Annotated in this window: 49 protein-coding genes and 5 tRNA genes (1 of these 54 running past the window's edge); 36 read left to right on the forward strand and 18 right to left on the reverse strand. The window is 40.1% G+C overall.

Annotated elements, in window-relative coordinates; translation table 11 throughout:
- The 5 genes from MWU56_RS14740 to MWU56_RS14760 form a co-directional block, all read right to left on the reverse strand.
- A protein-coding gene (locus MWU56_RS14740) for a M14 family metallopeptidase (RefSeq protein ID WP_247045652.1) crosses the window boundary here: on the reverse strand, positions 1–534 show its start. Its footprint begins 1239 nt before the window's first position; only the first 534 of its 1773 coding nucleotides appear in the window; it begins with the start codon at positions 532–534; the stop codon falls past the left edge of the window.
- Positions 535–604: 70 nt separating this feature from the next.
- Complete coding sequence (locus tag MWU56_RS14745; protein WP_247045654.1) at positions 605–1018, reverse strand: response regulator; 414 nt, start codon at positions 1016–1018, stop codon at positions 605–607.
- Positions 1005–2831 carry a PAS domain-containing protein gene (locus MWU56_RS14750; RefSeq protein ID WP_247045656.1) on the reverse strand — a complete coding sequence of 609 codons (1827 nt, stop codon included), beginning with the start codon at positions 2829–2831 and terminating at the stop codon, positions 1005–1007. The genes MWU56_RS14745 and MWU56_RS14750 overlap by 14 nt, the downstream gene beginning before the upstream one ends.
- 193 nt (positions 2832–3024) lie before the next feature.
- Positions 3025–3480 (reverse strand): pantetheine-phosphate adenylyltransferase, encoded by a 456-nt coding sequence (gene coaD / locus MWU56_RS14755; protein WP_247045658.1) that lies wholly within the window; start codon positions 3478–3480, stop codon positions 3025–3027.
- Positions 3481–3513: 33 nt separating this feature from the next.
- Positions 3514–4488, reverse strand: coding sequence for a D-alanine--D-alanine ligase (locus tag MWU56_RS14760; RefSeq protein ID WP_247045660.1), 975 nt, complete (start codon positions 4486–4488; stop codon positions 3514–3516).
- Between the two features lie 79 nt (positions 4489–4567).
- On the opposite strand from MWU56_RS14760, the gene MWU56_RS14765 reads away from it, so the two are divergent.
- The 5 genes from MWU56_RS14765 to MWU56_RS14785 all read left to right on the forward strand — a co-directional run bounded on the left by MWU56_RS14765 (position 4568) and on the right by MWU56_RS14785 (position 10452).
- Positions 4568–5155 (forward strand): PASTA domain-containing protein, encoded by a 588-nt coding sequence (locus tag MWU56_RS14765; protein WP_247045662.1) that lies wholly within the window; start codon positions 4568–4570, stop codon positions 5153–5155.
- Positions 5156–5157: 2 nt separating this feature from the next.
- On the forward strand, positions 5158–6189 hold the full coding sequence (locus MWU56_RS14770) for an RluA family pseudouridine synthase (RefSeq protein WP_247045664.1): 1032 nt from the start codon (positions 5158–5160) through the stop codon (positions 6187–6189).
- A gap of 89 nt (positions 6190–6278) precedes the next feature.
- Positions 6279–7040, forward strand: coding sequence for a peroxide stress protein YaaA (gene yaaA, locus MWU56_RS14775; RefSeq protein WP_247045666.1), 762 nt, complete (start codon positions 6279–6281; stop codon positions 7038–7040).
- Between the two features lie 168 nt (positions 7041–7208).
- The gene (locus MWU56_RS14780) at positions 7209–9755 is read left to right on the forward strand and encodes a phosphoenolpyruvate carboxylase (protein ID WP_247045667.1); all 2547 of its coding nucleotides are present in this window, start codon (positions 7209–7211) and stop codon (positions 9753–9755) included.
- 7 nt (positions 9756–9762) lie between these two features.
- Positions 9763–10452: a uracil-DNA glycosylase family protein gene (locus MWU56_RS14785; RefSeq protein WP_247045670.1), complete on the forward strand. Its 690-nt coding sequence runs from the start codon at positions 9763–9765 to the stop codon at positions 10450–10452.
- Here MWU56_RS14785 and MWU56_RS14790 read toward each other — a convergent pair.
- From MWU56_RS14790 to MWU56_RS14840, 11 genes are all read right to left on the reverse strand, one after another.
- A complete protein-coding gene (locus MWU56_RS14790) occupies positions 10449–11945 on the reverse strand; it encodes a M20/M25/M40 family metallo-hydrolase (RefSeq protein ID WP_247045672.1) in 1497 nt (498 codons plus the stop codon). The genes MWU56_RS14785 and MWU56_RS14790 overlap by 4 nt on opposite strands.
- A 34-nt stretch (positions 11946–11979) precedes the next feature.
- A complete protein-coding gene (gene trpA, locus MWU56_RS14795; protein WP_247045674.1) occupies positions 11980–12741 on the reverse strand; it encodes a tryptophan synthase subunit alpha in 762 nt (253 codons plus the stop codon).
- A 51-nt stretch (positions 12742–12792) separates the two neighbouring features.
- The gene (gene trpB / locus MWU56_RS14800; RefSeq protein WP_247045675.1) at positions 12793–13977 is read right to left on the reverse strand and encodes a tryptophan synthase subunit beta; all 1185 of its coding nucleotides are present in this window, start codon (positions 13975–13977) and stop codon (positions 12793–12795) included.
- A 14-nt stretch (positions 13978–13991) separates the two neighbouring features.
- Complete coding sequence (locus MWU56_RS14805) at positions 13992–14669, reverse strand: phosphoribosylanthranilate isomerase (protein ID WP_247045678.1); 678 nt, start codon at positions 14667–14669, stop codon at positions 13992–13994.
- Complete coding sequence (gene trpC, locus MWU56_RS14810; RefSeq protein WP_247045681.1) at positions 14666–15451, reverse strand: indole-3-glycerol phosphate synthase TrpC; 786 nt, start codon at positions 15449–15451, stop codon at positions 14666–14668. The genes MWU56_RS14805 and trpC overlap by 4 nt, the downstream gene beginning before the upstream one ends.
- Positions 15452–15518: 67 nt before the next feature.
- Positions 15519–16514 (reverse strand): anthranilate phosphoribosyltransferase, encoded by a 996-nt coding sequence (trpD, locus tag MWU56_RS14815; protein WP_247045683.1) that lies wholly within the window; start codon positions 16512–16514, stop codon positions 15519–15521.
- Positions 16515–16579: 65 nt separating this feature from the next.
- Positions 16580–17149 carry an anthranilate synthase component II gene (locus MWU56_RS14820; protein WP_247045685.1) on the reverse strand — a complete coding sequence of 190 codons (570 nt, stop codon included), beginning with the start codon at positions 17147–17149 and terminating at the stop codon, positions 16580–16582.
- A 2-nt stretch (positions 17150–17151) separates the two neighbouring features.
- A complete protein-coding gene (locus MWU56_RS14825; protein ID WP_247045686.1) occupies positions 17152–18549 on the reverse strand; it encodes an anthranilate synthase component I family protein in 1398 nt (465 codons plus the stop codon).
- Between the two features lie 242 nt (positions 18550–18791).
- A complete protein-coding gene (locus tag MWU56_RS14830; RefSeq protein ID WP_247045688.1) occupies positions 18792–19355 on the reverse strand; it encodes a YceI family protein in 564 nt (187 codons plus the stop codon).
- Positions 19356–19396: 41 nt separating this feature from the next.
- Entirely contained in the window at positions 19397–20029 is a 633-nt protein-coding gene (locus tag MWU56_RS14835) for an NAD(P)H-dependent oxidoreductase (RefSeq protein ID WP_247045690.1), read from the reverse strand.
- Between the two features lie 8 nt (positions 20030–20037).
- Entirely contained in the window at positions 20038–20484 is a 447-nt protein-coding gene (locus MWU56_RS14840) for a MarR family winged helix-turn-helix transcriptional regulator (protein WP_247045692.1), read from the reverse strand.
- A gap of 134 nt (positions 20485–20618) precedes the next feature.
- On the opposite strand from MWU56_RS14840, the gene MWU56_RS14845 reads away from it, so the two are divergent.
- The 27 genes from MWU56_RS14845 (at position 20619) to MWU56_RS14975 (ending at position 43831) form a co-directional block, all read left to right on the forward strand.
- Positions 20619–21173, forward strand: a complete 555-nt coding sequence (locus MWU56_RS14845) for a TlpA family protein disulfide reductase (protein WP_247045694.1) — start codon at positions 20619–20621, stop codon at positions 21171–21173.
- Positions 21174–21179: 6 nt separating this feature from the next.
- Entirely contained in the window at positions 21180–21812 is a 633-nt protein-coding gene (locus MWU56_RS14850; RefSeq protein WP_247045696.1) for a thioredoxin family protein, read from the forward strand.
- Between the two features lie 80 nt (positions 21813–21892).
- On the forward strand, positions 21893–22204 hold the full coding sequence (locus MWU56_RS14855; protein WP_247045698.1) for a rhodanese-like domain-containing protein: 312 nt from the start codon (positions 21893–21895) through the stop codon (positions 22202–22204).
- Positions 22205–22225: 21 nt separating this feature from the next.
- On the forward strand, positions 22226–23506 hold the full coding sequence (locus MWU56_RS14860) for a DUF2851 family protein (RefSeq protein ID WP_247045700.1): 1281 nt from the start codon (positions 22226–22228) through the stop codon (positions 23504–23506).
- An 8-nt stretch (positions 23507–23514) separates the two neighbouring features.
- The gene (locus MWU56_RS14865; protein ID WP_247045702.1) at positions 23515–23742 is read left to right on the forward strand and encodes a PspC domain-containing protein; all 228 of its coding nucleotides are present in this window, start codon (positions 23515–23517) and stop codon (positions 23740–23742) included.
- 2 nt (positions 23743–23744) lie between these two features.
- Positions 23745–24752: a potassium channel family protein gene (locus tag MWU56_RS14870; protein WP_247045704.1), complete on the forward strand. Its 1008-nt coding sequence runs from the start codon at positions 23745–23747 to the stop codon at positions 24750–24752.
- Positions 24753–24836: 84 nt separating this feature from the next.
- Entirely contained in the window at positions 24837–26510 is a 1674-nt protein-coding gene (locus MWU56_RS14875; RefSeq protein WP_247045706.1) for an alanine/glycine:cation symporter family protein, read from the forward strand.
- A gap of 16 nt (positions 26511–26526) precedes the next feature.
- Entirely contained in the window at positions 26527–27384 is an 858-nt protein-coding gene (locus tag MWU56_RS14880; RefSeq protein ID WP_247045708.1) for a ComEA family DNA-binding protein, read from the forward strand.
- A 10-nt stretch (positions 27385–27394) separates the two neighbouring features.
- Complete coding sequence (locus tag MWU56_RS14885) at positions 27395–28564, forward strand: acyl-CoA dehydrogenase family protein (RefSeq protein WP_247045710.1); 1170 nt, start codon at positions 27395–27397, stop codon at positions 28562–28564.
- Positions 28565–28656: 92 nt separating this feature from the next.
- Complete coding sequence (gene rpsU, locus MWU56_RS14890) at positions 28657–28851, forward strand: 30S ribosomal protein S21 (RefSeq protein WP_100817501.1); 195 nt, start codon at positions 28657–28659, stop codon at positions 28849–28851.
- A 96-nt stretch (positions 28852–28947) separates the two neighbouring features.
- On the forward strand, positions 28948–29835 hold the full coding sequence (locus MWU56_RS14895; RefSeq protein ID WP_247045712.1) for a tyrosine-type recombinase/integrase: 888 nt from the start codon (positions 28948–28950) through the stop codon (positions 29833–29835).
- Positions 29836–29889: 54 nt separating this feature from the next.
- Positions 29890–30192 carry a ribosome hibernation-promoting factor, HPF/YfiA family gene (gene hpf, locus MWU56_RS14900; RefSeq protein WP_247045714.1) on the forward strand — a complete coding sequence of 101 codons (303 nt, stop codon included), beginning with the start codon at positions 29890–29892 and terminating at the stop codon, positions 30190–30192.
- 101 nt (positions 30193–30293) lie between these two features.
- Positions 30294–30367, forward strand: a tRNA-Thr gene (locus tag MWU56_RS14905).
- A 22-nt stretch (positions 30368–30389) separates the two neighbouring features.
- A tRNA-Tyr gene (locus tag MWU56_RS14910) sits at positions 30390–30472 on the forward strand.
- 77 nt (positions 30473–30549) lie between these two features.
- Positions 30550–30622 (forward strand) — tRNA-Gly (locus tag MWU56_RS14915).
- An 89-nt stretch (positions 30623–30711) separates the two neighbouring features.
- Positions 30712–30783: transfer RNA gene (locus MWU56_RS14920), tRNA-Thr, on the forward strand.
- A gap of 47 nt (positions 30784–30830) precedes the next feature.
- Positions 30831–32018: an elongation factor Tu gene (gene tuf, locus MWU56_RS14925; RefSeq protein WP_247045716.1), complete on the forward strand. Its 1188-nt coding sequence runs from the start codon at positions 30831–30833 to the stop codon at positions 32016–32018.
- Positions 32019–32088: 70 nt separating this feature from the next.
- Positions 32089–32161 (forward strand) — tRNA-Trp (locus MWU56_RS14930).
- 21 nt (positions 32162–32182) lie between these two features.
- Positions 32183–32371, forward strand: coding sequence for a preprotein translocase subunit SecE (secE, locus tag MWU56_RS14935; RefSeq protein ID WP_247045718.1), 189 nt, complete (start codon positions 32183–32185; stop codon positions 32369–32371).
- A gap of 12 nt (positions 32372–32383) precedes the next feature.
- On the forward strand, positions 32384–32935 hold the full coding sequence (gene nusG, locus MWU56_RS14940; protein ID WP_247045720.1) for a transcription termination/antitermination protein NusG: 552 nt from the start codon (positions 32384–32386) through the stop codon (positions 32933–32935).
- A 121-nt stretch (positions 32936–33056) separates the two neighbouring features.
- Positions 33057–33494 (forward strand): 50S ribosomal protein L11, encoded by a 438-nt coding sequence (rplK, locus tag MWU56_RS14945; protein ID WP_247045722.1) that lies wholly within the window; start codon positions 33057–33059, stop codon positions 33492–33494.
- Positions 33495–33515: 21 nt separating this feature from the next.
- Complete coding sequence (gene rplA / locus MWU56_RS14950) at positions 33516–34208, forward strand: 50S ribosomal protein L1 (RefSeq protein ID WP_247045724.1); 693 nt, start codon at positions 33516–33518, stop codon at positions 34206–34208.
- Between the two features lie 22 nt (positions 34209–34230).
- On the forward strand, positions 34231–34749 hold the full coding sequence (gene rplJ, locus MWU56_RS14955) for a 50S ribosomal protein L10 (RefSeq protein ID WP_247045727.1): 519 nt from the start codon (positions 34231–34233) through the stop codon (positions 34747–34749).
- 54 nt (positions 34750–34803) lie between these two features.
- Positions 34804–35187 (forward strand): 50S ribosomal protein L7/L12, encoded by a 384-nt coding sequence (gene rplL, locus MWU56_RS14960; protein ID WP_247045729.1) that lies wholly within the window; start codon positions 34804–34806, stop codon positions 35185–35187.
- A 128-nt stretch (positions 35188–35315) separates the two neighbouring features.
- Positions 35316–39125 carry a DNA-directed RNA polymerase subunit beta gene (gene rpoB, locus MWU56_RS14965; RefSeq protein ID WP_247045731.1) on the forward strand — a complete coding sequence of 1270 codons (3810 nt, stop codon included), beginning with the start codon at positions 35316–35318 and terminating at the stop codon, positions 39123–39125.
- A gap of 38 nt (positions 39126–39163) precedes the next feature.
- Positions 39164–43462 carry a DNA-directed RNA polymerase subunit beta' gene (rpoC, locus tag MWU56_RS14970; protein ID WP_247045733.1) on the forward strand — a complete coding sequence of 1433 codons (4299 nt, stop codon included), beginning with the start codon at positions 39164–39166 and terminating at the stop codon, positions 43460–43462.
- Between the two features lie 57 nt (positions 43463–43519).
- On the forward strand, positions 43520–43831 hold the full coding sequence (locus MWU56_RS14975) for a DUF3467 domain-containing protein (RefSeq protein WP_247045735.1): 312 nt from the start codon (positions 43520–43522) through the stop codon (positions 43829–43831).
- Between the two features lie 37 nt (positions 43832–43868).
- Here the strand turns inward: MWU56_RS14975 and MWU56_RS14980 are convergent, their stop codons facing one another.
- Together MWU56_RS14980 and MWU56_RS14985 are read right to left on the reverse strand one after the other, a co-directional pair.
- The gene (locus MWU56_RS14980; RefSeq protein ID WP_247045737.1) at positions 43869–44300 is read right to left on the reverse strand and encodes a hypothetical protein; all 432 of its coding nucleotides are present in this window, start codon (positions 44298–44300) and stop codon (positions 43869–43871) included.
- A 119-nt stretch (positions 44301–44419) separates the two neighbouring features.
- The gene (locus tag MWU56_RS14985; protein ID WP_247045739.1) at positions 44420–46009 is read right to left on the reverse strand and encodes a peptide chain release factor 3; all 1590 of its coding nucleotides are present in this window, start codon (positions 46007–46009) and stop codon (positions 44420–44422) included.
- Positions 46010–46404: 395 nt separating this feature from the next.
- Between MWU56_RS14985 and MWU56_RS14990 the strand changes: the two genes are divergently transcribed.
- The 4 genes from MWU56_RS14990 to MWU56_RS15005 all read left to right on the forward strand — a co-directional run.
- Positions 46405–50061 carry a gliding motility-associated C-terminal domain-containing protein gene (locus MWU56_RS14990; RefSeq protein ID WP_247045741.1) on the forward strand — a complete coding sequence of 1219 codons (3657 nt, stop codon included), beginning with the start codon at positions 46405–46407 and terminating at the stop codon, positions 50059–50061.
- 12 nt (positions 50062–50073) lie between these two features.
- Complete coding sequence (locus MWU56_RS14995) at positions 50074–51021, forward strand: type IX secretion system membrane protein PorP/SprF (RefSeq protein ID WP_247045743.1); 948 nt, start codon at positions 50074–50076, stop codon at positions 51019–51021.
- An 11-nt stretch (positions 51022–51032) separates the two neighbouring features.
- A complete protein-coding gene (locus MWU56_RS15000) occupies positions 51033–52982 on the forward strand; it encodes an OmpA family protein (protein WP_247045744.1) in 1950 nt (649 codons plus the stop codon).
- A gap of 402 nt (positions 52983–53384) precedes the next feature.
- Positions 53385–56719, forward strand: a 3335-nt coding sequence (locus tag MWU56_RS15005) for a beta strand repeat-containing protein (protein ID WP_247045746.1), incomplete at its 3' end; no start/stop codon positions are given.

The following is a 56719-nucleotide window of genomic DNA, read 5'->3' on the forward strand; positions in this document are numbered from 1 at the left end:
TTTTATGAAATCCCGGTTAAGATCATAATTGCGCGCATTTCCTCTAAAGCCATATTCCAAAGGACCATTTTGGTTGGTCCGTGTAGTGGAGTTCCTATTGTGCGCACCACCTATGTTATATATTGGAATGGTTACCAATACCGTATTTTTGGGCATATCCACTTTGCCTGTGGCCAAATCCCTGTAAAGCATCATGGTGGCATCTATACCATCGCTTTCACCTGGGTGAATACCATTGTTTATAAGTATGATGGATTTTTCCTTACGAATATTTTCATAGTTAAAATCAGCATCAGGATTAAATGTTATTGTGTGCAGTGGGTAGCCACTGTCGGTTTTACCGATGGTGCGAATATTGATTTCCGGAAAGTCTCGGGCAAGGGTAATGTAATAATCAATGGTTTGCTGATAGGTAGCTGTTTCTTTACCGTCCGATTGTTCATATTTGGTCGGATATGAGGATTTTTCATCTTGTGTTTCGGAGTCACAGGATATGAAAATGATCAAGGCTGTAATAAAAATGATATGCTTCAAAATATCTTAGGAACTTTAGTTTGCACAAAAACATGTGCCTGGCAGTACCAAAAATACAGAATAAAATAATTTAAGAGGCTACATCCATGCAAACAAGATCGTTGGTTTCAATTTTAAAAATGGGCTTGTTCTTAAACTTGAGTGGATGTGGACACTTATCTTTAAAGGTGTTCCATTTTTCATAATCCAAAGGATCAATGGATGAGGTAATTAAATTTATAATGATTTGTTTCTTTATATCAAGGGAAATCAGTTCATCGAGAAAATCCCAACCGTCCATTATCGGCATGTTGATGTCAAGAAATATCACCTCTGGCATATTCATTCCTTTTGCTTGCCTATCTTTAATTGCATGGAATGCCTCAAGACCATTTTGAAAAATTTGTATATCGTCACAGCTGGTAGCAGAATTCAACATTTTTTTGATGCCAAATACAGTGATGGGATCATCATCCACAATAAAAATACAGCTAATTTTCTTCATTAAAATACACGTTAAATGTAGTGCCTTTGTCAACTTCACTCTGCACTGTTATACTTCCTCCCATGGCCTCTATTTGGTTTTTTATAAGGTAGAGACCAAAACCTTTTGCGCCTTTTCTTTTATGGAATGTTTTGTACATGCCAAAAATTTTGTCACCGTGTTTATTTAAATCTATTCCCATTCCGTTGTCGGAAATGCTTAGTAGCAATTTTTCTTTTGATTTTATGGCATTGATGGTGATAATTGGTGTTCTATCAGGGTTCTTATATTTGACAGCATTGGAAATAAGGTTTCCAATAATACTGTCCAAATAAGAAGGTACACAGCTAACCTCAATGTTTTCAGCAACATTGTTTATGATTTGGGCATCGTTGCTTTTCAAATAATCGGATAGATTGTACAAAGCCTGGGAAATAGTATATTTAAGGTCAATAGGTTTTTTGATTTCCGGAGATTTGGTATTTATGTCCACCACTTGGTTTAGGTTTTCCATGGTTTCCAATAGGTTGTCCGATGCGCGGTTGAGCATTGTAATAATTTGCTTGCGCTCCTCCATATCCTTTTCAGCCTTCAAAAACTCAAGAAGCATTGAAAAATTGGCAGAATGGGACCTTAGATTATGTGAAACAATGTGTGCAAAACTGATAAGTTTTTGGTTTTGTCTAGAAGTAACTGTAATCAGGTTTCGTAATTGTTCTTCCTTCTTTTTCAGTGAAGTGATGTCCAAACTCATCCCGATAAGGCCGCATACTTTTCCTTCCAAATCAAAATATGGGATTTTTGAAGTTAGAAAATAAGTTGTTTTCCCATTAAGTTTACTTACGGTCTCCTTCCCTATCATAGGGGTAAGGTGTTTCATGACCTGGATATCCTCATTCCTCGATATTTGTGCTTCCTTATCCTTGTATAGGTCGAAATCGCTCTTACCAATAAGTTCATCCGCATTTTTGCTGAAGTAATTGCATTCCCCCTTGTTAACCAACACCTTTCTGGACTCCAAGTCTTTCACATAAACATTTAACGGTAGACTATCTACCAAGGTTGAAAGTAGTTGCTGGTGTTCTTTTACCCTGGTTTCGGCTATTTCTTTATCGTGAATGTCCTTGATTGTCCCGAATACTTTGCTAATTTTTCCATCCTTTACAAAAGGTTTTCCAGTTATGCGCACCCATCTTTCCTCACCGGTAAATGTAACCAACATAACCTTGGTGTCGTACGGTTGATGGTTGGCAATAGCTTTGTGAAAAAGCATGGAAACTTTATTTTGACAATAGCCTATCTTGTAAAAATCAATCGCTTCAATGGTGGTGGGTTCGTAACAATCTGGAACTTGATGTATTCGTTTGGTTTCCTTGCACCATAAAAGCTCATCTTTCTCTACGCTATATTCCCACCAGCCAGTTTTGGATACTTCAACTTTGGTTTCCAATACATTGGTTAGCCAGTTTAGCTGTTCTTCTTTTTCAACTTCAGAGGTGATGTCGTCGGTCTGGATTATAGTCCCGATCACATTTTCTTTTTCATCAAACCAAGGTGCGAAATAACTCTTAAAATGGCGGGTTTCCCGGGTATTCTCTATTTTGTGATGGACGGTGAACGGCTTTTGTTCTTTAAGTTTTTTTTTGAGGTTAGAAATTTCTGGGTATAACTGAAACACTTTGGTGTCGATAGTTTCATTTTGTGGTGGCAAACTAAAAATACCCAACCAGGAGCAGGATGCATCGAGCAAAATTCCTTTCTTACATAGAAGTGCGGTTGCCTTCGGCAACTGTTTTAGTAAGTAAAATTGATTGACTCTCTCTAAGGATTTCAAACTCGGGGTTGTTTAAAAAACGTTACACTTCTAAGAAATATCTGACCAAACTATAACTATCAAATCACCTTACAGATTTATTGTTGTGAAAACCATAGGAACTGTTGTATTTAACCAATTGATAATGGTTTGTTATAATTTTACAAAGTAGGAAAATACCTATAATATATTTAAAATGCTAATTGTTGCTGATTTATTTTACACTTACAGTATCTGGGACTAAGCCGGTGTAGTCTCCACCATTTCTAATTACATCACGGACAATAGAAGAGCTTATATAGGACTTGCCAGAAGATGTTAAGAGAAAAACCGTTTCAATTTCGGAAAGCCTACGATTGGTATGGGCAATAGCTTTTTCAAACTCAAAATCGGCGGGATTTCGCAATCCCCTTAAAATAAAATTTGCATCAATTTTTTTGCAAAAGTCTACTGTCATTCCCTTATATGTAGTTACTTTAATCTTAGGTTCGTCTTTAAAAGCTTCTTTAATAAAGTCGATGCGATCCTCTAAAGAGAACATGTATTGTTTTTCCGCATTTACCCCAATGGCAATAACCAATTCATCGAACAGGGTCACGCCTCTTTTTATAATATCATAATGGCCTAAAGTAAGTGGGTCAAAAGATCCTGGGAACAATGCACGTCTCATGTTATGGAATAAAGTTTTTTAAAAATACGGTTTCTATCGCAAAGCTTCAACAATGGCAGTGTCAAAAAGTTCTGAAAGGGTAATTCCTGCCGTTTTGGCCTGTTGTGGTAATAGGCTTTCTTCTGTTAGGCCGGGAGTTGTGTTTACTTCAAGAAGGTAAGGCTCGTCACCGATAAAAATGAACTCACTTCTCGAATACCCTTTTAAACCCAAAACTTTATAAATATATTTTGCCATTTCTTTTACCTTGGACTCTTGTGTTTCGGAAATCCGGGCTGGTGTTATTTCTTGGGATTTTCCCATGTATTTGGCCTCAAAATCAAAAAAATCGTTTTCCGAAATAATTTCAGTCACCGGCAACACGGTTACTTCTTTATTATGTGTAATCACTCCTACGGAAACCTCCGTTCCGTCCAAAAATGACTCGATGATGATTTGATTATCCTCCTTTAAAGCATTGGTTATGGCGGCATTTAAATCTTCTTGTTTGTGGACTTTGGAGATTCCGTAGCTACTGCCTGCCCTGTTCGCTTTTACAAAGCAAGGAAGGCCAACCTTGTTTATGATCGCTTCTTCATCAATCTTTTGCCCTTTGTTTAAAAAATAAGATGTGGCGCACAGGATTCCATAGGGTTTCAGTGCGCTCAAAAGATCACGTTTGTTAAAGGTGAGCGCTGCCTCGTAATGATTACACGAGGTTTGAGGGATTTTCAATAGTTCAAAATAGGCTTGCATTAGACCATCTTCACCTGGAGTTCCATGGATGGCGTTGAATATACAGTCAAAAAGCACCTTTTTACCATTGATTTTAATACTGAAATCTGATTTTTGCAAGAGGTGCTCCATATTTGCATCATCAAGGTAAAACCATTTTTCTTTGGTGATCACTATTCTATACGCATTGTACTTCTTTGTATCCAGATATTTATATACCACATTTCCACTTTTAATGGAAATATGGTGCTCGCTGGAATAGCCGCCCATAATAATGGCAATGTTCTTTTTCATTGACTTGTAAAATATCGCAAAGCCAAAATAAAGAAAAAAGGGTTGGCTTTCCTATATTTGTCCCATTAAGGTGAAATACATGAAGAATTTTTTCAACTTTTTAAAGAGCAAGACTTTATTGATCCAACTGGGATTGGCTTTAGTGGCTATTTTGGTTTTGGTGTTTGTTGCCCTGCAATGGCTCAAGAGTACAACCAATCACGGTGAATTTGTCGAGGTACCGGATTTTTCAAAAATGTCGGTTATGGAGATGCGAAAGACAGTTGAGGAAACAGGGCTTCGATATCAAGTATTGGATTCTTCCAATTATAATCCAGATTATCCAAGATTTTCCATATTGGAACAAAATCCACCTGCAGGCAATAAGGTAAAGGCTAACCGTAAAATATATTTTACGGTAAACCCATCGGGTTATAAAAAAGTCAGTGTACCGGATATTATACAGGTAACCCAACGTAATGCAACATCCATGTTAAGAGCCGTAGGTTTAGATGTGGAACGCGTTACTTATATTGACGAGTTGGGCAAGGATATGGTTTACAATATGAAATTTAAAGGGAAATATGTAAAGCCAGGCGATCGATTGCCCAAAACCTCCAAAGTGGAGTTGATATGTGGAAATGGCACCATTCCCGGTAGTGCTAGGGTCAAGGCAGATTCCCAATAAACATGAGTACTTCAGACAATTCAGATGAGTTATCACAAGATGAGCTTTATGAGCATCATGGTTTTGTAGCTTCCAAAGGTCAAGAACCTTTGCGAGTAGATAAGTTCTTGATGAATTTTATAGAGAACGCAACTCGGAACAAGATTCAACAAGCAGCTAAAAAAGGCCATATTTGGGTGAATGGTTCCATTGTAAAACAAAATTACAAGGTTAAGGCTGGGGATGAGGTAAAGGTAATGTTCGAGCATCCGCCCTACGAGTTTTTGTTGACACCAGAAAATATTCCCTTGGATATTATCTATGAAGATGATGTGCTTTTGGTTGTGAACAAACCTGCAGGTATGGTGGTGCACCCAGGGCATGGGAATTACTCAGGGACATTGATCAATGCACTGGTCTATCATTTTGATAACTTACCCAATAACAGTTCTAACAGGCCTGGTTTGGTGCATCGTATTGATAAGGATACTTCCGGATTGTTGGTAATTGCCAAAACAGAATCTGCAATGACGCATTTGGCCAAGCAATTTTTTGATAAGAGCAGTGAACGGGAATACGTTGCCTTGGTTTGGGGCAATGTGGAAGAGGAGGAAGGAACCGTTGAAGGGCATATTGCCAGAAACCCAAAGAACCGTCTTCAGATGATGGTTTTTCCAGAAGGCGACGAGGGCAAAGAAGCAGTGACCCATTACAAAGTATTGGAGCGGTTTGGGTATGTAACTTTGGTTTCCTGTAAGTTGGAAACCGGACGGACACACCAAATTAGGGTTCACATGAAATATATTGGGCATACACTCTTTAACGATGAACGCTATGGCGGAGAAAAAATCCTAAAGGGAACCACTTTTACCAAGTACAAACAATTTGTGGAAAACGCTTTTAAAGTATTGCCAAGACAAGCACTACATGCCAAGACACTGGGTTTTGTGCATCCTGTTACAGGAAAAATGATGCAATTTGATTCTGAATTGCCAGAGGATATGGTGAATTGCATTGCGAAATGGCGTGGCTATGCCAAGCATAACGAATCATAGTTTTCTTCAATCCTTATATTGAAAACACCATTGGCATACTTTTCCAAAAAAGTAAAATCCTTGTTATTTTTACTTAAAATTAAAAGAAAATGAAAATTGTCATATCACCTGCCAAGTCACTGGATTTTGAAACGGCATTGCCAACATCAAAATTCAGTCAGCCAAACTTTTTGGAACAAGCGGAAAAGTTGAATTCAGTTTTAAAAAAGAAGAAGCCCAAGTCGTTATCTGATTTGATGTCCATTTCCGATAAACTGGCTGAGTTAAATTGGGAACGGAACCAACAATTTTCATTACCCTTTACTGCAGATAATGCCCGCCCTGCGGTATATGCCTTTAATGGTGATGTGTACCAAGGCCTAGATGCATATTCCATCCCAGAAGATAAATTAGACAGGTTACAGGATACCCTCAGAATCCTATCGGGGCTTTATGGGGTACTGAAACCTTTGGACTTAATGCAGCCCTATCGGTTGGAAATGGGTACCCAACTAAAGGTGGGTAGAAAAAAGAATCTCTACGAATTTTGGAAAAAACAACTTACCGACCATTTAAACAATGAGCTTAAAGAGAACGAACTGTTCATAAACTTGGCCAGCAACGAATATTTTAGTGCTATAGATGCCAAAAATCTTAAAGTGCCGGTTATTGCACCAATTTTTAAAGATTGGAAGAACGATAAGTTAAAAGTGATAAGCTTTTTCGCTAAAAAGGCACGTGGTTCCATGGTTCGGTATATTATTGATAAAGACGCTGAAACGTTGGATGATATCAAGAATTTTGATTGCGATGGGTATCTATTTAGTGAAGAGCATACGGTTAAGCAGAACGAACCCGTATTCATCCGATAAAAACTTTGGTAAAAACCAAAGTAATCTTTAAGTTATGTGGGTAAGGTGTGTGGTTTGCATTAAAAATCAGACGCCTTGGATTATTTCGATTAACTTAATCTAGAGGTTATACGTTATTCACGAGTTTTGTGAGTATTCTGTTTTATAACATCAACTTATTAAAAATTCATGCAGCAGACTAAACGGTTAGAAGAGTTTAAAAAATCGGTTACCAATAAATTTAATATCTATAACAGCCTTTTCCTGAGCTTGCCCTACAAGAATGTGGAAAATGTGGGGATTCTTATCCCGCTATTGCTCGATCAATGTGAGAAAGGACTTAAGGCAGGCAAAGAGCCCCAAGAGATTTTGGAAGTGTTCTTTACCAATTTTGTGGATATTAAAGACGAAAGGGAACGCTTGGATTTTATGTTCCGTATAGTTCAATATGTGGAACGTCAAGTAGTATTATATGACAGTGTGGAAGATTCAGCCTTTCCAAAACTTCAGGAATATAGTAGTTCCCTTACCATTAAGGATTATTTTGAATTGGTCAACCGAACCAAAAATTGGGACAAAGTGTCCAAAAAACTGTCAACCTTTAGTGCTCGTATCGTTTTAACAGCGCATCCTACACAATTCTACACGCCAGCTGTCCTGGATATTATATCCGAACTTCGTTCACTTATTGATGAAGATAAGATCCATGATATAGATGTGACCCTCCAACAATTGGGATTGACATCCTTGATAAACGCAAAAAAGCCAACACCTTTGGATGAAGCGAAAAATATAATTTACATTCTCAGAAATACCTATTATGATGCCGTTGGTGAACTATACCAATATGTAAAAAGCAATATCAGGGACGAGAAGTTTGAGAATTATAATTTGATGAAGCTTGGATTTTGGCCCGGTGGTGACCGCGATGGAAATCCATTCGTAACTGCGGACATCACCAAACAAGTGGCAGATGAATTGAGGTTGACTTTAATGAAATGCTACTACAACGAATTAAAGAATCTTCGCAAAAAACTGACTTTTAAGGGAATGCAGGGCGACCTTAATGAGTTGAGCGGAAAATTGTATAATGCCATGTTTGATTCCAATGCCCCAATTTCCTATGAAGGAATTATTGAGCATTTGAGTGTGGTACGAGAAAAATTGATAGCAAATTATCATGGGTTGTATTTGGATGAACTAGATCAGTTTATAGATAAGGTCCATATTTTTAAAACTCATTTTGCAACTCTGGATATTCGCCAAGATCATAGCAAGCACAAAATGGTCGTGGAAACCGTGCTAAAAAAACAAGGAATCATCAACGAAAGTATCGATGAACTTAAAGAAAAGCAATTGGTGCAATTGTTGCTTCAAGAAGATTTTAAACTGAACCCTAAGGATTTTGATGATGATATTGTGAAAGATACCATCGTCAATATTCAAAACCTAAAAACGATTCAAGCTACAAATGGTGAAGACGGATGCAACCGGTACATCATTAGTAATTCGGAGGATATATTCTCCGTTTTATTCGTATTTGGATTGTTTAGGTGGTGTGGTTGGGACGATAAAGAAATCACTTTTGACATAGTGCCATTGTTCGAGACCATGAATGGTATGGACGCTTCAGAAGAAGTGATGCAGACCTTGTTCGATATTCCACAATACAGACAACATCTGGAAAAAAGGAGAGATATCCACACCATAATGCTTGGTTTTTCTGATGGAACCAAAGACGGAGGTTATTTAAAAGCCAATTGGTCCATTCTCAAAACCAAGGAAACTTTGAGCAAAGTCAGCAAGAAAAATGGTATCAGTGCCATTTTCTTTGACGGTAGGGGAGGACCACCGGCAAGAGGAGGAGGTAAAACCCATAAATTTTATGCGGCCCAGACCAAGGATGTGGCCAACCATGAGATACAACTCACCATACAAGGACAGACTATTACCAGCACCTACGGTACCAAGGAACAGTTCATTCACAATTCCGAACAGTTGCTTACCGCAGGCCTCAGTAATAACCTTTTTGGAAAAGAACATAAAATTTCCGCAACGCAGCGTAAACTTATTGAAGAACTCTCAGAACTAAGTTTTGAAAAGTATGATAAGCTAAAACAACACGATAAGTTTATTCCATACCTTGAAAATAGAAGTACCTTAAAATATTATACCAAGGCCAATATTGGTAGTAGACCAGGAAAAAGAGGAAACAAAAAACAGTTGACCCTGTCCGACCTTCGTGCCATTTCATTTGTTGGCTCATGGAGCCAGTTAAAGCAGAACGTTCCCGGGTATTTTGGATTGGGTTCCGCTATTCAGCAGTTACAAGAGGAAGGACGATTGAACGAGGTGAAAAAGCTCTACAAAGAAGTGCCTTTCTTTAAAGCGCTAATGCTGAACAGTATGATGTCCTTGGCCAAAACCAATTTTGATTTGACCAGTTATATGAAGGAAGACCCTGAATTTGGAGATTTCTGGAACATTTTGCACGATGAATTCCAATTGTCAAAAAAAATGCTGTTGCAGATTTCCAGTCTTAAAATTTTGATGGAAGACGAAGCTGTTTCAAGGGAGTCGGTGAAAATCAGAGAAAAAATTGTTTTGCCATTATTAGTGATTCAACAAAACGCCTTGTACCACATCACCCAAAATTCGGAGTTTAAAGAACTCTATGAAAAAATAGTGACCAGGTCACTATACGGTAATATCAATGCAAGTAGAAACTCGGCATAGATAAGGTGTGGGAGTGAAATTATTTAAGCACATACATCCATACGAACCCTTTTTGCTGTCAGAGGCTACAAAATTGATTGTTGGCACCTTGCCGCCACCACGTTTTACCACGGGAGAGCTGAAACCGCAAGATGTAGATTTCTGTTACGGTAGTAGTAATGGTATGCTTTGGCCTATTTTGGATAGAATATTTGATTTAGGCCTAAAGTTCGAAACAACAAACGAAGCGGTGGAACAACGAAAGCGCTTTTTGATTGAAAACAAAATAGGAGTGTGCGATATTGTCCAAAGTGCCGAGCGCGAAAAAATCGATGCTTCGGATTTGGGCATGCAAAATGTGGTGCTTCGGGATTTGGTGGGATACTTGCAGAAATATCCTAACATCCAAACACTGTTGTTCACTGGAGGCAACAGTAAAAACGGACCTGAATATTTCTTTCGCAGACAGTTGAAAAGACATGGGTTGAAGTTGGAAGTTGTTTCTAATGAAGTACCGAGAATCCATCAGTTGGAATTGCCTGTTGCTTTGAGCGGAGTCGAGGAGTTTAGAACAATCAAAACCGTTTCTTTGACCGCACCTTCGGGAGCTGCCAACCGAGCCGTGGGCAGTTTGCAAGCCTACAAAGATTTAAAAAGTAAAAACCCTGAATTCAATACACTTGATTATAGGGTAATGCAGTATCGGGAGTTTTTTTAGTCCATTTCCGAAGAAAGAATTCTATAAAATGCCTTAATCCCATAGGCTAACTGGCCTATTTTGATATTCTCGTTGGGACTGTGCTGGTTGTTGTCCGGATTTACCACGGGAACAATAAATGCAGGAATCTTCAACTCGTTGATAAAGGGTGAAATTGGTACGGTTCCACCCATGGTACGTATCTGAATAACCTCTTCACCAAAACTCTTGCTCAACGTGTTCACAATAAATTCGCCATAAGGATTGTCCAATTCGGTTCGGAATGCATCGGTAACACTACCTTCGGTAACGGTCACAATTTTGTCAAACTGCGTACGCTCTTCTTTGGAAGGTACGTGGTCCAATACTTTGTATCCTTGTTTGGCTATATGTTCTTTTACCAAGTTTTTAAGGCGGGTTCCATCACTTTCAACGACCAATCTCAAATCCAATTCGGCAGTGGCACTCTCTGGAACAATGGTCCGTGCCTTGTCACCCACCCAACCTGAACTCAATCCACGAATATTCAAGGATGGGTATTGTAAAGCTTCTTGATAATAACCACCTACCTTTTCAGCAGTTTTAAATTGCAGTTTCTCGGCAATGGCCTCATCACTATCTGGAACACTTTTTAAAATAGAATCGGTGTTTTCGTCAATGGTTATGCCATCATAATAGCCTGGAATGGTCACTTTACCCTCAGTATCTTTCATAGTGGCCACTAATTGTGCCAATTGAAACCCTGGGTTTGGCGCATAGTTGCCATAATGTCCACTATGTTGAGGTTTGATGGGGCCGTAAGTTGTAAGGGTCAGCGTAGTGATTCCCCGACATCCATAAACCACTGTTGGGTTTTCTGAAGCATGAACGGGTCCATCAATAATCATTAAAAAATCGGATTCCAACAGCTCGCGATATTGTTTTACTGCAGCTGGTAATGGTTTGCTGCTTCTTTCTTCCTCACTATCTAAAATCACTTTTATATTGAAAGGAACCACTTTGCCATCTTGTTTCAGTAAATCAATGGCATTTAAAAACATCACAATGGGTGATTTGTCATCCGAAGTAGATCGTCCGAAAAGGCGCCAATCATAATTGATGTCATCATCCAGTTCATCAAAAGAAACGGTTTCAAAACCATCATCTTTAGGGGCTTTCAGTACCACTTGATAGGGGTTGGGTTGGTCCCATTTGGATGGGTCCACCGATTGCCCATCAAAATGCATATAAATAAGCACTGTAGGTTTTTCACTGCTGACAGGGGTAGCTGCAAAAAATAAGGGAAGTCCTTCCGTTTCCAAAACGGCGGTGTTGAAGCCTCTATCACCAAATTTACGCTTTAACCACATAATGTTACGGTCGATATCCGCAGCATCCAAAGCATCGTTGGGAATGGCAATAAATTCCCGGATCTCGTTAATGGCGTCGGCCACTTGTGATTTAACAGCCACATCATCTTGAGCAAAAAGAGAAAAAGTCAGGAATAGGGAAACTAAGGAGAGTGCTTTTTTCATGGGATAAATCAATGTTGATTTTAAAAGCTGAAATTTAACGAATTTGCTTCACAAAGTCACCAATACCATCAACTCCATTTTCTGTTAAATGTTTGATGAAGGCGGAACCGATGATGGCACCTTTGGCTTTTTGGGTCGCCTGCTCAAAAGTGTCCGCATTGCTGATTCCAAAACCAACTATTTGTGGGTTGTTCAGGTTCATATGGGCAATCCGTTCAAAATAGTCTGATTGTTCGTTGCCAAAACCTTGTTTTGCCCCAGTAGTACTTGCAGAACTCACCATGTAGATAAATCCATCGGAAGCACTGTCAATAGCTTTGATACGTTCGTCACTGGTTTGTGGAGTGATCAAAAAGACGTTGATCAGCCCATGTTTTTTGAAAATGGCTTCGTACTCTTCTTGATAAACATCCAATGGTAAATCTGGGAGAATGATGCCATCAATACCTATTTCTTCACATTTGGCACAAAATTCCTCCACGCCATATTGGAGTACGGGGTTAAAATATCCCATCAAAATCAATGGAATGGAAACTGTTTTTCTAATATCTTCTAATTGTTCAAAAAGTAGGGCAGTGTTCATCCCATTTTTTAAGGCTGCGGTGGAGCTGGCCTGTATGGTGGGGCCGTCGGCCAAAGGGTCGCTGAATGGCAACCCAATTTCGATGAGGTCAACATCGCTTTTTTCCAAGTCTTGAATGATTTGTACGGTATCGTTCAAGTTAGGGTATCCTGCTGAAAAATATATGGATAGGATTTTTTTATCCTCTTGTAATTTTTGTTTGATTCTGTTCATAAATCTAGATTTGAGATGTGAGACATGAGTTTTGAGACCGATCTCTGGCATCTATAATTTAAAATAATCAATATAGTTCTGTAAATCTTTATCACCACGTCCGGATAGGTTGACCACCACCACATCATCTGGATTGAATTTTCTATCCTCAAAAATGGCCAAGGCATGGGAGGATTCAATGGCGGGAATGATTCCTTCCAATTTGCAGAGCTCCAGACCTGCATTCATGGCATCATCATCCGTTATGGAAATAAATTCACCTCTTCCGGAAGCATACAAATGTGCATGCATGGGCCCTACACCGGGGTAATCCAAACCTGCCGAAATGGAATAGGGTTCCGTAATCTGTCCATCTTGGGTCTGCATCAACAATGTTTTACTGCCATGGATTATCCCGATTTTACCTAAAGCGGAGGTAGCGGCACTTTCACCCGAATCAATGCCTTTTCCTGCAGCTTCCACGGCAATAATTCCCACTTCGGGAGTATCCAAATAATGATAGAAGGCCCCAGCAGCATTACTTCCTCCTCCAACACAGGCCACCACATAATCAGGGTTTTCTCGCCCTTCTTTTTCTTGGAGTTGGTTTTTGATTTCCTCGGAAATTACCGATTGAAACCTGGCAACCATGTCAGGATATGGATGTGGACCAACTACGGAGCCTATGATGTAATGGGTGTCCACAGGATTGTTTATCCAATCGCGGATGGCTTCGTTGGTGGCATCTTTCAAAGTTTTACTACCCGATGTGGCCGGCCTTACCTCTGCACCCAACATTTTCATACGGGCCACGTTTGGTGCTTGGCGGGCAATATCTATTTCCCCCATATATACCACGCACTCAATACCCATTAGGGCACAAACGGTAGCAGTGGCCACACCATGCTGACCTGCCCCCGTTTCTGCAATAATCCTGTTTTTACCCAGTTTTTTGGCCATCAAAATTTGCCCGATGGTGTTGTTTACTTTATGGGCACCGGTATGACACAGGTCTTCTCTTTTGAGATAAATTTTGGTGTTATATTTTTCGGATAGTCGTTTGGCAAAATAAAGTGGGGTAGGCCTTCCGACGTAATCTTTAAGTAACTGTTGGAATTCTTCCTTAAAGGAAGGTTCCTGCATTATTTGGATATAATTTTGCCGAAGCTCTTCGCAATTGGGGTAGAGCATTTCGGGAATATAAGCACCCCCAAACTCTCCATAATACCCACGTTCATCTGCATGGTAGCTCTTCATGGTTTTCTCGTTTTTTAGTTAAGATCGCTCTCAAGCGATTCGATGAATATTTTTAAATGTTCAATATTTTTCAAACCTGGTTCCTTTTCAAATTTGCTGTTCACATCTATGGCATAGCAATTTTTAGAGGCAGGGCTGTTTAAAAATTCCTGTAATTTCACTTGTGATTCCAGACCAATGCCGCCACTCAAGAAGTAGGGCTTATTGGAAGGATATGGCTCCAAAACTGACCAATCGAATGTATATCCATTGCCACCCGGTAATTTTCCCTTGGTATCGAACAGGAAATAGTCGCATACATTTTCATAGTCTTTTAGGACATCAAAGTCAAAATCATCCTTGATGGAGAATACTTTGATGATGTCTAATTCGTCATGCTGAACCTGATTCAGCATCTCACTCGTGTGCGACCCCGAAACTAGTTCGGGGTGACGCAATGATTTACAATACTCAGCACTTTCATTTCCATGGAGTTGTACGGCATCCAATTGATAATAGTCAACTTTTGCCAAAACATCTTCCAAAGGTGCGTCCACAAAAACCCCTGTTTTTTTAATGGAGCTTGGCAATTCAGGCATTTCTCCAGAAAAGAACCGAGATGACGGTTCCCAGAATATAAAGCCCAAATAATCGGGTTGCAATTTTGCAACCTCGGTGGGGTTATGGTTCATGCCGCAGATCTTTAGTTTCACGCTTCTAATTTTTTAATGAATTCAGAAGCATTTACTCCTGGATTGTCCGTTTTCATGAAATTTTCACCAATCAGAAATCCTTGATAACCGTATTCTTTTAATTCCCTGATTGGCTCTACAGAACTGATGCCGCTTTCGGAAACTTTCACAAAATCATCGGGTATTTTCACTGATAGGGACTTACTGGTGTTCAAATCAACATCAAATGTTTTAAGGTTACGATTGTTTACCCCTAACATATCCAAACTGGGCATTAACGATTTTTCCAGCTCCGCTTCATTATGGACCTCCAATAGTACATCCAATCCAAGTTTTTTAGCCAATTCCGATAAGGTTTTTATCTCTTCCCTGGGCAAAATTGCGGCAATCAATAAAATGACATCGGCACCATAGGCTTTGGCTTCCACAATTTGATATTCATCTATGATGAATTCTTTTCGCAAAATGGGAATGTTCGTAGCTGCTCGTGCAAGTACCAAGTCATCCAAAGATCCCCCAAAATATTTGCCATCGGTGAGCACGGACATACCGCAAGCTCCAGCATCGGCATAGCCTTTGGCCACATCTTGTACACTTAAACTTTGGTTGATCACGGATTTGGAAGGGGAACGTCGTTTATGTTCAGCTATAATTCCCGAGTTGCTTTCACGTAACTTTTCGGCCAATGAGGCGGATGTACGCTCCATCATCACGGAGGTTTCCAATTGGGGCAAGGTAATGAGGGATTTTTTTAAATCCACTTCCTTGCGTTTATCGGCTACTATTTTGTCTAGTATATTCATGTTGTTTTTGTCATTCTGAACATAGTGAAACATCTCAGTCAATCTCTCAACTGCGCTCGAGTTGACACTAGTTTTTACTCAATTCCTGTAATTTCTTCAACGCTTCCAAACCTTTACCTCCGAACAAGGATTCCTTTGCTTTTTCAAAGCCTTCCTTGGGAGTGATGCCTTTTACTGTGGCAATGGCAACACCTGCATTGGCGCAGACCACATTGTTTTGCGCCTCTGTACCTTTTCCTTGTAAAATATTCATAAAAATCTGGGCGGATTCTGCCACATCTTCACCTCCCGTAATATCCTGTTGGGAAACTTTTTTAACACCAAAATCAGCTGGGGAAAGCATAGTTTCTGTATGGTTGGATATGGTTTTTGTGTTTCCGGTCAACGAGATTTCATCATAGCCGTCCAATGCATTTAAAACAGTGAAATTTTTATCGGTATTCTGATAAAGATAGCCATACATCCGCGCCAATTCCAGATTGAACACCCCTACCATTTGATTTTTTGGAAATGCTGGATTTACCATAGGTCCCAACATATTAAAAAATGTTTTTACCGCCAGTTCCCTTCGAATGGGTGCAACATTTTTCATGGCAGGGTGGAAAAGGGGGGCGTGTAACACACAGATACCGGCCTCTTCGATGGTTTTTCTAAGAAAATCGGCCTCATTACTGAATTTGATACCCAAAAATTCCATTACATTGCTACTACCACATTTGGAAGATACTCCGTAGTTGCCATGCTTGGTCACATGGATTCCGCTACCCGCTGTCACAAATGAGGCAAGGGTGGAGATATTGAAGGTGTCTTTTCCGTCACCACCGGTTCCGCAGAGATCAATAGGGTTGTATTCTGCCAAGTCAATCGCCAAGCATAGTTCCAATAATGCATCTCGAAAACCTTCCAATTCCTCTATGGTCACGCTACGCATCATGTAAACAGTCAAAAATGCTGCAATTTGAGAGGTATTATAATCTCCCTTGGCAATGTTCACCAAAATCTGTTTGGCCTCTTCCTTTGGGAGTATTTCGTGATTGATTAATTTATTTAATGTCTCTTTCATTATGTTTTAGATGTGAGAGATTAGATGTTAGATTTTAGAGAACTTTCAATTCTCATATCTCAGTTCTATTTTCTATTAAGCCAATTTTTCAACATTTGTTTGCCTTCGGGTGTCAGCACGGATTCTGGGTGAAACTGTACCGCCGTAACATCATACTCTTTGTGCCGGAGTGACATGATTTGACCGTTTTCATCCACCGCAGTAGTTTCCAATACTTCGGGTAAATCAGTATCCACGACCCAGGAATGGTATCTGCCCACTTGAAGGTTTTTTGGTAAGCCCTTATAAATAGGGTCATCCTTGGTAACCGTTATCGTGGTGTCCACTCCGTGATATACTTGATCGAGATTGATCAAGGTTCCACCAAAAACCTCACCAATAGCCTGTAGTCCCAAACAAACACCAAAAATTTTCTTGGTAGGGGCGTAGGTTTTGATGATGGCTTTTAGAAGTCCTGCCTCATCTGGGATTCCTGGTCCTGGGGACAAAACGATATATTCAAAAGGCTCCACGTCGTCCAAGGTAAGCTGGTCGTTCCGTTTAACCGTTACTTCGCAATCCAAATCTTCCAGATAGTGAACCAAGTTGTAGGTAAAACTATCGTAGTTGTCTATCATTAAAATCTTCTTTCCCATGGTTAGATTGTTTCGGCAATTTCCAGCGCTTTATTGAGTGCGCCCAATTTATTGTAGGTTTCTTGGAGTTCGTCATTTGGATCGGAGGCTGCCACTAGGCCAGCTCCAGCCTGGTAATAGAGTTCATGGTCCTTGCTCAAGAATGTACGGATCATGATGGCGTGGTTGAAGTTGCCTTCAAAATCCATAAAACCGATGGCGCCACCATAGTACGACCTACTTGTTTTTTCATACTTTTCTATGAGCTGCATGGCCATGTGTTTAGGTGCTCCGCTCAATGTTCCGGCAGGGAAGGTGTCTGCAACCACTTTCATGGTAGTGCTGTCCTTTTTCTTTTGTCCCGTTACTTTGGATACCAAGTGGATTACATGGGAGAAGTATTGTACTTCCCTATAGGTGTCCACGTTTACCGTATTTCCGTTACGGCTAAGATCGTTTCGAGCCAAATCCACAAGCATCACGTGTTCACTATTTTCTTTTTTGTCTTGGGCCAATTTTTTCGCTAATTCGGCATCCTTTTCATCGTTTCCGGTACGTTTGTATGTTCCTGCAATGGGATGAATTTCTGCTTTGCCATCCTTTACGATCAATTGTGCTTCGGGAGAGCTTCCAAATATTTTAAAGTCCCCATAATCAAAATAGAAGAGGTAGGGAGAGGGGTTGATGGAGCGCAGTGCTCGGTATACATTGAATTCATCTCCCTTGAATTTTTGTTTGAACCTTCTGGAGAGCACCAGTTGGAACACATCGCCTCGTTGACAATGTTTTTTGGCCAAATCTACTTGTTCTTTGTAATCTTCATCTTTAAGGTTGGATTCTGGTTGCCCTTCTTTAGTGAAATTATAGGAAGAAAATGTACGTACATTAAAAAGCTGCTCTATCTCATCCACATTACTTTCGGAATTATAGCAATGTGCGAACAGATAGGCTTCATTTTTAAAATGGTTGATAGCGATAATGTTCTGGTAAACGGCATAATAAATGTCCGGAATGTTAACAGAATCATCTTTTTTGGAAATCTCTACATCTTCAAAATAGCGAACGGCATCGTAGGCCATATAGCCAAAAAGGCCACTATATATAAATTTGAAACCGTTTTGTGTGGTTTTAAATTGTTTGCTGAAGTTGTGTATCACTTCAGGGATGTCGGTTTCCGGGCCAATTTTCGTCACCTCAGTTGTGCCATCAGGGAATTTTTGCGTAACGGTTTCATTTTCTACTTTGATGGAAGCAATCGGATTGCAGCAGATGTATGAAAAACTGTTGTCGTTTGCATGGTAGTCGCTACTTTCTAAAAGAATACTGTTTGGAAACTTGTCCCGGATTTTGAGGTAGACACTCACGGGGGTGATGGTGTCTGCAAGGATTTTTTTGTAATGTGTGGTTAGCGTGTAACTCATTTTGGTACTTATATAAATTAAAAAAGGCCTGTCGTGATGACAAGCCTCTTGTATGGTTATAATGGGGACTAGCTCACGAAGTTCGACGTAAGTTTTTCCACCACCAGATATTTACTGTTCTGTTAATCATTGGTTCAAATATAGGGAGGAATTTTTAACAGGACAACAATGTTTTGTTTAAAATTAAAAATCCCGCCCATGATTTTCTCGAACGGGATTTTCACACACTAAATTGTAGTTGCTTACATCTGTAGGTCAACTACCAAATCAAATTCGTCATAAATCAATTTATCTTTGGCCGTGCCAATGATTCCCGATCTGTATTGTACATCGTAATTGGTTCTATCAACTTTCAATGTAGCAGTTGCTTTGTCCCCATACACGGATACATCAAAGGTTACAGGTGCTGTGTTTCCTTTAATAGTTAAGTCACCTGTTACCTCATAGGAATTTTTCCCTGAGGATTTTACGTTGGTAAAAACTAATGTGGCGGTTGAATGTGTTGCTGAACTAAAAAAGTCATCAGATTTAAGGTGTCCGTCAAGTTTGTTTTTGGAATTTCCTTCAAGGTCGGTAGAGCTTATGGTAGTCATGTCCACCACAAAATTGCCTCCGGTCAATTTTTCACCATCAAATTCCAGAGCTCCGGCGGTTAGGTTAGTAGTACCTGTGTGAGAACCACCAACTTTATAGGCTTTCCAAGTTACTGTGCTCTCTGTTGCTTTTACTTCTTTTACGATTGGATTTGCTACTGCGGCAGCTCCAAAAAGGACTATCAATGCTAAACTTAAAATTGTCTTTTTCATGAATGTGCTGATTTTTGTTTTTAAATGTTAAGGTTTAAGATTTATAAATATGTAAATAGTTCTTCTTTTGATTTTCTCACTTTGGGCAAATATTGCGTTTCGTCTTCTTTGGAACGGTAACCTACGGCTAAAACAACAACGGCGTTATAGTTTTTATCCGTAAGACCAAGTATCTCATTGTACTTGTCGGATTGAAAGCCTTCAATAGGGCAAGTATCTATTTTCAATTCTGCTGCTGCTTGCATCAAGTTGCCAAAAGCGATATAGGCTTGTCTTGCGGTCCAGTTGGCTTTGGTTTCAGGAGGAAGCTCCATTAATTTGGATTTCATAAAATCGGAATAGCCTTTTAATCCATCGAAGGGAATATTTCTGGTACTGCTTACATTTTCCAAGAAATCATCCACCAGTTCTTCCCCAAAATTGGTGGCATTTGCAAATACAATGATATGTGATGCATCGGTTATCTGTGATTGTCCCCAAGAAACGGGTTTTAATTTTTCCTTGGTATCTTGATCGGAGACCACAAAAATATGGTAGGGCTGTAATCCGTAGGAAGAGGCACTCAATCGTGTAGCTTCCAAAAGTGTTTCCAAATCTTCATCCGACACTTTTTTGGTGCCATCGAATTTTTTGGTGGCATAGCGCCAGGTTCTATGTTCTATAACTGTATTCATTTTTATATTTAAAATTTATCTAGTAACTGATTTAATTGTTCCAGATCCCTATTATCGAAGTTTTCTAAAATAGTACTGTGCGCCTTGTCTAGGGCCTTGTCCATTTGTTCCAAAACCTCAAGCCCTTCATTGGTAATTACAATTTCAACCTTTCTTCTGTTGGATGGGCACACACAACGGTTTACATACCCCTTCTTCAATAGCTTGTCCACTAATCGTGTCGTATTGCTCATTTTGGTCACCATACGCTCGTTTAGCGTGCAGAGGTTGGCGGGTTTGCCTTGTTGCCCCCTTAGAATTCTCAGTACATTGAATTGTTGAACGGAAACTTCAAAAGGCTTTAGTGTTGCCGTCATAACCTCATTGATTCTATTGTTAACCAACGCTATATGAATTATAGTTCTGGGTTTCAATGGAATTTCGTTAGCGGTTTTTATAATTTCTTCAACTTTCATGTATCAACAACAATTGTATGTACAAATGTAGGGTTAATTATGTTTTTTTATCGAACGAACAATCGATAAAGTTTTGTTAAATGATGAAAAAACGAGTTTCAATATGTATTTTTATAAGTTGTAAAACACAGACAATGAATAGGTTATTCGTTTTGGGGATTGTGGTTGCTATTTTTATCGGTTGTGCTGATAAGAAGAAGGGAAACAAGGAGGTAATGGAAAATGGTGATAATGATAAGGTTGCCCAAAAAACAACAGAGAATTCGGATGTAAAGTTCCCTGTGTATGATTTTGATGGTTTGGAACCCATGTTGCACAAGCAGGACGATAGGATTTATATAATAAACTTTTGGGCTACTTGGTGCCAGCCATGCATAGAGGAGATGCCATATTTTGAAAAAGTTTATAAAGAGCAAAAACATAACAATGTGGAGTTGGTTTTGGTGAATCTGGACATGCCGAATATGTGGAAGACCCGATTGGAACCCTATGTGGAGAAAAACAAAATTCAGGGCACTGTGGTTATATTGGACGACCCCAAACAAAACGATTGGATACCAAAGGTATCCGAAGAATGGGGCGGAGGTATTCCGGCTACCTTAATATATAATAAGGATAGGCGGACTTTTTACGAACATGGCTTTACGTACGAGGAATTAAACGAAGCGTTGAATAAATTCAAAAAATAATACACAATGAAAAATGTAAAAATTTTTGGAGGAATAGCACTAGTGTTACTTTTTGTGTCATCTTTTGCCATGGGGTTTAAAGTTGGAGAAAACGATAATCTGGACAACGGATATCAGGTTGGGGATGTCGCCACCGATTTTTCTTTAAAAAATGTTGATGGCAAGATGGTGTCCCTAGCGGATTTTGATACCGCAAAGGGCTTTTTGGTCATATTTACCTGTAATACCTGCCCTTATGCACGTGCTTATGAAGACCGTATTATCGCTTTGGATGCCAAGTACAAACCCCAGGGAGTACCAGTCGTGGCCATAATGCCAAACAATCCTAGCGATAAACCAGGGGACAGTTTTGCAAAAATGAAGGAACGCGCAGCAGAAATAGGTTTTACTTTTCCTTACTTGATGGATGAAGGCCAGAAAGTTTATCCTCAGTACGGAGCTACTAGAACGCCTCATGTATTTTTATTGGAAAAGACGAAATCTGGAAATATGGTTAAGTATATAGGGGCCATAGATGATAATTACCAAGACGCTTCACAGGTAGATGAAAAATTTGTGGAGAATGCCGTGGATGCCATGTTGGCTGGTAATGAAATTGATCCAAAAACGACAAAAGCAATAGGATGCGGTATAAAATAGACCGCAATCAAAATAAAACAAATAGAAATCCGGAGTAATGCTTCGGATTTTTATTTTTGTATCAATTAAAAAATAGAAAAATGTCAGATTTATCACAAGAAGAATGGGCGGAACAACTGGAAAAGGATGATAACGCCATTGTTTTGGATGTGCGAACCCTCGAAGAAGTGGAAGAAGGTTACATTCCTGGATCCACCAATATCGATATTTATTTGGGTCAGGAATTTTTAGACGAAGTGGAAAAACTGGATAAATCCAAAAATTTCTATGTCTATTGCAGATCTGGAAACCGAAGTGGACAAGCCTGTGCCATATTGAATAGTATAGGGATTGAAAATGCATATAACTTGGAAGGAGGCTTTATGAACTGGGAAGGTGAAATAGAAGAGTAACTTTCCATTTATCCCAAATCAATGCGAGAAGACCTACTTTATTTTATTTGGAAGCAAAACAAGCTTCCAAAAAAACTGCTGTGTGCCAGTAATGGCGATGCTATAAGTATTAAAGCGACCGGAATCCAAAATAGATTGGAGGGCCCCGATTTTTTTAATGCAAAAATTGAAATAGATGGCCAACTATGGGCCGGTAATGTTGAGATGCATATAAAATCATCTGACTGGTACGTACATCATCACGAAACAGATGAAAATTATGACAATGTCATCCTTCATGTAGTGTGGGAGGATGACATTGCCGTTTTTAGAAAAGATGGTTCCCAAATTCCAACATTGGAAATCAAACAATATGTTTCCAATGATCTTATGAACGGCTATCTTAGGTTGATGGAAACTTTCAATACAAGTTTCATCAATTGTGAAAAGGATTTAAAGCAAGTCGACCCCTTTTTGGTTGAAAATTGGCTGCACCGATTGTATATTGAACGTTTGGAAGACAAATCCAAACTTATATTGGACTTGTTACAGGTATCCAAGAACGATTGGGAGGCAGTACTTTTTGTGCTTTTGGCCAAGAATTTTGGCTCCAAGGTAAACGGGCCATACTTTTTGGATCGGGCAAAACAGTTGGATTTTACCATCGTAAGGAAAACGAGTAATGAACCTCTTCAATTAGAGGCATTGCTTTTTGGTCATTTTGGACTTTTAAACGTCGATGATTGTAGCGATGCCCATTATTTAATACTCAAAAAAGAATACGAATACCTGGTTCATAAGTTTGACTTGTTAGAAAATGAATCAAAACCGGCATTTTTTGGGTTGAGACCTTTAAATTTTCCCACCATTAGGATTTCGCAACTGGTAAATCTATATGTTGGTGGGCAAAATGTTTTTTCAAAATTGATGGCATTGAACACCTTGGAAGATATGCATCAAGCTTTTTCAGTTTCTACAGGATCGTATTGGGAAAACAGTTATACTTTTGGCAAGATCTCCAAAAAACGGACAAAGAAGCTATCCAAAAAATTTATAGAACTTGTCATCATCAATACAATTTTGCCACTTAAATTTTGCTATTCAAAATATGTTGGCAAGGATTGGGATGAAGCATTGGTCGGCCTGGTTTCAAAATTGGACAAAGAGGTTAATTCTGTTATTAAAAACTTTGAAAAAATAGGTTCCAAAACACAAAATGCTTTGGAAAGTCAGGCAAAATTGGAACTATACAATAATTACTGTTCCAAAAATAAATGCATGCAATGTACAATAGGCACACATTTATTGAATAGAAATACATAATTTTAACCATGTCTTTATTCTACAATACACTTTATTATTTTCAAAAAAGAGGCTTCGAAGTCTGTGGAAGGATAGCAGAAAGACTTGGTATCCGAGCCCGTGTAGTGCGTACAAGTTTTATTTACTTGACGTTTGTTACCTTGGGATTTGGTTTTGCTCTTTATCTTTTTATCGCATTTTGGCTTAGGATAAAGGACTTGGTTTACACTAAAAGAACCTCAGTATTTGATCTCTGATTATGATTGGTTTACTACGCTCCAAAATAGTGCTTGCCCTCACCTTGATTGTTGTGGTGCTATTGATTGGGGTGGTCGGATATAAATCGCTCTCAGATTTTACATGGATCGAGGCAATTTACATGACAATTATTACGGTGACAACTGTAGGCTTTTCCGAAGTAAGGCCTTTGGATGCCGATGCAAAGATTTTTACCGTATTTTTAATCGTTGCCAGTGTTTTTATATTTGGTTTTGCAATATCAGTGGTCTCTGAATATATTTTAGGTAGAAATTCACTGGAACTTTTAAAAAGGAAAAAAGTGAAAAAACAAATAGATAGTCTTTCCAACCATATAGTGGTTTGTGGTTTTGGTAGAAATGGCATGCAGGCTGCGGAAAAATTGATTGCTTACAACAAACCTTTTGTTGTTATTGAAAAAGAAAAAGAAATTATAGAGCGCCATGGGAACGACGTTTTGTTTGTAGAGGGCGATGCCAATGAAGATGAGGTGCTGCTCAAGGCCGGAATAGATCGAGCTAAATATTTGATTACAGCAGTGCCGGATGATGCCGTCAACCTTTTTATAGTGCTCTCGGCAAGGCAATTAAACAAAGATCTTTTTATTATAAGTAGGGCGTCCCAAATAAACTCGGTTAAAAAACTGGAATTAGCTGGTGCCAATGAAGTAATAATGCCCGATAAAATTGGTGGCGACCATATGGCTTCTTTGGTGGTCGTGCCCAATTTAATTACTTTTTTAAATCAACTTTCAATCGAGGGAGAGCACACAACAAATTTGGAAGAAGTGAGTATCGAGAATTTCACAGATCAAATGGAATGTAACTCTATTCGGGATTTAGATCTACGGAAAAAAACAGGTTGCACTATAATAGGTTATATAGGTCCTAGTGGGGAATATATTATCAATCCTGAAGCCGATATGGTTTTACAACCAAGCAGTAAGGTAATTGTTTTGGGTAGACCGGAACAAATAAAGAAGCTCAACCAAATGCTACGGATAGATTAGTTTAACAACCATTAATTTTTTTGGGTAGAAATTTTTTATGATATTGGTGCTTTACTAAAAAACTAACATAACCAAAACATTATTATGAAGTATAAACTTCTAACTTTTTGTTCATTTTTATTGCCATTTTTATCCATGGCCCAAGAAGGCGGCGAAGTGGGAATAGATGAGAAAATTGATAAAGTCTTCGGAGACATGACAGGGTGGTTTGTAGACTTTATTTTTTATCAAATACCTTTTTCGGAAAACATTAAAATTTATTGGGTATTGTTCCCATTAATATTAGGTGCCGGTTTTTTTACCATTTATTTTAAATTCATCAATTTTTCAGGAATAGTCACAGCTATTAAAGTTGTGATGGGCAAGTATGAGGATATAGAGAAGTATGGGGCCAAAGAATTATATGGTGAAGACGGTATTGCAGTAGGTGTGGATATGAACAAGGTTGAAAGCCTTGATAAGCACCTTGCGGACAATAGAGATGAGATTGTTGTAGATGGAGATATTGTGGATACCATTAGGGATGAAAGTTCCAATGGTGAGGTGTCCCATTTTCAGGCATTGACAGCTGCTCTTTCAGCCACAGTAGGTTTGGGTAATATTGCCGGGGTTGCAGTTGCTGTCTCCATTGGTGGTGCAGGTGCAACTTTTTGGATGATTATTGCCGGACTGTTGGGTATGGCATCAAAATTTGTAGAATGTACATTAGGTGTGAAATATCGTGATGTGGGTCCTGATGGAACTATTTTTGGAGGTCCTATGTACTACTTGACCAAAGGTTTAAAAAACAAATCATTGGGCAAGATCTTGGCCGGTGCCTTTGCTGTAATGTGCATTGGGGGCTCTTTTGGAGGTGGAAACATGTTTCAGGTAAACCAAGCCGTACAACTTTTTGAAAATATGACCGGAGGTTCAGAATCTTTTATTTATGGTTATAGATGGGCGTTCGGACTAATCATGGCCATTTTAGTGGGTATTGTGATTATTGGAGGTATTAAATCCATTGCAAAGGTTACGGATAAAATCGTTCCGTTTATGGTTGTGATCTATGTTGGCGCATCATTGTTTGTATTGGTTGCTAAATATGATATGATTGGCTGGGCCTTCACCGAAATAATCAATGGTGCTTTCGCGCCAGTAGGAATTGTGGGAGGTGCAGTAGGTGTTATGTTACAAGGTTTCCGTAGGGGAGCTTTTTCAAATGAAGCAGGTGTAGGTTCGGCATCTATAGCTCACGCCGCTGTACGTACTAAATATCCAGCATCAGAAGGGTTGGTTGCACTGCTTGAACCATTTATTGATACTGTATTGGTATGTACCATGACAGCTTTGGTATTAATTATCACCGGTAATGTTGACCCGAGTAATGCAGGGATTAACGATGCCGATGCTATTTTATTGACATCTGGTGCTTTTGAATCAGTTATCAGTTGGTTCCCATACGTGCTTACTGTAGCCGTAGTATTATTTGCATTTAGCACACAAATATCATGGTCATATTATGGATACCAAGCATGGGCATATTTATTTGGAAGAACCAAGAAAACTGAATATACCTATAAGATAATTTTCTGTCTGTTTGTTATTGTGGGGGCTTCAGCTAGTATGGGCTCCGTAATAGGCTTTTCGGACGCTATGATTTTTGGTATGATGGTTCCCAACATGATAGGAATCGTCATTTTAGCTCCAAAAGTAAAGGGAGAGCTGAAAAAATATATGAATGCCATTAAGTTAAAAGCTAAAGCCGTAACGGAATAAGAGTATCTATTTAAAAATGAGAGAGAATAAATCCCACTTTAAGTTCAATAAACAAGAACGAAGTGGGATTTTCTTTTTGTTGCTTATTGTGATTTGTTTACAAGGTGTGTATTACGTTGTAAAGGCCAATCCTTTAAAAAAAGAATCAGCTTTAATTGTAAATGCCCTAGAGCAAAGCAGAATAGATAGTCTTAAAATTAGTATGTTTCAGCAACCTCGTAAAATCTATCCATTCAATCCAAACTATATTACCGATTATAAAGGCTACACCTTGGGTTTGTCCACAGCAGAATTGAATAGATTGTTCGCTTACAGGAAGCAAGGCAAGTTTATAAATTCCGCAAAAGAGTTTCAAGCCAAGACTAAGATATCGGATTCTTTGTTGAATATTCTATCACCATATTTTAAATTTCCGGACTGGGTTGGAAAAAATCAACAACATCAACAGCCTGTTTATAATTCTGCCAAAGAAATTCGGACGAAAGATTTGAACGCTGCCACTTCTGAAGATTTAAGGGAGGTTTATGGTATTGGAGAAGTTTTATCCAACCGAATAATAAAATTTAGAGATAGATTGGGAGGCTTCCTGGTAAATGAGCAGTTGTATGATGTGTATGGATTAAAACCTGAAGTCGCAGAAAAGACGTTGCTCAAGTTTCGGGTTTTGGATGCTCCACTGGTAAAAAAGATAAATATCAACACGGCCAGCGCTAATGAGTTGGCACAACTCGTTTATATAAGTAGAACACTAGCTTATAATATTGTAGAATACAAGAAGGAAAATGGAGCTTTCAAGTCAATTGAAGGTTTGATACATGTGGACGGATTTCCAACGGAAAAACTAGATAGAATAGCCTTATATTTGTCGTTATAAAAAAGGTGGTATGATGGATATGTACTTCACGGAAGAGCATAATTTATTTCGGGAGAGCTTAAAGAGTTTTTTGCAAAAAGAAGTTGTTCCCCATATTGAAAAATGGGAAAGCTCAGGAAAGATTGATAGAAGTATCTGGAACAAGTTTGGTGAGATGGGATATTTTGGTTTAATGACACCAGAAGCCTATTCCGGATTGGATTTGGACCTTTTTTATACTGCAATTTTTTTAGAAGAACTTCAAAAGATAAATTCTGGAGGATTTGCTGCTGCCATGTGGGCACATCAATATTTGGCCATGACTTATTTAAACAAGTTGGCCACTGATGAACAAAAACGAGCCTATTTAGAGCCCAGCGTCCTTGGGAATAAAATTGGCTGTTTGGGGATTTCTGAACCATTTGGAGGCAGTGATGTTGCAGCTATGCGAACCACGGCCGAAAAGAAGGGTGATGTGTATATTGTAAATGGTTCCAAAACGTTTATTACCAATGGGGTCTATGGGGACTATATTATACTAGCGGCAAAAACGGATGGTAATGCGGGTCACAAAGGAATCAGTATGCTCATAATGGACACAAATGCAAATGGTGTTTCGTCCAATAAGTTGAACAAATTGGGCTGGTGGGCCTCAGACACTGCAGAATTGGCATTTGATAATGTGGAGGTTCCAGTATCCAATTTGTTGGGTGAAGAAAACGCAGGCTTCGCCTATATTATGGAAGCCTTTGCATTGGAACGCCTTGTTATGGGAGTAAATGCCCATGCCAGAGCCGAATACGCGTTGGATTATGCATTGCAATACATGTCGGAACGCGAAGCTTTTGGTAAAAGTATAGATCAGTTTCAGGCCTTACGGCATAGACTGGTAGATCTTTATTCGGATATGTTGTTGTGCAAGCAATTTAATTATGCGACGATAGCTCAAATGGATAAAGGTGCTTATGTAGTTAAAGAAGCAAGCATTTCAAAACTTAAATCCACAAAAATGGCAGATGAAGTAATCTATAACTGTCTTCAATTTTTAGGGGGATATGGTTATATCGAAGACTACCCCATGGCAAGATTGAGCCGGGATAGTAGGTTGGGTCCTATTGGAGGGGGAACTTCGGAGATTTTGAAAGAAATCTTGGCCAAAATAATTGTGGATAAAAAGGAGTACAGAAAACCTACGATGTAGTTAAATGTCAAAAAAATAAAATATTTCTTTACGCATTGAATATCATTTGTATATTTGCACACCAAAATTTTAAAGAAAGGAGGTTGTAGCCCATGTTAATTATACCAGTAAAAGAAGGAGAAAACATCGATAGAGCTTTAAAACGTTTTAAACGTAAGTTCGACAGGACAGGTACTATGCGTCAGTTAAGAACAAGAAAGCAGTTTACCAAGCCTTCTGTAGAGCGCAGAGCACAAATTCAAAAAGCACAATACATTCAAGGTTTAAGAGATCAAGAAGAAGTATAAAGCTATTGTTTTTACAAAATAAATCAATCCCGTTCCAATATTGGAACGGGATTTTTCGTTTTATTAATGCTCAACCGTAATTGCTACCTTTGATATATGTCCATATCAGCTTTTATATCGTATTTAAAGCTAGAGAGAAACTATTCTGAACATACCGTAAAGGCATATGAGAGGGATATAGGGGGATTTAAGGACTTTTGCGAAAATCAGGGAGAGCTAGATGTTTCGCATGCTTCTTATCCGCTAATACGTAGCTGGATCGTTACCTTGTCCGATCAGGGAATTTCTAATAGGACCATAAATAGGAAGGTGTCCTCCTTGCAGGCTTATTATAAGTTCTTACTAAAGGTAGGCGATATAAAAATATCACCTTTATTAAAACATAGGGCGCTCAAGACCAGTAAAAAAGTTGAAATCCCTTTTTCTGAATCTGAAATGGAAACTATTTTGTCTAAAATTCCCTTTGATGATGATTTTGAAGGCGCACGTGATAAACTTATCGTTGAGCTATTGTATACTACGGGAATGAGAAGGGCAGAATTGGTCAACCTAAAGATCAAAGATGTTGATTTTTCGGGACAGGTATTAAAAGTGCTTGGCAAAAGGAACAAAGAACGTATTCTACCTCTTTTGCCGTCTACCGTAGATCAGATCAAAAATTACTTGAATAGGCGTTCTGAACTTGGGGATGTGCTGGATTCAACTTACCTGTTATTAACAAAACAAGGTCTTAAAATTTATGAAACACTTGTTTATCGCACTATAAATAAGTATTTTAGTTTGGTGTCTCCCAAGGTAAAAAAAAGCCCGCATATAATTAGGCATACCTTTGCAACACACTTGCTTAACCGGGGGGCGGATTTAAATTCTGTTAAGGAATTATTGGGTCATTCCAGTTTGGCATCTACACAAGTGTATACGCACAATAGTATTGCCGAACTAAAAAAAGTTCATCAAAAGGCTCATCCTAGAAACAAGAAATAAAGTTCTTGTATTGTATAACTATACTGTCTTGGACAGTGCTAAAAACTTCTTCTTATGAAAGTAAACCCACAATCGGTAAATTTTACAGCTGATGGAAAACTCATCGATTTTGTCCAAAAACGAATGGACAAGATAGAAGTGTTCTATGACAAGGTCATTGAATCGGATGTGTATTTAAAGATAGAGAACACAAGCGCAAAGGAAAATAAGATAGTGGAAATTGTAGTTTTTGTTCCAGGAGATAAGATTAGGGTAAAAAAACAATGTAAAACATTTGAGGAGGCAGTGGATTCAGCTTGTAGTTCCTTGGAAAGACGATTAGTAAAAAAGAAAGAAAAACTAAGAATGAAAGCTTGATAAATATTTTTCAAAATTTGTTTTGATTAAAAAAATAAATATATACATTTGCAGTCCGTTAGAAATAGCGGGCTTTTTTAGTGAGTAAAAAGCGGTGAAATGCCGATATAGCTCAGCTGGCTAGAGCAGCTGATTTGTAATCAGCAGGTCGTGGGTTCGAGTCCCTCTATCGGCTCGTAAATTACTGAAAATAAGGCGGGGGGATACTCAAGCGGCCAACGAGGACAGACTGTAAATCTGTTGGTTTTTACCTTCGCAGGTTCGAATCCTGCTCCCCCCACAAAGGTTGTTCGTCGGAACAACTGGTAAGAGGAGTTTTGAAATTATGGAGTCTTTGGATGAAAATCCAAGAAAAATGCGGGAGTAGCTCAGTTGGTAGAGCGTCAGCCTTCCAAGCTGAATGTCGCCGGTTCGAACCCGGTCTCCCGCTCTAAACTTGAAACTTATGTTTCGAGATGAAGGTTGAAGTTTTGACGAGCTAGACTTGTAACTTTAAACTCTAAACCTGATAACCCATAGGCCGGTGTAGCTCAGGGGTAGAGCGTTTCCTTGGTAAGGAAGAGGTCACGGGTTCAAATCCCGTCATTGGCTCAAAACGATTTGTACACTAATATAAACTAAGATTAAAATTATTTAAAATGGCAAAGGAAACTTTTGATCGTTCCAAACCGCACTTAAATATTGGTACCATTGGACACGTGGATCACGGTAAAACTACATTGACCGCTGCTATTACCACTGTATTGGCCAACGCAGGTTTGTCTGAAACAAGAAGCTTTGATTCTATTGACAATGCTCCTGAAGAAAAAGAAAGAGGTATTACAATCAACACTTCACACGTTGAGTACCAAACAGAAAACCGTCACTACGCTCACGTTGACTGTCCTGGTCACGCGGATTACGTAAAGAACATGGTTACTGGTGCTGCTCAGATGGACGGTGCTATTTTGGTTGTTGCCGCGACAGATGGTCCTATGCCACAAACTCGTGAGCACATCCTTTTGGGTCGTCAGGTAGGTATTCCACGTATCGTTGTTTTCTTGAACAAAGTTGATATGGTGGATGATGAAGAGCTTTTGGAACTTGTTGAAATGGAAGTAAGAGAATTGCTTTCTTTTTATGAGTACGATGGTGATAATGGTCCCGTAATTGCTGGTTCTGCACTTGGTGCTTTGAACGGTGAGCAAAAATGGGTGGATACTGTGATGGAGTTGATGAGTGCTGTTGATGAGTGGATTGAAGAGCCTGAGCGTGAAGTTGATAAAGACTTCCTTATGCCGATTGAAGATGTATTCACTATTACAGGTCGTGGTACCGTTGCTACTGGTCGTATCGAAACAGGTGTTGCCAATACAGGTGATGCTGTTGATATTATTGGTATGGGTGCTGAAAAATTGACTTCCACTATTACTGGAGTTGAGATGTTCCGTAAAATTTTGGATAGAGGTGAAGCTGGTGATAATGTAGGTATTCTTTTGAGAGGTATCGAGAAATCTGATATCAAAAGAGGTATGGTTATCTGTAAGCCAGGATCTGTAACTCCTCACGCTAAATTTAAGGCAGAGGTTTATATCCTTAAAAAAGAAGAAGGTGGTCGTCACACTCCTTTTCATAACAACTACCGTCCACAGTTTTATTTAAGAACTACGGATGTAACAGGTAACATTAACCTACCTGATGGAGTTGAGATGGTAATGCCAGGTGATAACTTGACAATTACTGTGGATCTTATTCAGCCTGTGGCTTGTAACGTAGGTTTACGTTTCGCTATCCGTGAAGGTGGTAGAACCGTAGGTGCTGGTCAGGTTACTGAGATATTAGATTAATCATTTTATAGATAAAATTGCACTTAAGGGTGTTCCGATTTTCTCGGGATACCTTTCAGTGTAATTATAAACGGGTGTAGCTCAGTTGGTAGAGCACTGGTCTCCAAAACCAGGTGTCGGGAGTTCGAGCCTCTCCTCCCGTGCAAGTAAAATACATAAAAGTTATGGTCACTTATATAAAGGAATCATTAGAAGAACTTAAAAACAATGTTACTTGGTTGGAAAGAAGCAAGGCTTCAAACCTAATGGTTGTTGTAGCAGTTTTTTCCATTTTATTTGCCTTGGCAACATGGGGAGTGGATTCTTTGTTCAGTAATTTGATCACATTGTATTTTGAAAAATTAATAGGGTAAAGATCGGTCAATATGTCTGAGGTTCTGGAGAAAAAATGGTATGTAGTAAGAGCGGTCAGTGGTCAGGAGAACAAGATCAAGGGCTATATTGAAAGTGAGGTAGAACGCGCAGGTTTTGGCGATTACCTTGAAGAAGTATTAGTGCCTACCGAAAAAGTTATCCAGATTAGAAACGGAAAGAAAATAAACAAAGAACGTGTTTACTTTCCTGGATATATCATGATAAAAGCTAATCTTGGAGGTGAAATGGTTCATATCATTCGTTCTATTACCAATGTAATTGGATTTTTAGGCGAAGTAAAAGGTGGGGACCCCATTCCTTTAAGAAAATCCGAAGTAAACCGTATGTTGGGGAAAGTGGACGAATTGGCGGTCAATACGGACAATGTCGCTATTCCATTCGTGTTGGGTGAAACGGTGAAGGTTATTGATGGGCCATTTAACGGTTTCAATGGAACGGTTGAAAAAATCAATGAAGAAAAGCGAAAGCTGGAGGTAATGGTTAAGATATTCGGAAGAAAAACACCATTGGAACTAAGCTATATGCAAGTAGAAAAAGTATAGTTGAAGCGATATTCAATTTTTTGAATCTCGCATAAACAATTGAATGTAAAGTTAAAAGAGCTGTTACATATATAAAGTTGTGTTGCTTCCAATTAACACACTTTAAATTTAATTAGAAACAATGGCAAAAGAAGTAGATAAGGTAGTTAAATTACAAGTTAGGGGAGGTGCAGCGAATCCATCGCCACCGGTTGGACCCGCCTTAGGTGCTGCTGGGGTTAACATCATGGAGTTCTGTAAGCAGTTTAATGCTCGTACACAGGACAAACAAGGCAAAGTATTGCCGGTTGTTATCACCGTTTACAAGGATAAATCTTTCGATTTTGTTGTAAAAACACCACCTGCGGCAGTTCAATTGATGGAAGCGGCTAAGATTAAAAAAGGATCTGGCGAACCTAACAGGGTTAAAAACGGATCAGTTACCTGGGATCAAGTAAAAGTGATTGCCGAAGACAAAATGGTAGATCTAAACGCTTTTACAGTAGAATCTGCAATGAGTATGGTTGCAGGTACTGCAAGATCAATGGGGCTGAAAATAGCCGGAGCAAGACCTTTTTAAAATCTTAAAAAGCATTATTAAATGGCAAAGTTGACTAAAAAGCAAAAAGACGCCCACGCTAAATTAGATAAGAATAAACTCTATTCTATAGATGAGGCATCAGCTTTAGTAAAAGAAATAACCAATGTAAAATTTGATGCATCCATTGATTTGGCTGTTCGTTTGGGTGTAGATCCAAGAAAGGCCAATCAAATGGTACGTGGAGTAGTTACCCTTCCGCATGGAACAGGTAAAGACGTTAAGGTTTTAGCATTGGTGACACCAGACAAGGAGGCAGAAGCTACAGAAGCAGGCGCCGACTTTGTTGGGTTGGATGAATATTTGGAAAAAATCAAAGGCGGTTGGACCGATGTTGATGTAATCATCACGATGCCAAGCGTTATGGGTAAACTAGGACCTTTAGGGAGAATTTTAGGACCAAGAGGTTTAATGCCCAATCCAAAAACTGGAACCGTAACAATGGATGTAGCTAAAGCAGTATCCGATGTTAAGGCTGGTAAAATAGACTTTAAAGTGGACAAAACAGGTATTGTGCACGCTGCAATCGGAAAAGCTTCTTTTTCTGCGGATAAAATCGCAGGGAATGCCAGGGAATTGATTGATACCTTGGTTAAAATGAAGCCATCCGCTTCAAAAGGTGTGTACATGAGGAGTATTTATTTGTCCAGCACAATGAGTCCTAGTATTCAATTAGATCCAAAAGCAGTTCAATAACTGGTAGTTCAATTTTATAACTATGACAAGAGAAGAAAAAGCAACAGTAATAGAAGACTTGACTGCACAATTGGCTGATAATCCAAATATTTATTTGGCGGATATATCAGGATTGAATGCTGTGGACACCTCTAATTTAAGAAGAGCGTGTTTTAAAGCAAATATTAAACTAGCGGTCGTTAAGAACACCTTGCTTGCAAAAGCAATGGAAGCTTCTGATAAGGAATTTGGTGAACTTCCCGATGTATTGAAAGGAAATACATCTATGATGTTGTCCGAAACAGGGAACGCACCTGCGAAACTTATCAAGAACTTTAGAAAAAAATCAGAAAAGCCTGTATTGAAAGGGGCCTTTATAGCAGAGGCTATCTATATAGGTGACGAAAACTTGGAGGCACTTGTTAATATCAAGTCCAAAGAGGAAGTTATCGGGGATATCATCGGATTGTTACAATCGCCGGCCAAAAACGTTATTTCTGGACTTAAGTCCGGAGGTGGTAAACTGGCAGGTATCCTTAAAACTTTATCTGAGAAAGAATAATTCGCGCACAATAAACTAAGTATATTTTTAAAATTTTTATTAAACGATAGAAAAATGGCAGATTTAAAAGATTTTGCAGAACAGTTGGTAAACCTTACAGTAAAAGAGGTAAATGAATTGGCCGACATTTTAAAAGAAGAATATGGTATTGAGCCCGCTGCTGCTGCAGTAGCTGTTGCTGGTGGTGGTGCCGCTGGTGGAGGTGATGGTGAAGCTGCTGAGGAACAAACAGAATTTGATGTTGTTCTTACAGCTGCCGGTGGTTCTAAATTGGCAGTCGTAAAATTGGTTAAGGAATTGACCGGTCTTGGACTAAAAGACGCTAAAGAAATCGTTGACAGCGCACCAAAAGCTGTTAAGGAAGGTGTTTCCAAAGATGAGGCAGAAGGTATCAAAAAATCATTGGAAGAAGCAGGAGCAGAAGTTGAGCTTAAATAATCGCTTTTCCCATAAGAACTTGGTTAAGGTCTTTCCATTTTTTGGTTAGACCTTAGCCTATTTATATAAGGAGTGTATAAAGCCGTGCACAAACCCACTTAGTATTCACGATCAAAATTTGTCCATAGATGTTCACAAACACTATTGAAAGAGTAAATTTCGCATCCGCTAAGAACATACCGGAATATCCGGATTTCTTGGACATTCAGATAAAATCGTTCCAAGACTTTTTCCAGCTTGAAACTAAATCTGACGAAAGAGGAAACGAAGGTCTCTACAACACCTTCATGGAGAATTTTCCAATTACAGATACCAGAAACCAGTTTGTACTTGAGTTTTTGGATTACTTCATAGATCCACCAAGATATTCCATCCAAGAATGTATAGAACGTGGACTTACCTATAGCGTTCCCTTAAAGGCACGTTTAAAATTATACTGTACCGATCCAGAACACGAAGATTTCGAAACTATCGTTCAGGATGTTTATTTGGGTACCATCCCTTATATGACTCCTAGTGGAACCTTTGTGATCAATGGTGCGGAACGCGTTGTAGTATCCCAATTGCACAGATCTCCAGGGGTTTTCTTTGGACAATCTTTCCACGCAAATGGAACAAAATTATATTCAGCTAGGGTAATTCCGTTTAAAGGGTCCTGGATTGAATTTGCCACCGATATCAACTCGGTGATGTATGCCTATATCGATAGGAAGAAAAAATTACCGGTAACCACTTTGTTCCGAGCCATTGGCTTTGAAAGGGATAAGGATATTTTGGAAATCTTTGATCTATCAGAAGAAGTAAAAGTTTCCAAAACCGGACTTAAAAAAGTATTGGGCCGTAAGTTGGCCGCCAGGGTGTTGAATACATGGCATGAAGATTTCGTGGATGAGGATACTGGAGAAGTGGTTTCCATCGAAAGAAACGAGATTGTACTTGATCGTGATACCGTTTTGGAAAAAGAGCATATCGATGAAATCATTGATGCCGATGTGAAGACTATACTACTTCACAAAGAGAACAATGCACAATCGGATTATGCCATTATCCATAACACCTTGCAAAAAGATCCTACCAACTCCGAAAAAGAAGCGGTAGAACATATTTACAGGCAGTTGCGTAATGCAGAACCGCCAGATGAGGAAACTGCTCGAGGTATTATCGACAAATTGTTCTTCTCAGACCAACGTTACAATTTAGGTGAAGTAGGTCGATATAGAATGAACAAGAAGTTGGGCTTGGATATTGGAATGGACAAACAAGTCTTGACCAAGGAAGATATCATTACCATTATAAAGTATTTGATTGAGTTGATCAACTCCAAAGCAGAGATTGATGATATTGATCACTTGTCCAACCGTCGTGTAAGAACCGTAGGAGAGCAATTATCCTCTCAATTTGGTGTAGGTTTGGCACGTATGGCACGTACCATTCGTGAGCGTATGAACGTTCGTGACAACGAGGTGTTTACACCGATTGATTTGATTAACGCGAAGACATTGTCGTCCGTAATCAATTCTTTTTTCGGAACCAACCAGTTGTCCCAGTTCATGGATCAGACCAACCCGTTGGCAGAGATTACACACAAAAGAAGATTGTCCGCACTAGGGCCAGGTGGTCTTTCCCGTGAAAGAGCTGGTTTTGAGGTGCGTGATGTTCACTATACACACTACGGAAGATTATGTCCTATTGAGACACCTGAAGGACCCAACATTGGTTTGATTTCTTCATTGTCCGTATTTGCCAAGGTGAACAATATGGGCTTCTTGGAAACCCCTTACCGTAAAGTAGAAAATGGAAAAGTAGATACGAAAAATCATATCTACTTAAGTGCAGAGGAGGAAGAGGGAATGAAGATTGCCCAAGCAAACATTCCATTGGCAGACGATGGTACCATAGAAAGAGAAAAGGTAATTGCCCGTGAAGAAGGTGATTTCCCAGTTGTTGACCCAGGAGAAATCAAGTACACGGACGTTGCGCCGAACCAAATTGCCTCCATTTCAGCATCATTGATTCCTTTCTTGGAGCACGATGATGCGAACCGGGCCTTGATGGGATCAAACATGATGCGTCAGGCAGTTCCATTGTTGAGACCAGATTCTCCAATTGTAGGTACAGGTCTGGAAAGACAAGTAGCTACAGATTCTCGCGTATTGATCAATGCAGAAGGAGACGGTGTGGTAGAATATGTGGATTCACAGAAAGTAACCATAAAATATACAAGGACCGAAGAAGAGCGCTTGGTAAGCTTTGAAGATGACTCAAAGACCTACCAATTGGTGAAGTTTAGAAAAACAAACCAAGGGACCAGTATCAACTTGAAGCCAATTGTAAGAAAAGGCGATAAAGTAAAAAAAGGTCAAGTGCTTTGTGAAGGTTACGCTACCGAAAAAGGTGAATTGGCCTTGGGTAGAAACATGAAGGTTGCCTTTATGCCTTGGAAAGGATACAACTTTGAGGATGCGATCGTGATTTCTGAAAAAGTAGTTCGCGAAGATATCTTTACCTCAATCCATGTAGATGAGTATTCCTTGGAAGTAAGGGATACAAAACTGGGTGCAGAGGAATTGACAAACGATATTCCAAACGTATCCGAAGAAGCAACAAAAGATTTGGACGAGTACGGTATGATCCGTATTGGTGCCGAAGTGAAGCCAGGGGATATATTAATTGGTAAGATTACACCAAAAGGTGAATCGGATCCAACCCCGGAAGAAAAACTGTTGCGTGCCATCTTTGGAGATAAAGCAGGCGACGTTAAGGATGCTTCATTAAAAGCTTCGCCGTCGTTGAGAGGTGTGGTAATTGACAAGAAATTATTCTCTCGTTCCATAAAGGACAAGAGAAAACGTTCTGAAGATAAAGAGGCCATTGCCAGATTGGAGATGGACTATGAAGTGAAGTTCCAACAACTTAAGGACGAATTGATCGAGAAATTGTTCAGTTTGATCAGTGGAAAAACATCACAAGGTGTAATCAATGATTTGGGTGAAGAAGTACTTCCAAAAGGAAAGAAATACACCATTAAAATGTTGAATTCCGTTGACGATTTCGCTCACTTGGTTGGAGGTAGCTGGACAACAGATGATGCAACCAATGCATTGGTTGCCGATTTGTTGCACAATTACAAAATCAAATTGAACGATATTCAAGGTAACCTAAGAAGGGATAAGTTTACCATCTCCGTAGGGGATGAGCTTCCAGCAGGTATCATGAAGTTGGCCAAAGTCTATATCGCTAAAAAGCGTAAGCTTAAAGTAGGTGATAAAATGGCAGGTCGTCATGGTAACAAAGGTATTGTTGCTAGAATCGTTCGTCAAGAGGATATGCCATTCTTGGAAGACGGAACTCCAGTGGATATTGTTTTAAATCCACTTGGTGTACCATCAAGGATGAATATTGGTCAGATATACGAAACCGTATTAGGTTGGGCCGGATTAAAATTGGGTCAAAAATATGCAACTCCAATTTTCGATGGCGCCTCGTTAGATCAAATTAATGAGATTACCGATAAAGCAGGCGTTCCACGATTTGGACATACCTACCTATATGACGGTGGAACAGGTCAACGTTTCGACCAACGTGCAACCGTTGGGGTTATTTACATGTTGAAATTAGGTCACATGGTAGATGATAAAATGCACGCAAGATCTATTGGACCATACTCATTGATCACTCAGCAACCATTGGGTGGTAAGGCACAGTTTGGTGGTCAGCGTTTTGGAGAGATGGAAGTTTGGGCATTGGAAGCCTACGGCGCATCTGCTACCCTACGAGAAATATTGACCGTTAAGTCGGATGATGTTATCGGAAGGGCCAAGACCTATGAGACTATCGTAAAAGGTGAGACCATGCCAGAACCTGGGTTGCCAGAATCTTTCAACGTATTGATGCACGAACTAAAAGGTTTGGGCTTGGATATCAGATTGGAAGAATAGAACACTATATACATTAACTATATCATCACCATATTGTTATGGCTAGAATAAAAGATAATAACGCACAAAAAAGGTTCAATAAAATTTCCATAGGATTGGCTTCTCCGGAGTCTATCTTGGCCGAGTCCCGTGGAGAGGTATTGAAGCCTGAAACCATTAACTATAGAACGCACAAACCAGAGCGTGATGGATTGTTCTGCGAGCGTATTTTTGGTCCCGTAAAGGATTATGAATGTGCATGTGGTAAATACAAAAGAATCCGTTACCGTGGAATCGTTTGTGACCGTTGTGGTGTTGAAGTAACGGAGAAGAAAGTACGTAGAGACCGTGTAGGCCACATTAACCTTGTGGTTCCCGTAGCTCACATCTGGTACTTCCGTTCGCTACCAAACAAAATAGGGTACCTTTTAGGATTGCCATCCAAAAAGTTGGACATGATCATATACTACGAAAGGTATGTGGTTATCCAACCAGGTATTGCAAAAGGTCCAGAAGGTGAGGAAATCAACAAAATGGATTTCTTGACCGAAGAAGAGTACTTGAACATTTTGGAATCTATTCCAACCGAGAACCAATATTTGGAAGATACAGATCCAAATAAGTTTATCGCTAAAATGGGTGCCGAGTGTTTGATTGATATATTGTCCAGAATTGATTTGGAACAATTATCGTACGAACTACGTCATAAAGCGAACACAGAGACTTCAAAGCAACGTAAGACTGAAGCGTTGAAACGTCTTCAGGTGGTAGAAGCACTTCGTGAATCACAAAACAACAGGGAAAACAATCCTGAGTGGATGATTATGAAGGTGGTTCCTGTTATACCACCAGAATTACGTCCTTTGGTGCCATTGGATGGTGGTCGTTTTGCCACTTCCGATTTGAATGATTTGTATAGAAGGGTGATTATCCGTAACAATCGTTTAAAACGTTTGATGGAGATCAAAGCGCCAGAAGTAATCTTGAGGAACGAAAAGCGTATGCTACAAGAATCTGTAGACTCACTTTTCGATAACACAAGAAAGGCATCTGCTGTAAAAACAGAATCTAACAGACCACTCAAGTCCCTTTCCGATTCATTAAAGGGTAAACAAGGTCGATTCCGTCAAAACCTTTTGGGTAAACGTGTGGATTACTCCGCTCGTTCCGTAATTGTGGTTGGACCGGAATTACACTTGTACGAATGTGGTCTTCCTAAAGATATGGCCGCCGAGCTTTACAAACCGTTTATCATCCGTAAGTTGATAGAGAGAGGTATTGTAAAGACCGTAAAATCTGCCAAAAAAATAATAGACAAAAAGGAACCGGTAGTATGGGATATACTTGAAAATGTTCTAAAAGGGCATCCTGTATTGTTAAACCGTGCCCCCACCTTGCACAGATTGGGTATACAAGCGTTCCAGCCTAAACTTATTGAAGGTAAGGCAATTCGTTTACACCCATTGGCGTGTACCGCATTTAACGCGGATTTTGATGGGGATCAAATGGCAGTTCACTTGCCATTGGGACCAGAGGCAATCTTGGAAGCACAACTATTGATGTTGGCTTCTCAGAACATCCTTAATCCTGCTAACGGTTCTCCGATTACAGTACCTTCTCAGGATATGGTTTTGGGATTGTACTATATGACCAAAGAGAAAAAATCTACTCCAGAAGAACCTGTAATGGGAGAAGGACTTACCTTTTATTCTTCTGAAGAGGTAGAAATAGCCTTTAACGAGAAAAAGGTTTCGCTTAATGCTGGTATTAAAGTAAGAACTAAAGACTTTAATGAAGAGGGTGAATTGGTTTATCAAATCATTGAAACCACAGTTGGTCGTGTGTTGTTCAACACAGAAGTGCCAGAGCAAGCAGGGTTCATAAATCAAGTATTGAACAAGAAGGCCCTTAGAAATATTATTGGGGACATTCTTGCGGTAACCGATGTGCCAACTACAGCAGCGTTCTTGGATAAAATCAAGGCCATGGGATATGACTTTGCCTTCAAAGGTGGTCTTTCTTTTAGTTTGGGTGATATTATCATTCCTGCAGAAAAGATAGATATGATTGGCGAGGCAAATCAGCAGGTCGATGGTATTATGATGAACTATAACATGGGTCTTATCACCAACAACGAGCGATATAACCAAGTTATTGATGTTTGGACATCTACCAATGCTATGTTGACAGAATTGGCCATGAAGCGAATTCGTGAAGATAAGCAAGGTTTCAACTCAGTATATATGATGTTGGATTCCGGAGCAAGGGGTTCAAAAGAGCAGATTCGTCAGTTAACTGGTATGCGTGGACTGATGGCCAAGCCTAAAAAATCTACCGCAGGAGGTGGTGAAATTATCGAAAACCCGATTCTTTCCAACTTTAAGGAAGGTCTATCGATTTTGGAATACTTTATCTCCACACACGGTGCGCGTAAAGGTCTTGCCGATACCGCATTGAAAACAGCGGATGCAGGTTATTTGACCAGACGTTTAGTGGACGTTTCACAAGATGTTATTGTTAATAGCGAAGACTGTGAGACCCTTCGAGGCATCGAAGTAGAACCATTGAAGAAGAATGAGGAAATTGTTGAAACCTTAGGAGAAAGAATCTTAGGAAGGGTATCGTTGCACGATGTGTACAATCCATTGACCGAAGAACTTATCCTTGCAGCAGGTCAAGAAATCAATGAAGCAGATGTAAAGCGTGTAGAAGCGGCTCCAATCGAAAAAGTAGAAGTTAGGTCTCCATTAACCTGTGAGGCTCCAAAAGGAATCTGTGCCAAATGTTATGGTAGAAACCTTGCCACCAATAAAATGGTGCAACGAGGTGAGGCTGTAGGAGTTGTGGCAGCACAGTCCATTGGGGAACCTGGTACACAGTTAACGTTGCGTACGTTCCACGTTGGTGGAATCGCAGGTAACATTTCTGAGGACAATAAGATGGTGGCCAAATTTGATGGTGTAGCAGAGATTGAAGACCTGAGAATTGTAGAAGGAGAAAACAGTGAAGGAAATAAAATCAACATTGTAATTTCTAGAACTTCTGAAGTTAAGATAATTGACAAGAAAACAGGGATTACATTAAGTACAAACAACATTCCTTACGGTTCCCAATTGTTCATCAAAAATGGTGAAAAGATTACTAATGGAACTGTGATTTGTGAATGGGATCCTTATAATGGTGTGATTGTTTCTGAATTTGCTGGGGAGATTGCCTATGAGAATATTGAGCAAGGTATTACGTATCAAGTTGAAATCGATGAACAAACCGGTTTCCAGGAGAAAGTAATTTCTGAATCTAGAAACAAGAAACTTATCCCAACATTGTTAATTAAGAATGGTAAGGGAGAAACATTGCGTTCGTACAACTTGCCTGTTGGCTCTCACCTTATGATTGATGATGGAGAAAAGGTGAAAGAAGGTAAGATTTTGGTAAAAATCCCACGTAAATCTGCCAAGGCAGGGGATATTACCGGTGGTCTTCCAAGGGTTACTGAATTGTTCGAGGCTCGTAACCCCTCTAACCCTGCTGTTGTTTCTGAGATTGACGGTGTAGTTTCTTTTGGTAAGATAAAAAGAGGTAACCGTGAAATCATTATAGAATCAAAGCTTGGTGAGATCAAGAAATACTTAGTGAAACTTTCTAACCAGATTTTGGTTCAAGAGAATGACTACGTACGAGCAGGTATGCCATTGTCCGATGGTTCCATTACACCAGAAGATATTTTGGCGATCAAGGGACCATCTGCAGTACAACAATATTTGGTAAACGAAGTACAGGAAGTATATCGTTTACAAGGTGTGAAAATCAACGATAAGCACTTTGAAGTTGTTGTAAGACAAATGATGCGTAAAGTAAAAATCCAAGATCCAGGAGATACGATCTTCCTTGAAAATCAATTGGTACACAAAGACGACTTTATTAATGAAAACGATGGGATTTTCGGTAAAAAAGTTGTTGAAGATGCTGGTGATTCTGAAAGCTTGAAACCAGGACAGATTTTGACCATACGTGAGCTAAGGGACGAAAACTCAATTCTAAGAAGAGAGGATAAGACCTTGGTTACGGCAAGAGATGCTGTAGCAGCAACTGCTACGCCTATTTTGCAAGGTATCACAAGAGCATCATTGCAGACCAAATCCTTTATCTCGGCAGCATCGTTCCAGGAAACTACGAAAGTGTTGAATGAGGCCGCTGTAAGTGGTAAGATAGATACCTTGGAAGGATTGAAAGAAAATGTAATTGTAGGACATAAGATTCCGGCCGGTACAGGTATGAGGGATTATGACAGTATCATTGTAGGTTCCAAAGAGGAATACGATGAGATCATGGCCCGAAAAGAGGAATTTAAATTCTAAATAAAAACAAACCCTGACCTTTTGGTCGGGGTTTTTCTTTTAAGTAAAGTAAATAGTATGGCTGAAGAAAAGAAAAAACAAAAGCAGATCAATATAGAATTGGATGAAAAAACAGCGGAGGGAACCTATTCCAATTTGGCTATAATCAATCATTCCGTATCGGAATTTGTGGTGGACTTCATCAGCTTAATGCCTGGAGCACCCAAGGCAAAAGTAAAAAGTAGAATAATACTTACTCCACAACATGCGAAAAAGCTGCTTAAAGCTTTAAATGATAATGTAAGTAGGTTCGAAAAGGCCCATGGTCCTATTCAAGACTATGAACAACCGGCAATTCCATTGAATTTTGGACCCACTGGAGAAGCATAAAAAAAAGCCCTGATAATACAGGGCTTTTTTTATATGATTATTTTAACCAACCTTTTTGGATACCTTTTTTGGAAAATGAAATTAGGTAGATTCCAATAACGATAACGATAATTGGCATGGCGTATGTTGAAGGACCAAATGCATCTACTGCGTTTGAGATAAATAGCCAATGGATAAATTGTGCTACAGCAGCAATCAAAGAGAGGATAAAAAGCGGTTTAGCCCATTTCCTCCGAATCAAAAGACCTATACATGCAAAAGTTCCAGAAAATACGGCAATAGCGAAAGCAGCGGTTGCCCATGCGGGAATACTCTCAAATGCTTCGCGTTGTACTTGATCTAAACTTTCCAAAACAGACATTGGATTAAAAGCTTGGTTGAGATAATTAAATACCCCTACCAAATTCCATAGAAGAGCGATAATGCTCACCACCCAGAACCAAGTTGGTGGCTTTGTTGAAGTCGTCATAATATCTTTATTTAATTGGTTATGCTACCCAATGTACAAAAAAAGATAAGATACAACTGCAACCAACTCATATTCAGATGAGTGTGTTCTATGATTTAAATCATCGCCAATACTGATTTTTACTCAAATTCAGAGGTGTAATGTAATTTGACCGAAGGATATTTTTGTTGGGTCATTTGCAAAGAGAAAGGGGAGTCGGCCAAAAACACCAATTGTCCTTTTTTGTCCGTGGCTAGAAACTTTTGTTTTACGCGCTTAAATTCTTTGAACTCCTCGTTGTTCTCGTCTTCAGGCTCCACCCAGCAGGCTTTATGAACAGGAAAGTTTTCATAGGTACATTTGGCACCATACTCGTGCTCCAATCTATATTGAATTACTTCATATTGCAATGCCCCAACAGTACCAATAACCTTTCGTCCATTCATTTCTAAAGTAAACAATTGGGCTACACCTTCATCCATGAGTTGGTCTATACCCTTATATAGTTGTTTAGCTTTCATGGGGTCTGCATTGTTTATATACCTAAAGTGTTCCGGTGAAAAGCTGGGGATGCCTTTATAATGCAATTCTTCGCCACTTGTCAATGTGTCTCCGATTTTAAAATTTCCAGTATCATGGAGTCCAACAATGTCCCCAGGGTAAGAAATATCTACAATTTCTTTCTTTTCAGCAAAAAAGGCATTGGGACTTGAGAATTTTAACTTTTTACCTTGTCTTACATGCAAGTAAGGTGTGTTTCTTTCAAAGGTTCCGGAAACAATTTTAATAAAAGCCAAACGGTCACGGTGCTTTGGATCCATATTGGCATGTATTTTAAATACAAATCCTGAAAAATCCTTTTCATTGGCTTTTACCAAACGTTCTTCAGCTTTTTTGGGTCTCGGAGGAGGAGCAATATTTATAAAACAGTCCAGTAGCTCCCGAACGCCGAAATTATTCAAGGCAGATCCAAAAAATACAGGCTGCAACTCACTTTTTAAATAAGCTTCCTTATTAAAATCAGGATACACACCATCAACAAGTTCTAAATTGTCCCGTAGTTCTGCTGCTGCATCGGTGCCAATAATTTTTTCAAGTTCTGGATTGTCTAGATTGTCAAAGGCTATGGTCTCCTCAATATTCTTTTTGCTGTTGCCACTAAATAAATTGATGTTTTTTTCGTAGATGTTATAAATACCTTTGAAATCGTATCCCATCCCAATCGGAAAACTCAAAGGAGTAACCTTTAGTCCTAATTTTTGTTCCACTTCGTCCAAGAGGTCAAAGGCATCTTTCCCTTCACGATCCAGTTTGTTGATGAAGACAATCATAGGGATATTGCGCATTCTACAAACTTCGACTAATTTTTCTGTCTGCTCTTCCACCCCTTTGGCTACATCAATTACCACAATTACACTGTCAACAGCGGTTAAGGTCCGAAAGGTGTCTTCGGCAAAATCCTTATGTCCAGGTGTGTCTAGAATGTTTATTTTTTTGTCTTTATATATAAAGGCCAATACGGAAGTCGCAACAGAGATACCTCGTTGCCGCTCTATCTCCATAAAATCACTAGTGGCAGATTTTTTAATTTTGTTGCTTTTTACGGCACCTGCTTCTTGTATCGCGCCACCGAACAATAATAATTTTTCGGTTAAGGTGGTTTTTCCGGCATCCGGGTGGGAGATGATGCCAAAAGTTCTTCGTTTCGCTATTTCCTTTTCAAATTCCATCAACAAAATTTTCGGCAAAAATAGGGGAATTATATTTTTTACTGGTCAATTTGACAAGGTTTAGGGATTGTTAATATAATTGGAAAAAAAATTAGAATTTAAACTAGCCAAAACCAAAAAGAGAAGTAATTTTCACCCGTTTTATGCCCACTGACCATTCTCATCGGGAAATACTGATTTATAAAATTGGTGGAAGAGGTAACTAATAATGTAGAAATCACCTTTTATCGATAAAAATGGGAGATTTGGGTCAAATATGTTAATTATGCGACGTATTTGTGTGGATGTGTGTCGAAAGAACCTGAAGCATTAAAACAAAAAAGAAAACCCCAATTTTCTTACAATTACGAGAACCACTTTTTGCCATGGTGATAGTTGACCAAAACTTATCATTTATGGACAAAATTACTTTTGTGAGACTAAAAAATAAACTAGTCCAAAAAATTACCCTTGTGGTATTAATTTTGGTATCAGGACTTGTGTCTTCTTTTAGTGTCGTCAATTTTTATTCCTCTTCAATGGCCAACGATTTGGTCAGCAAAGAAGGCCAATTATCCAATTCACATATTTTTGATTACCAAAGAGGCTCTCTTTGGAATCCATTGGCAACTGTACATGAAGGTGAAGATTGTGATGGAGATGGGGTTACTTGCGAACAAGAAGATATAGATGGTACGGACCCCAATGATCCTTGTAGTTTTATTCTGGAACATCAAAATTGTGCGCCATCCAAAGCTTGGAAAAGGGCAGATTGCGATGGTGATGGGGTGAGTAACGGAAAAGAAAAAAAAGATGGTACGGATCCATTAGATCCTTGCGATTTCATATTGGAACATCAAGATTGTGATATATCCAAAGCTTGGAAAAGGGCAGATTGCGATGGTGACGGTGTAAGTAATGGAAAAGAAAAAAAAGATGGTACGGATCCTTTAGATCCTTGCGATTTCATATTGGAACACCAAGATTGTTCTCCATCCAAAGCATGGAAAAATGCGGATTGTGACGGCGACGGAGTAAGTAATGGTCAAGAAAAGGAAGATGGTACGGATCCATTAGATCCTTGCGATTTTATATTGGAACACCAAGATTGTACTCCAACCAAAGCATGGAAAAATGCGGATTGTGACGGCGACGGAGTAAGCAATGGTCAGGAAAAAGAGGACGAAACCGATCCTTTAGATCCTTGCGATTTTATATTGGAACACCAAGATTGTACTCCATCTAAAGCATGGGAAAATGCGGATTGTGATGGAGATGGGGTAAGCAATGGTCAGGAAAAAGAGGACGAAACCGATCCATTGGATTCTTGTGATTTTATTCTTGAGCACCAAGATTGTACTCCTTCTGAAGTATGGAAAAGTGAAGATTGCGACGGCGATGGTGTCACCAATGGCGATGAGAAAGAAGATGGAACAGACCCATTAGATCCGTGTGATTACGATCCTGAGAGTATTACCCTTCCACAGAGCGGCGATTATCTTGCAGCAGATTGTGATGGTGACGGTGTAACCAACGAACAAGAAAATGAAGATGGTACCGACCCTCAAGATCCATGCGATTTTGTGCTCGACAGTCAAACCGTTGCCCCTGATTCAACTTGGAACAGTGCCGATTGCGACGGCGATGGTGTCACCAATGGCGATGAGAAAGAAGATGGAACAGACCCATTAGATCCGTGTGATTACAATCCTGAGAGTATTACCCTTCCACAGAGTGGTGATTATCTTGCGGCAGATTGTGATGGTGACGGCGTAACCAACGAACAAGAAAATGAAGATGGTACCGACCCCCAAGATCCATGTGATTTTGTGCTCGACAGTCAAACCGTTGCCCCTGATTCAACTTGGAACAGTGCCGATTGTGACGGCGATGGTGTTACCAATGGCGATGAAAAGGAAGACGGAACAGACCCATTAGATCCGTGTGATTACGATCCTGAGAGTATTACCCTTCCACAGAGTGGTGATTATCTTGCGGCAGATTGTGATGGTGATGGCGTAACAAACGAACAAGAAAATGAAGATGGTACCGACCCTCAAGATCCATGCGATTTTGTGCTCGACAGTCAAACCGTTGCCCCTGATTCAACTTGGAACAGTGCTGATTGCGACGGCGATGGTGTTACCAATGGCGATGAAAAGGAAGATGGAACAGACCCATTAGATCCATGTGATTACAATCCGGAAAGTGTGACTTTACCACAATCGGCAGCATGGGAAACACTGGATTGTGATGATGATGGAAATCCAAATGAAACTGATCCTGACCCATTGACGGCCAATGCAAATGATGATTTTGGTTCAACCCAAGCAACCACAGAAGTCGCAATTAATATTTTAGAGAATGATGATTATTTGCCAAACAATGCTTCAAACAATGTAGGCGTAACCAATTTGTCAAGAATTGGTGGCAATGCAACCGGTGTTATCACTTTTGATGCCGAAACCGGTTTTGTAAATTATATACCGGAAGCATCTGAATCCAATTCAACGGTTACTATAATTTACCAAGTTTGTAATGTGTTGCCAGACCCTAGCGTATGTGCCTCTGCAACAATATATATTGAGGTGGGAGCAAATGTATTGGACGCCGTGGATGATACATATACATCTGAAATTACGGATGAAGGCATAATCCCGGACAGCAATGTATTGGACAATGATACCTATAACGGAGAGTCATTAACCTTGGAAGATGTTATCCTGACCTCCACTCCAACCGATGAACTTAGCATCAACGAAGATGGAAGTGTGAGCGTTGTGCAGGGAACCGAACCTGGTATTTATAGCATAGACTATACGATATGTGATACTGCCGATTCAGGTAATTGCGATACTGCAACAGTAACAGTTGAGGTAACACAGGGAACGGGCAATATTATTGATGCCGTGGATGATACATATACAGCTGAAATTACGAATGAAGGCATAATCCCGGACAGCAATGTATTGGACAATGATACCTATAATGGGGAGACATTGACCCTAGCTGATGTAACCTTGACCTCCACGCCAACCGATGAACTCATCATCAACGAAGATGGAAGTGTGAGCGTTGTGCAGGGAACCGAACCTGGTATTTATACCATAGACTATACGATTTGTGATGTTTTGAACGTAGACAATTGCGATACCGCCACAGTAACAGTTGAGGTAACGCAAGGAACGGGCAATATTATTGATGCCGTGGATGACACATATACGGCTGAAATTACGGATGAAGGTATAATCCCGGATAGCAATGTATTGGACAATGATACCTATAACGGAGAGTCAATGACCTTGGAAGATGTTATCCTTACCTCCACGCCAACCGATGAACTTAGCATCAACGAAGATGGAAGTGTAAGTATTGTTCAAGGAACCGAACCTGGCACTTACACGATTGATTATACGGTTTGTGATGTTCTGGGCCTTAACAATTGTGATACCGCTACGGTGACCGTTGAAGTGATGGAGGAAGTTGAAGATAATGTCATTGATGCCGTGGATGATGTATACAACTCAGGTTCAGCAGGAGGAGTGATAACTAATAATAATGTACTCAACAATGATACCCTGAACGATGATTTGGTGTCGTTAAATGATGTTATACTGACTTCAACACCGACAAATGAACTCAGCATATTAGATGATGGTAGTGTAAGAGTTGCTCCTGGCACCCCTGAAGGCACTTATACCATTGACTATACGATTTGTGAAGCAGAAAACCCCAATAATTGTGATACCGCAACCGTTACCGTGGTTGTGGAGAATATTGAGGTGAATCAAATGTTGACGCCCAATGGCGACTTAAAAAATGATTTTCTGTTTATTAGAGGAGTGGAATACATCAAATCCAGTACACTTAAAATATTTAACCGTTGGGGAACCCAAGTATTTCAAGGAAGCAATTACGATAATGTGAGCAATGTTTTTGATGGACGCGTTAGAGGTAAATCAGCTTTAAGTGTAAACGATTATCTTCCCGCTGGTGTTTATTTTTATATTTTTAATTATGAGACTGAACAAGGGAGTTTTACGGACTCAGAATACATTTATATAAGCAGGTAACATATAGATAGAATGATAAAAAAGCATTTTTTAATCACATTATTGTTTATTGGATTGGTATCCACAGGTATGTTGGCCCAACAAGATGCCCAGTATACACAGTACATGTACAATACCATGAGTGTAAATCCCGCATATGCAGGATCCAGAGGGCAGCTTAGTTTTGCCGGGTTATACAGATCGCAGTGGGTAGGTTTGGACGGAGCACCGGAAACCTTCACCTTAAACCTTCATTCCCCAATACGCAACAGTAGATTGGGATATGGTATTTCCATTGTTAATGATAATATTGGTGACGGCGTAGTACAGGAGACCTATTTGGACGCCGTTGTGTCCTACACAATTGATGTTTCCATGGACGCCAAACTATCGTTCGGACTGAAAGCAGGTGGAAATATGTTAAGTTTAGACTTTAACGGACTTAGGAATTTTGATCAAGAAGTTGTTAACCAAAATAATATAGACAATAAATTTACGCCAAACTTTGGCCTTGGAGTCTATTATCATACAGATAAATTTTATGCGGGAGTTTCGGCCCCCAATGTGTTGGAATCGGAATATTACGATAACGACAACTCAGACGATGGCGTCAATTTTTTATCTGCTGAACGTATGAATTTGTATTTGATCACCGGTTATGTATTTGATTTGGGAGCGGACCTTCAGTTCAAGCCAGCTTTGCTTACAAAAGCTGTTGGAGGAGCACCCTTACAAGTGGACCTCTCCGCGAGTTTCCTATTTGCCGATAAATTTAGTTTCGGGGCAGCTTACCGATGGGACGCAGCAGTAAGTGGGTTGGTAGGGTTTCAAGTCACCGACCAAATTATGCTTGGACTGGCTTATGATCGCGAAACCACTGAATTGGGTGGTACACAGTTCAACGATGGATCTTTTGAAGTATTCCTAAGAGTAGAGTTGTTGAAATCCTTTCAAAGAACCATATCACCACGATTCTTTTAATATAGTTTAGAATGCTGAAGAGAATACTCACATTATTGATTATCGTTTGCGGATGCACTTTAAAAGTAACCGCTCAGCAGGATAGTATTCCTGACAAACAGATTGTTAGGGTCATAGAAAAGGCAGACGAAAGTTACAGACAATATTCATTTAGCCCAGCAATAGATATTTACAAAAAAGTATTGGATAGGGGATATTCGTCGCCTGATTTGTTGAAAAAACTTGGAAATTCCTATTATTTCAACGCCAAATATGAAGAAGCAGCCAATATTTATAAAAAGCTGGAAAATACGTACCCTAGCGAAATGTCTGTAGAAGATATATTTCGCTATGCGCAGAGTTTAAAATCGTTGGGAGAGTATGATGCTGCAACAAGTATTATGGAAAGCTTCAAAGAAATGACCTCAGCCATGATAGATTTTGATCAGGATTATATGGTCAAAATCGAGGAAAACTCAGGGAGATACACCATAAAATCATTTCCATATAACAGCAGATACTCAGATTTTGCCGCAGCTTATTATAAGAAAGGGCTCATTTTTGCCTCCGATCGCGATACAGGTAATTTTGCAAGATACAGGCATACGTGGAATGCTAGGGACTTCTTAGACCTTTACAAAGTTAATGCCGACAGTATCTCCAATGACAATGTGGTGAAGCTGGAAGGTGATGTGAATACAAGATTGCACGAGTCCACTTCTGTGATTACCAAAGATGGAAGTACGATGTATTTTACTCGGAATAATTTTTTTGATGGTAGGAAGAAAAAGGATGAAGAAGGAGTAATCAGATTGAAAATATATAGCGCAGAGAATATTGATGGAGAATGGACGAATATTGTTGAACTACCATTTAATAGTGATACCTATTCTGTTGCGCATCCAATGTTAAGCCCTAACGGTAAGAAACTATATTTTGTTTCCGATATGCCGGGTAGTTTAGGTGAGTCGGATATTTTCATGACAGAAATTATTGGTGACGGCACTTATGGGCCAATCCAAAATTTAGGAGATAATATCAATACTATAGCAAGAGAAACCTTCCCCTATATTACTGATGACGGTGTGCTTTATTTTGCATCTGATGGACACCAAGGTTTGGGTGGTTTGGATGTTTTTGCCACAAAAATTGAGTTTGAAGATTATGCACAGCCGGTGGTTAATGTGGGAAGACCAGTTAACACACCAAAAGATGATTTTTCATTTATTTTTGATTCTGAAAGTAAAACTGGATATTTCGCATCAAACCGAGATGGCGGAATGGGAGATGATGATATTTATGAATTTGTAGAGAATGAACCTCTTACCTTGGATTGTATTCAGGAAATAACGGGAACTGTTAGAGATCGAATTTCCAATGAGGTATTAGCAGGGGCAACGGTAAAAATCATTGATGAAGAGAACAATGAGGTTTCATCCACAATTACAGATTCCAATGGCAATTATATATTACAGTTGGATTGCTCCAAAGGTAATTTTGTAAGGGCATCTAGAGATGGGTATGTGCCCGCCGAAGAATATTTGCCTATATCCGATGGCAAACCAAGAATTGTTGACTTTTATTTGGAACGAGATACGGTAACGGGTGGTTTTGGAGACGATCTGGCAAAACTTCTCCAATTAAGTACCATCTACTTTGATTTGAACAAGTACAATATTAGGCCAGACGCTGAAATAGAAATACAGAAAGTCATTGTGGCCATGGAAAAATATCCAAGTCTAAAAATTAAAGTTAACTCCCATACCGATAGTAGAGGTGTGGATGCGTATAACCTTTGGTTATCACAGGAAAGAGCTCAATCAACAGTTGATTATATGGTATCCAAAGGAATATCCCCAGAAAGATTAGAGGGGGAAGGTTTCGGAGAGACTCGATTGGTAAATGACTGTGTAAATGGCGTTCGATGTTCTGAAGATCAACATCAACTTAATCGTAGATCGGAATTTATCATTTTTGAATAAGAAATAGAAAAGCACTTCATATAATTAAAAACGACCTTTTTTTAAGGTCGTTTTTTTATTTCAGACCTACTATTGGAAACCTCTTAGGATAGTTAGTGTACATCTTCATTTTCAAATGATTGCAAGTAAGGTATTGTCTATATAGTTAGTCGGTATAATTGAACCAATCGACGAAGAGACTTAAAAAAATCACACAAAATTTATTTGGATAACCTCAACATTTAAGGGTTAGACTGTAGTATTCTATCTGTTCACAACAATTATTTTCTACCGACGGTAGTGTGGGTAATTTTGTGTGTTGCTGAAAATTAAAAGTATTCAATTTAGAAGGAATATTTCAATTGTAAGCGGTAAAAATCAACAAACCACAACGAGACTTAACTCTCAACTAATAGTAACCTCATGAAAAAGAGCATTCTAGCCCTACTTTTCCTCCTTTTTACAGGAATTGCCTTTTCTCAAACTACCGTTACCCTCCAGGATCAATGCAATTGTGAGGTCCTTAAAGGTACAGATGTTTCTAGTTCAGGTGCCATAACCCCCACTGGGGCAGATTTGGGAGATATATATGTAAACACCGATACAGGTACCATTTATTTTTGGGATGGAAATTCATGGGAACTTACAGCTACTGATGACCAACAATTAACAGGATTCACTTTTAATGATGTAACAAATACACTTTCACTTACACTGGAAAATGGGGGCAATGTAAATGTTGATTTGAGTAGTTTAAGTGATGTTTTTACAGATACAAATACAACCATAGTATCATTTGATATTGATGGTACAAATACAAACCTTGTAATAACCGATTCTGAAGCAAATAATTACGCTGTGGCGTTGGCGGACCTCGCAGCTTTGATTAATACGGATAACCAAACTCTTACTGAGGTTTTAGCACAAGGCAATGACGCAGGTGGGGCTTCAATAACCAATTTGGCTGTCCCTGCCAATCCACAAGATGCTGCGACCAAGGCCTACGTTGATGCCCTTGACACGGACGACGCCGATTCAGACCCCACGAATGAATACAACACGGGGATATCGCTGAACGGTACCTCTATCGAGGTCACGGATGCAGGCGGTACGTTGAGCCAAGACCTTGACGGAACCTTTGCCACGGACGCGGAGCTAACGGCCCTTGACACGGACGACGCTGACGCCGACCCTGAGAACGAACTGTCCGATATCGCTTTGAGCGGTACCACCTTGGAACTGACCAATGCGGTTACCGGAGCCACCGGGGTTGATCTTGACGGAACCTTTGCCACGGACGCGGAACTTGCGGCCCTTGACACTGACGATGCGGACGCTGACCCTGAGAACGAACTGTCCGATATCGCTTTGAGCGGTACCACCTTGGAACTGACCAATGCGGTAACCGGAGCCACCGGGGTTGACCTTGACGGAACCTTTGCCACAGACGCTGAACTAGCGGCCCTTGATACGGATGATGCGGACGCCGACCCTGAGAACGAACTATCCGATATCGCCCTGAGCGGTACCACCTTGGAACTGACCAATGCGGTTACCGGAGCCACCGGGGTTGACCTTGACGGAACCTTTGCCACGGACGCGGAACTAGCGGCCCTTGACACGGACGATGCAGATTCAGACCCTGAGAACGAACTATCCGATATCGCTTTGAGCGGTACCACCTTGGAACTGACCAATGCGGTTACCGGAGCCACCGGGGTTGACCTTGACGGAACCTTTGCCACGGACGCGGAACTAGCGGCCCTTGACACGGACGATGCTGATGCCGACCCTGAGAACGAACTATCCGATATCGCCTTGAGCGGTACCACCTTGGAACTGACCAATGCGGTAACCGGAGCCACCGGGGTTGACCTTGACGGAACCTTTGCCACGGACGCTGAACTAGCGGCCCTTGACACGGACGATGCTGATGCCGACCCGGAGAACGAACTATCCGATATCGCTTTGAGCGGTACCACCTTGGAACTGACCAATGCGGTAGCCGGAGCCACCGGGGTAGACCTTGACGGAACCTTTGCCACGGACGCGGAACTTGCGGCCCTTGACACGGACGATGCGGATTCGGACCCTGAGAACGAACTATCCGATATCGCCCTGAGCGGTACCACCTTGGAACTGACCAATGCGGTAACCGGAGCCACAGGGGTTGACCTGGACGGAACCTTTGCCACGGACGCGGAGCTAGCGGCCCTTGACACTGACGATGCGGACGCCGACCCCACGAACGAATACAATACGGGCAGCGGAATAACAGCAGGTAGCCTTCAAATTACAGATGGTGGTGGGACGGAATCCGTAAATTTGATAAGTACGGATCTGAACAACAATTTAACAGCAGGCACGGATGGAGCACTTTACCTGAACGTGGCCTCCGTATCCATAGCCGAGACCAATACTACATTGTCCTTTAACGACATCACCGGCGAACTGACCTATAACAATGAGCTTGGCAACAATGCTGCAGTTGATATTTCAAGTCTTGATGATAGTGCAGGAGTTTCGGCAAACGCTTCGGACATAGCCGACAACGCTTCGGAAATCACCACGAATACGGGTGACATAGCAACGAACACTACCAACATTGGAACTAATGCAACGGATATAGCAGACCATATTGCTGCTGATGGTGACACCGACGCCACGAACGAGATACAGAACATCGAGGAAGTGCTGACCGATGGCAACGATGCCAACGGATTGGTGCTGACCGGACTTGGAGCCCCAACGGCCGCAAGCGATGCTGTTACAAAGGCATACGTAGATGCCCTTGACACGGACGATGCGGATTCAGACCCTGAGAACGAACTGTCCGATATCGCTTTGAGCGGTACCACCTTGGAACTGACCAATGCGGTAACCGGAGCCACCGGGGTTGATTTGGACGGAACCTTTGCCACGGATGCGGAGCTTGCGGCCCTTGACACGGACGATGCTGATGCCGACCCTGAGAACGAACTATCCGATATCGCCCTGAGCGGTACCACTTTGGAACTGACCAATGCGGTTACCGGAGCCACCGGGGTTGACCTGGACGGAACCTTTGCCACGGATGCGGAACTAGCGGCCCTTGACACGGACGATGCGGATTCGGACCCTGCGAACGAGATACAGAATTTAGGCGAAGTGTTGGCCGATGGGAATGATGGAGACGGTGCCGCCATCACAAACATAGCCGATCCTTCCAACGCACAGGATGCCGCTACAAAAGCATACGTGGATGCCCTTGACACTGATGATGCTGACGCCGACCCTGAGAACGAACTATCCGATATCGCCCTGAGCGGTACCACCTTGGAACTGACCAATGCAGTTACAGGAGCCACTGGGGTTGACCTGGACGGAACCTTTGCCACGGACGCGGAGCTAGCGGCCCTTGACACTGACGATGCTGATTCAGACCCCACGAACGAATATAACACCGGAAGCGGAATAACAGCAGGTAGCCTTCAAATTACAGATGGTGGTGGGACGGAGTCCGTAAATTTGATAAGTACGGATCTGAACAACAATTTAACAGCAGGCACGGATGGAGCACTTTACCTGAACGTGGCCTCCGTATCCATAGCCGAGACCAATACTACATTGTCCTTTAACGATACTACCGGCGAACTGACCTATAACAATGAGCTTGGCAACAATGCTGCAGTTGATATTTCAAGTCTTGATGATAGTGCAGGAGTTTCGGCAAACGCTTCGGACATAGCCGACAACGCTTCGGATATCACCACGAATAC

Source organism: Allomuricauda sp. F6463D (assembly GCF_023015965.1).
GTDB lineage: Bacteria > Bacteroidota > Bacteroidia > Flavobacteriales > Flavobacteriaceae > Flagellimonas.

What these genes read in the sequence shown, in the direction of transcription:
- MWU56_RS14745 (WP_247045654.1), bottom strand. Translation starts at nt 1,018, where the DNA reads ATGAAGAAAATTAGCTGTATTTTTATTGTGGATGATGATCCCATCACT.
- coaD (WP_247045658.1), bottom strand. Translation starts at nt 3,480, where the DNA reads ATGAGACGTGCATTGTTCCCAGGATCTTTTGACCCACTTACTTTAGGC.
- MWU56_RS14760 (WP_247045660.1), bottom strand. Translation starts at nt 4,488, where the DNA reads ATGAAAAAGAACATTGCCATTATTATGGGCGGCTATTCCAGCGAGCAC.
- MWU56_RS14765 (WP_247045662.1), top strand. Translation starts at nt 4,568, where the DNA reads ATGAAGAATTTTTTCAACTTTTTAAAGAGCAAGACTTTATTGATCCAA.
- MWU56_RS14770 (WP_247045664.1), top strand. Translation starts at nt 5,158, where the DNA reads ATGAGTACTTCAGACAATTCAGATGAGTTATCACAAGATGAGCTTTAT.
- yaaA (WP_247045666.1), top strand. Translation starts at nt 6,279, where the DNA reads ATGAAAATTGTCATATCACCTGCCAAGTCACTGGATTTTGAAACGGCA.
- MWU56_RS14780 (WP_247045667.1), top strand. Translation starts at nt 7,209, where the DNA reads ATGCAGCAGACTAAACGGTTAGAAGAGTTTAAAAAATCGGTTACCAAT.
- MWU56_RS14790 (WP_247045672.1), bottom strand. Translation starts at nt 11,945, where the DNA reads ATGAAAAAAGCACTCTCCTTAGTTTCCCTATTCCTGACTTTTTCTCTT.
- trpA (WP_247045674.1), bottom strand. Translation starts at nt 12,741, where the DNA reads ATGAACAGAATCAAACAAAAATTACAAGAGGATAAAAAAATCCTATCC.
- trpB (WP_247045675.1), bottom strand. Translation starts at nt 13,977, where the DNA reads ATGAAGAGCTACCATGCAGATGAACGTGGGTATTATGGAGAGTTTGGG.
- trpC (WP_247045681.1), bottom strand. Translation starts at nt 15,451, where the DNA reads ATGAATATACTAGACAAAATAGTAGCCGATAAACGCAAGGAAGTGGAT.
- trpD (WP_247045683.1), bottom strand. Translation starts at nt 16,514, where the DNA reads ATGAAAGAGACATTAAATAAATTAATCAATCACGAAATACTCCCAAAG.
- MWU56_RS14820 (WP_247045685.1), bottom strand. Translation starts at nt 17,149, where the DNA reads ATGGGAAAGAAGATTTTAATGATAGACAACTACGATAGTTTTACCTAC.
- MWU56_RS14825 (WP_247045686.1), bottom strand. Translation starts at nt 18,549, where the DNA reads ATGAGTTACACGCTAACCACACATTACAAAAAAATCCTTGCAGACACC.
- MWU56_RS14830 (WP_247045688.1), bottom strand. Translation starts at nt 19,355, where the DNA reads ATGAAAAAGACAATTTTAAGTTTAGCATTGATAGTCCTTTTTGGAGCT.
- MWU56_RS14835 (WP_247045690.1), bottom strand. Translation starts at nt 20,029, where the DNA reads ATGAATACAGTTATAGAACATAGAACCTGGCGCTATGCCACCAAAAAA.
- MWU56_RS14840 (WP_247045692.1), bottom strand. Translation starts at nt 20,484, where the DNA reads ATGAAAGTTGAAGAAATTATAAAAACCGCTAACGAAATTCCATTGAAA.
- MWU56_RS14845 (WP_247045694.1), top strand. Translation starts at nt 20,619, where the DNA reads ATGAATAGGTTATTCGTTTTGGGGATTGTGGTTGCTATTTTTATCGGT.
- MWU56_RS14850 (WP_247045696.1), top strand. Translation starts at nt 21,180, where the DNA reads ATGAAAAATGTAAAAATTTTTGGAGGAATAGCACTAGTGTTACTTTTT.
- MWU56_RS14855 (WP_247045698.1), top strand. Translation starts at nt 21,893, where the DNA reads ATGTCAGATTTATCACAAGAAGAATGGGCGGAACAACTGGAAAAGGAT.
- MWU56_RS14860 (WP_247045700.1), top strand. Translation starts at nt 22,226, where the DNA reads ATGCGAGAAGACCTACTTTATTTTATTTGGAAGCAAAACAAGCTTCCA.
- MWU56_RS14865 (WP_247045702.1), top strand. Translation starts at nt 23,515, where the DNA reads ATGTCTTTATTCTACAATACACTTTATTATTTTCAAAAAAGAGGCTTC.
- MWU56_RS14870 (WP_247045704.1), top strand. Translation starts at nt 23,745, where the DNA reads ATGATTGGTTTACTACGCTCCAAAATAGTGCTTGCCCTCACCTTGATT.
- MWU56_RS14875 (WP_247045706.1), top strand. Translation starts at nt 24,837, where the DNA reads ATGAAGTATAAACTTCTAACTTTTTGTTCATTTTTATTGCCATTTTTA.
- MWU56_RS14880 (WP_247045708.1), top strand. Translation starts at nt 26,527, where the DNA reads ATGAGAGAGAATAAATCCCACTTTAAGTTCAATAAACAAGAACGAAGT.
- MWU56_RS14885 (WP_247045710.1), top strand. Translation starts at nt 27,395, where the DNA reads ATGATGGATATGTACTTCACGGAAGAGCATAATTTATTTCGGGAGAGC.
- rpsU (WP_100817501.1), top strand. Translation starts at nt 28,657, where the DNA reads ATGTTAATTATACCAGTAAAAGAAGGAGAAAACATCGATAGAGCTTTA.
- MWU56_RS14895 (WP_247045712.1), top strand. Translation starts at nt 28,948, where the DNA reads ATGTCCATATCAGCTTTTATATCGTATTTAAAGCTAGAGAGAAACTAT.
- hpf (WP_247045714.1), top strand. Translation starts at nt 29,890, where the DNA reads ATGAAAGTAAACCCACAATCGGTAAATTTTACAGCTGATGGAAAACTC.
- tuf (WP_247045716.1), top strand. Translation starts at nt 30,831, where the DNA reads ATGGCAAAGGAAACTTTTGATCGTTCCAAACCGCACTTAAATATTGGT.
- secE (WP_247045718.1), top strand. Translation starts at nt 32,183, where the DNA reads ATGGTCACTTATATAAAGGAATCATTAGAAGAACTTAAAAACAATGTT.
- nusG (WP_247045720.1), top strand. Translation starts at nt 32,384, where the DNA reads ATGTCTGAGGTTCTGGAGAAAAAATGGTATGTAGTAAGAGCGGTCAGT.
- rplK (WP_247045722.1), top strand. Translation starts at nt 33,057, where the DNA reads ATGGCAAAAGAAGTAGATAAGGTAGTTAAATTACAAGTTAGGGGAGGT.
- rplA (WP_247045724.1), top strand. Translation starts at nt 33,516, where the DNA reads ATGGCAAAGTTGACTAAAAAGCAAAAAGACGCCCACGCTAAATTAGAT.
- rplJ (WP_247045727.1), top strand. Translation starts at nt 34,231, where the DNA reads ATGACAAGAGAAGAAAAAGCAACAGTAATAGAAGACTTGACTGCACAA.
- rplL (WP_247045729.1), top strand. Translation starts at nt 34,804, where the DNA reads ATGGCAGATTTAAAAGATTTTGCAGAACAGTTGGTAAACCTTACAGTA.
- rpoB (WP_247045731.1), top strand. Translation starts at nt 35,316, where the DNA reads ATGTTCACAAACACTATTGAAAGAGTAAATTTCGCATCCGCTAAGAAC.
- rpoC (WP_247045733.1), top strand. Translation starts at nt 39,164, where the DNA reads ATGGCTAGAATAAAAGATAATAACGCACAAAAAAGGTTCAATAAAATT.
- MWU56_RS14975 (WP_247045735.1), top strand. Translation starts at nt 43,520, where the DNA reads ATGGCTGAAGAAAAGAAAAAACAAAAGCAGATCAATATAGAATTGGAT.
- MWU56_RS14980 (WP_247045737.1), bottom strand. Translation starts at nt 44,300, where the DNA reads ATGACGACTTCAACAAAGCCACCAACTTGGTTCTGGGTGGTGAGCATT.
- MWU56_RS14985 (WP_247045739.1), bottom strand. Translation starts at nt 46,009, where the DNA reads ATGGAATTTGAAAAGGAAATAGCGAAACGAAGAACTTTTGGCATCATC.
- MWU56_RS14990 (WP_247045741.1), top strand. Translation starts at nt 46,405, where the DNA reads ATGGACAAAATTACTTTTGTGAGACTAAAAAATAAACTAGTCCAAAAA.
- MWU56_RS14995 (WP_247045743.1), top strand. Translation starts at nt 50,074, where the DNA reads ATGATAAAAAAGCATTTTTTAATCACATTATTGTTTATTGGATTGGTA.
- MWU56_RS15000 (WP_247045744.1), top strand. Translation starts at nt 51,033, where the DNA reads ATGCTGAAGAGAATACTCACATTATTGATTATCGTTTGCGGATGCACT.